Annotated in this window: 54 protein-coding genes and 3 tRNA genes (1 of these 57 cut by a window edge); 35 read left to right on the top strand and 22 right to left on the bottom strand. The window is 53.5% G+C overall.

Annotation, left to right across the window (positions count from 1 at the left end; translation table 11 throughout):
- Position 1: 1 nt before the first annotated feature.
- The 5 genes from Q8W24_RS10065 to Q8W24_RS10045 all read right to left on the bottom strand — a co-directional run bounded on the left by Q8W24_RS10065 (position 2) and on the right by Q8W24_RS10045 (position 4,622).
- Positions 2–77: transfer RNA gene (locus tag Q8W24_RS10065), tRNA-Val, on the bottom strand.
- Between the two features lie 30 nt (positions 78–107).
- Positions 108–184: transfer RNA gene (locus Q8W24_RS10060), tRNA-Asp, on the bottom strand.
- A 21-nt stretch (positions 185–205) separates the two neighbouring features.
- Positions 206–281: transfer RNA gene (locus Q8W24_RS10055), tRNA-Val, on the bottom strand.
- Positions 282–378: 97 nt separating this feature from the next.
- A complete protein-coding gene (locus tag Q8W24_RS10050) occupies positions 379–3,513 on the bottom strand; it encodes an efflux RND transporter permease subunit (protein ID WP_303434114.1) in 3,135 nt (1,044 codons plus the stop codon).
- Between the two features lie 2 nt (positions 3,514–3,515).
- Complete coding sequence (locus tag Q8W24_RS10045; RefSeq protein WP_303434113.1) at positions 3,516–4,622, bottom strand: efflux RND transporter periplasmic adaptor subunit; 1,107 nt, start codon at positions 4,620–4,622, stop codon at positions 3,516–3,518.
- A gap of 235 nt (positions 4,623–4,857) precedes the next feature.
- Here Q8W24_RS10045 and Q8W24_RS10040 point away from each other — a divergent pair, with 235 nt between their 5' ends.
- From Q8W24_RS10040 to lysS, 4 genes are all read left to right on the top strand, one after another.
- Entirely contained in the window at positions 4,858–6,801 is a 1,944-nt protein-coding gene (locus Q8W24_RS10040) for an ATP-binding cassette domain-containing protein (RefSeq protein WP_305475208.1), read from the top strand.
- Entirely contained in the window at positions 6,798–7,334 is a 537-nt protein-coding gene (locus Q8W24_RS10035) for a hypothetical protein (protein WP_305475206.1), read from the top strand. The genes Q8W24_RS10040 and Q8W24_RS10035 overlap by 4 nt, the downstream gene beginning before the upstream one ends.
- A gap of 199 nt (positions 7,335–7,533) precedes the next feature.
- Positions 7,534–8,619, top strand: coding sequence for a peptide chain release factor 2 (prfB, locus tag Q8W24_RS10030; RefSeq protein ID WP_368501393.1), 1,086 nt, complete (start codon positions 7,534–7,536; stop codon positions 8,617–8,619).
- A gap of 146 nt (positions 8,620–8,765) precedes the next feature.
- The gene (gene lysS, locus Q8W24_RS10025) at positions 8,766–10,292 is read left to right on the top strand and encodes a lysine--tRNA ligase (protein WP_305475203.1); all 1,527 of its coding nucleotides are present in this window, start codon (positions 8,766–8,768) and stop codon (positions 10,290–10,292) included.
- A gap of 124 nt (positions 10,293–10,416) precedes the next feature.
- Here lysS and Q8W24_RS10020 read toward each other — a convergent pair whose 3' ends face one another.
- The 6 genes from Q8W24_RS10020 to Q8W24_RS09995 all read right to left on the bottom strand — a co-directional run bounded on the left by Q8W24_RS10020 (position 10,417) and on the right by Q8W24_RS09995 (position 18,145).
- The gene (locus tag Q8W24_RS10020; protein ID WP_303434109.1) at positions 10,417–10,776 is read right to left on the bottom strand and encodes a hypothetical protein; all 360 of its coding nucleotides are present in this window, start codon (positions 10,774–10,776) and stop codon (positions 10,417–10,419) included.
- A gap of 16 nt (positions 10,777–10,792) precedes the next feature.
- Positions 10,793–11,218 carry a roadblock/LC7 domain-containing protein gene (locus Q8W24_RS10015; RefSeq protein WP_305415531.1) on the bottom strand — a complete coding sequence of 142 codons (426 nt, stop codon included), beginning with the start codon at positions 11,216–11,218 and terminating at the stop codon, positions 10,793–10,795.
- Positions 11,211–11,747 (bottom strand): ATP/GTP-binding protein, encoded by a 537-nt coding sequence (locus Q8W24_RS10010; protein WP_303434107.1) that lies wholly within the window; start codon positions 11,745–11,747, stop codon positions 11,211–11,213. Before Q8W24_RS10010 ends, Q8W24_RS10015 begins: the two co-directional genes overlap by 8 nt.
- A complete protein-coding gene (locus Q8W24_RS10005; protein WP_305475202.1) occupies positions 11,744–12,799 on the bottom strand; it encodes a hypothetical protein in 1,056 nt (351 codons plus the stop codon). Before Q8W24_RS10005 ends, Q8W24_RS10010 begins: the two co-directional genes overlap by 4 nt.
- A 481-nt stretch (positions 12,800–13,280) precedes the next feature.
- Complete coding sequence (locus Q8W24_RS10000) at positions 13,281–15,245, bottom strand: phytase (RefSeq protein ID WP_305475201.1); 1,965 nt, start codon at positions 15,243–15,245, stop codon at positions 13,281–13,283.
- A 119-nt stretch (positions 15,246–15,364) separates the two neighbouring features.
- Positions 15,365–18,145: a TonB-dependent receptor gene (locus tag Q8W24_RS09995; RefSeq protein WP_305475199.1), complete on the bottom strand. Its 2,781-nt coding sequence runs from the start codon at positions 18,143–18,145 to the stop codon at positions 15,365–15,367.
- A gap of 473 nt (positions 18,146–18,618) precedes the next feature.
- Between Q8W24_RS09995 and Q8W24_RS09990 the strand changes: the two genes are divergently transcribed.
- The 4 genes from Q8W24_RS09990 to Q8W24_RS09975 all read left to right on the top strand — a co-directional run bounded on the left by Q8W24_RS09990 (position 18,619) and on the right by Q8W24_RS09975 (position 21,854).
- Positions 18,619–19,533: a GGDEF domain-containing protein gene (locus Q8W24_RS09990; RefSeq protein ID WP_305475197.1), complete on the top strand. Its 915-nt coding sequence runs from the start codon at positions 18,619–18,621 to the stop codon at positions 19,531–19,533.
- 1 nt (position 19,534) lies between these two features.
- On the top strand, positions 19,535–20,605 hold the full coding sequence (locus Q8W24_RS09985) for an AraC family transcriptional regulator (RefSeq protein ID WP_303434102.1): 1,071 nt from the start codon (positions 19,535–19,537) through the stop codon (positions 20,603–20,605).
- A 269-nt stretch (positions 20,606–20,874) separates the two neighbouring features.
- Positions 20,875–21,117, top strand: coding sequence for a hypothetical protein (locus Q8W24_RS09980; protein ID WP_303434101.1), 243 nt, complete (start codon positions 20,875–20,877; stop codon positions 21,115–21,117).
- Positions 21,118–21,500: 383 nt separating this feature from the next.
- On the top strand, positions 21,501–21,854 hold the full coding sequence (locus Q8W24_RS09975; protein ID WP_303434100.1) for a DUF1428 domain-containing protein: 354 nt from the start codon (positions 21,501–21,503) through the stop codon (positions 21,852–21,854).
- On the opposite strand, the gene Q8W24_RS09970 is transcribed toward Q8W24_RS09975, so the two are convergent.
- Positions 21,816–22,706 (bottom strand): LysR family transcriptional regulator, encoded by an 891-nt coding sequence (locus Q8W24_RS09970; RefSeq protein ID WP_305475196.1) that lies wholly within the window; start codon positions 22,704–22,706, stop codon positions 21,816–21,818. The genes Q8W24_RS09975 and Q8W24_RS09970 overlap by 39 nt on opposite strands.
- 103 nt (positions 22,707–22,809) lie before the next feature.
- On the opposite strand from Q8W24_RS09970, the gene Q8W24_RS09965 reads away from it, so the two are divergent.
- Positions 22,810–24,015 (top strand): YbfB/YjiJ family MFS transporter, encoded by a 1,206-nt coding sequence (locus tag Q8W24_RS09965; RefSeq protein ID WP_303434098.1) that lies wholly within the window; start codon positions 22,810–22,812, stop codon positions 24,013–24,015.
- Positions 24,016–24,187: 172 nt separating this feature from the next.
- Here Q8W24_RS09965 and Q8W24_RS09960 read toward each other — a convergent pair whose 3' ends face one another.
- From Q8W24_RS09960 to arsC, 3 genes are read right to left on the bottom strand one after another with little or no spacing between them, the layout of a single operon-like run.
- Positions 24,188–24,598, bottom strand: coding sequence for a DUF2069 domain-containing protein (locus tag Q8W24_RS09960; RefSeq protein WP_303434097.1), 411 nt, complete (start codon positions 24,596–24,598; stop codon positions 24,188–24,190).
- A gap of 1 nt (position 24,599) precedes the next feature.
- The gene (gene wrbA / locus Q8W24_RS09955; RefSeq protein WP_305475194.1) at positions 24,600–25,217 is read right to left on the bottom strand and encodes an NAD(P)H:quinone oxidoreductase; all 618 of its coding nucleotides are present in this window, start codon (positions 25,215–25,217) and stop codon (positions 24,600–24,602) included.
- Complete coding sequence (gene arsC / locus Q8W24_RS09950) at positions 25,217–25,564, bottom strand: arsenate reductase (glutaredoxin) (protein WP_305415525.1); 348 nt, start codon at positions 25,562–25,564, stop codon at positions 25,217–25,219. Before arsC ends, wrbA begins: the two co-directional genes overlap by 1 nt.
- Before the next feature lie 59 nt (positions 25,565–25,623).
- Between arsC and Q8W24_RS09945 the strand changes: the two genes are divergently transcribed.
- The 5 genes from Q8W24_RS09945 to Q8W24_RS09925 all read left to right on the top strand — a co-directional run bounded on the left by Q8W24_RS09945 (position 25,624) and on the right by Q8W24_RS09925 (position 31,111).
- Positions 25,624–26,865 (top strand): YihY family inner membrane protein, encoded by a 1,242-nt coding sequence (locus Q8W24_RS09945; protein WP_305415524.1) that lies wholly within the window; start codon positions 25,624–25,626, stop codon positions 26,863–26,865.
- Between the two features lie 377 nt (positions 26,866–27,242).
- A complete protein-coding gene (locus tag Q8W24_RS09940) occupies positions 27,243–28,304 on the top strand; it encodes a YHYH protein (RefSeq protein ID WP_303434093.1) in 1,062 nt (353 codons plus the stop codon).
- 81 nt (positions 28,305–28,385) lie between these two features.
- On the top strand, positions 28,386–28,913 hold the full coding sequence (locus Q8W24_RS09935) for a hypothetical protein (protein WP_305415523.1): 528 nt from the start codon (positions 28,386–28,388) through the stop codon (positions 28,911–28,913).
- 167 nt (positions 28,914–29,080) lie between these two features.
- Entirely contained in the window at positions 29,081–30,415 is a 1,335-nt protein-coding gene (locus Q8W24_RS09930; RefSeq protein ID WP_303434091.1) for a DUF3422 family protein, read from the top strand.
- A 159-nt stretch (positions 30,416–30,574) separates the two neighbouring features.
- The gene (locus tag Q8W24_RS09925; RefSeq protein WP_305475192.1) at positions 30,575–31,111 is read left to right on the top strand and encodes an RNA methyltransferase; all 537 of its coding nucleotides are present in this window, start codon (positions 30,575–30,577) and stop codon (positions 31,109–31,111) included.
- Positions 31,112–31,117: 6 nt separating this feature from the next.
- Here the strand turns inward: Q8W24_RS09925 and Q8W24_RS09920 are convergent, their stop codons facing one another.
- Entirely contained in the window at positions 31,118–32,917 is a 1,800-nt protein-coding gene (locus Q8W24_RS09920) for a DUF885 family protein (protein WP_305415520.1), read from the bottom strand.
- A 161-nt stretch (positions 32,918–33,078) separates the two neighbouring features.
- Here Q8W24_RS09920 and Q8W24_RS09915 point away from each other — a divergent pair, with 161 nt between their 5' ends.
- The 14 genes from Q8W24_RS09915 (at position 33,079) to Q8W24_RS09850 (ending at position 43,815) form a co-directional block, all read left to right on the top strand.
- Positions 33,079–34,023: a DUF4892 domain-containing protein gene (locus Q8W24_RS09915; RefSeq protein WP_305415519.1), complete on the top strand. Its 945-nt coding sequence runs from the start codon at positions 33,079–33,081 to the stop codon at positions 34,021–34,023.
- Positions 34,024–34,029: 6 nt separating this feature from the next.
- The gene (locus Q8W24_RS09910) at positions 34,030–34,956 is read left to right on the top strand and encodes a patatin-like phospholipase family protein (RefSeq protein ID WP_303434087.1); all 927 of its coding nucleotides are present in this window, start codon (positions 34,030–34,032) and stop codon (positions 34,954–34,956) included.
- Positions 34,957–35,088: 132 nt separating this feature from the next.
- On the top strand, positions 35,089–36,027 hold the full coding sequence (gene prmB / locus Q8W24_RS09905; RefSeq protein ID WP_303434086.1) for a 50S ribosomal protein L3 N(5)-glutamine methyltransferase: 939 nt from the start codon (positions 35,089–35,091) through the stop codon (positions 36,025–36,027).
- 85 nt (positions 36,028–36,112) lie between these two features.
- Positions 36,113–37,228 carry a chorismate synthase gene (gene aroC / locus Q8W24_RS09900; RefSeq protein WP_305452390.1) on the top strand — a complete coding sequence of 372 codons (1,116 nt, stop codon included), beginning with the start codon at positions 36,113–36,115 and terminating at the stop codon, positions 37,226–37,228.
- Positions 37,229–37,239: 11 nt separating this feature from the next.
- Positions 37,240–38,397, top strand: a complete 1,158-nt coding sequence (locus Q8W24_RS09895) for an MFS transporter (RefSeq protein WP_305415517.1) — start codon at positions 37,240–37,242, stop codon at positions 38,395–38,397.
- A gap of 43 nt (positions 38,398–38,440) precedes the next feature.
- Positions 38,441–38,692 carry a DUF6489 family protein gene (locus Q8W24_RS09890; RefSeq protein WP_303434083.1) on the top strand — a complete coding sequence of 84 codons (252 nt, stop codon included), beginning with the start codon at positions 38,441–38,443 and terminating at the stop codon, positions 38,690–38,692.
- A gap of 236 nt (positions 38,693–38,928) precedes the next feature.
- A complete protein-coding gene (locus Q8W24_RS09885; protein WP_303434082.1) occupies positions 38,929–39,321 on the top strand; it encodes a phasin family protein in 393 nt (130 codons plus the stop codon).
- Positions 39,322–39,397: 76 nt separating this feature from the next.
- The gene (locus Q8W24_RS09880) at positions 39,398–41,200 is read left to right on the top strand and encodes an alpha/beta hydrolase (RefSeq protein WP_303434081.1); all 1,803 of its coding nucleotides are present in this window, start codon (positions 39,398–39,400) and stop codon (positions 41,198–41,200) included.
- 164 nt (positions 41,201–41,364) lie between these two features.
- Positions 41,365–41,694: a multidrug efflux SMR transporter gene (locus Q8W24_RS09875; protein ID WP_303434080.1), complete on the top strand. Its 330-nt coding sequence runs from the start codon at positions 41,365–41,367 to the stop codon at positions 41,692–41,694.
- A 189-nt stretch (positions 41,695–41,883) separates the two neighbouring features.
- Positions 41,884–42,327 (top strand): hypothetical protein, encoded by a 444-nt coding sequence (locus Q8W24_RS09870; RefSeq protein ID WP_303434079.1) that lies wholly within the window; start codon positions 41,884–41,886, stop codon positions 42,325–42,327.
- Entirely contained in the window at positions 42,311–42,571 is a 261-nt protein-coding gene (locus Q8W24_RS09865) for a YheU family protein (protein ID WP_303434078.1), read from the top strand. Before Q8W24_RS09870 ends, Q8W24_RS09865 begins: the two co-directional genes overlap by 17 nt.
- A 45-nt stretch (positions 42,572–42,616) precedes the next feature.
- A complete protein-coding gene (locus tag Q8W24_RS09860; protein ID WP_303434077.1) occupies positions 42,617–42,814 on the top strand; it encodes a hypothetical protein in 198 nt (65 codons plus the stop codon).
- A gap of 331 nt (positions 42,815–43,145) precedes the next feature.
- Entirely contained in the window at positions 43,146–43,520 is a 375-nt protein-coding gene (locus Q8W24_RS09855) for a type II toxin-antitoxin system RelE/ParE family toxin (RefSeq protein ID WP_303434076.1), read from the top strand.
- Positions 43,513–43,815, top strand: coding sequence for a DNA-binding transcriptional regulator (locus Q8W24_RS09850; protein ID WP_303434075.1), 303 nt, complete (start codon positions 43,513–43,515; stop codon positions 43,813–43,815). Before Q8W24_RS09855 ends, Q8W24_RS09850 begins: the two co-directional genes overlap by 8 nt.
- Positions 43,816–44,179: 364 nt before the next feature.
- Here the strand turns inward: Q8W24_RS09850 and mnmC are convergent, their stop codons facing one another.
- From mnmC to Q8W24_RS09825, 5 genes are all read right to left on the bottom strand, one after another.
- Complete coding sequence (gene mnmC / locus Q8W24_RS09845) at positions 44,180–46,261, bottom strand: bifunctional tRNA (5-methylaminomethyl-2-thiouridine)(34)-methyltransferase MnmD/FAD-dependent 5-carboxymethylaminomethyl-2-thiouridine(34) oxidoreductase MnmC (protein WP_305475191.1); 2,082 nt, start codon at positions 46,259–46,261, stop codon at positions 44,180–44,182.
- An 88-nt stretch (positions 46,262–46,349) separates the two neighbouring features.
- Entirely contained in the window at positions 46,350–46,907 is a 558-nt protein-coding gene (locus Q8W24_RS09840) for a peptidylprolyl isomerase (protein WP_370693321.1), read from the bottom strand.
- A gap of 90 nt (positions 46,908–46,997) precedes the next feature.
- Complete coding sequence (locus tag Q8W24_RS09835) at positions 46,998–47,726, bottom strand: TIGR04211 family SH3 domain-containing protein (RefSeq protein ID WP_305415512.1); 729 nt, start codon at positions 47,724–47,726, stop codon at positions 46,998–47,000.
- A 22-nt stretch (positions 47,727–47,748) separates the two neighbouring features.
- Entirely contained in the window at positions 47,749–48,048 is a 300-nt protein-coding gene (locus tag Q8W24_RS09830; protein WP_303434071.1) for a YciI family protein, read from the bottom strand.
- Positions 48,049–48,051: 3 nt separating this feature from the next.
- Positions 48,052–48,657 carry a septation protein A gene (locus Q8W24_RS09825; RefSeq protein WP_303434070.1) on the bottom strand — a complete coding sequence of 202 codons (606 nt, stop codon included), beginning with the start codon at positions 48,655–48,657 and terminating at the stop codon, positions 48,052–48,054.
- 65 nt (positions 48,658–48,722) lie between these two features.
- On the opposite strand from Q8W24_RS09825, the gene Q8W24_RS09820 reads away from it, so the two are divergent.
- From Q8W24_RS09820 to rluB, 7 genes are all read left to right on the top strand, one after another.
- A complete protein-coding gene (locus tag Q8W24_RS09820) occupies positions 48,723–49,586 on the top strand; it encodes a PHP domain-containing protein (protein WP_303434069.1) in 864 nt (287 codons plus the stop codon).
- Between the two features lie 101 nt (positions 49,587–49,687).
- Positions 49,688–50,311 (top strand): L-threonylcarbamoyladenylate synthase, encoded by a 624-nt coding sequence (locus tag Q8W24_RS09815; protein WP_303434068.1) that lies wholly within the window; start codon positions 49,688–49,690, stop codon positions 50,309–50,311.
- Positions 50,312–50,388: 77 nt separating this feature from the next.
- Positions 50,389–51,438 carry a tryptophan--tRNA ligase gene (gene trpS / locus Q8W24_RS09810; RefSeq protein WP_305415509.1) on the top strand — a complete coding sequence of 350 codons (1,050 nt, stop codon included), beginning with the start codon at positions 50,389–50,391 and terminating at the stop codon, positions 51,436–51,438.
- A gap of 106 nt (positions 51,439–51,544) precedes the next feature.
- Complete coding sequence (locus Q8W24_RS09805) at positions 51,545–52,750, top strand: tryptophan--tRNA ligase (protein ID WP_305415537.1); 1,206 nt, start codon at positions 51,545–51,547, stop codon at positions 52,748–52,750.
- Positions 52,751–52,758: 8 nt separating this feature from the next.
- Positions 52,759–53,658 carry a ScpA family protein gene (locus Q8W24_RS09800; RefSeq protein ID WP_370693320.1) on the top strand — a complete coding sequence of 300 codons (900 nt, stop codon included), beginning with the start codon at positions 52,759–52,761 and terminating at the stop codon, positions 53,656–53,658.
- Positions 53,651–54,613, top strand: coding sequence for an SMC-Scp complex subunit ScpB (gene scpB, locus Q8W24_RS09795; RefSeq protein ID WP_305475188.1), 963 nt, complete (start codon positions 53,651–53,653; stop codon positions 54,611–54,613). Before Q8W24_RS09800 ends, scpB begins: the two co-directional genes overlap by 8 nt.
- Entirely contained in the window at positions 54,610–55,464 is an 855-nt protein-coding gene (gene rluB, locus Q8W24_RS09790) for a 23S rRNA pseudouridine(2605) synthase RluB (RefSeq protein ID WP_303434065.1), read from the top strand. Before scpB ends, rluB begins: the two co-directional genes overlap by 4 nt.
- Positions 55,465–55,476: 12 nt before the next feature.
- Here the strand turns inward: rluB and Q8W24_RS09785 are convergent, their stop codons facing one another.
- Positions 55,477–55,732: the 3' end of a GGDEF domain-containing protein gene (locus Q8W24_RS09785; RefSeq protein ID WP_305452381.1), read on the bottom strand. It continues 668 nt past the right edge of the window; the window shows 256 of its 924 coding nt (coding positions 669–924); the start codon falls outside the window, past its right edge; the stop codon is at positions 55,477–55,479.

The raw sequence follows: 55,732 nt of genomic DNA, 5'->3' as shown, positions 1-55,732 counted from the left end.
TTGGTGGGTGATGACGGGATCGAACCGCCGACCCTCTGCTTGTAAGGCAGATGCTCTCCCAGCTGAGCTAATCACCCTTCGGTCTATCGTACTGCTGTTGTAAGAATTGGCGGACTGGACGGGACTCGAACCCGCGACCCCCGGCGTGACAGGCCGGTATTCTAACCAACTGAACTACCAGTCCAATTCTTCCAACTTTCGCTTTTGGTGGGTGATGACGGGATCGAACCGCCGACCCTCTGCTTGTAAGGCAGATGCTCTCCCAGCTGAGCTAATCACCCTTGGTCTCAAAAGCGAGTGGGCATTCTACTCGTAGAGCCTTCGTTGTCAAACATAAATCTTTGATTTTTTAAATTTATTCAGGCACTTGCATAAAAATCAGCCAGTTTCTGCCTGTTTCGTTGAGCGCCTGGTTGAGTTGGAACGTCGGTCGACCAGAATCAGCAAGCAAGGTGTCAGGATCAGAGTCAGTACGGTGGCAAAAGTCAGCCCTCCGGCAATGGCGGTAGACAGCTGGGTCCACCATTGTGAAGAAGGAGCGCCAACACTGGTGTGTTGATGAATCAGGTCAATATTCCACTGCATCACCATCGGGATCAGGCCGAGGACGGTCGTAATCGCGGTCAATAATACCGGCCGCAGACGCTGGGCACCGGTACGCAGGGCGGCGTCAATGGCATCCAGCCCTTCGTCCCGCAGGCGATTATAGGTATCGATCAGGACAATATTGTTGTTGACCACAATACCTGCCAGGGCGATCACGCCTACGCCACTCATCACGATGCCGAAAGCTTCGCCCCGAATCAGCAAGCCAATCAGCACGCCGACAATCGACAGGATAATGGCACTCATGATCAATGTGGCTTGATAAAAGCTGTTGAACTGGGTGACTAGAATGGTTGCCATCATAAAGATGGCAATGGAAAACGCGGTTGCGAGAAAGCTGCCGGTTTCGGCCATTTGTTCAAAGTCGCCACGGAATCTGGGCTCGACACCGGCACCGAGCCAGTCGAGATCTTTCATCTGTTCGCTGAGTTGCTGGATTTTGGCATTGGCGTTGACGCCATCACGCACGTTGGCGGTGAGGCGGTAACGGCGTTTGCCATCGATCCGCACCAGATCGCCCGAGCGAGGCTCAGCGGTCTGGGTCAGGAATTGCGAAGCGGGAATCAGCCCATAGGCCGTTGAGATATTAAAGCCATCCAGATCTGCCAGGGTGCGGCGGGATTCCGGGTAACGCAAGACGATGTCCACTTCGTCGTCGGTAAAATCAGGCTGAAAGGCACCGACTTTCTGGCCGCCAGTCAGCATGCGTACCATGCCGCCGGTGGCAGAAATACTGGCTCCGTAGCGGCTGGCCTGTTCACGGTCGACCGTGAGTTGCCATTCGATGCCCTCTAACGGGCGATCATCACGGATGTCTTTGAGATCGGCATCCTGCTCAAATATCTCCCGGACCTGCTCCAGCAGCGGAATAATGGCGTCACCACTGTTGGCGGTCAGCTGCAGCTGGATATCGGCCCCACTGGGAGGGCCGCCCTGTTTTTTCTGGGTTTCGACAATAATGCCGGGGATGGCCGCGCTGCGTTGTTCAATATCGGCCAGGACGGTATTGGCGGGGCGGCGTTGCTCCCAGTCCGCCAGCCCTATCTGGATACGGCCGACCAGATCCGGGGCGGCATCGTTAGGGGCCTTGGCAAAGGTGGTGGTGTAGATTGAATCGACATCGTCGAGAGCAAAGATATGTCGTTCGACCTGCAAGACCAGTGCTTCGCGCTCCTGAATGGAAAGATTACCTCGGGCGCGGATATCCACCAGGCCGATATCAGAGTCAACATCGGGGAAAAACTCCACGCCATGGCCGTGCTGGCCATAAAAGACAAACGAAGCCACCAGTGTCAGCAAACACAGCACCAGCACCGTCAGTGGCCGCTGCAAGGCAGTCCGTAACAGGCGCACGTAGCCTCCGGTGAAGCCGCCGATAAGGTGGAAATCGCCCCGTTCGGCGGCTTTTAGTCGGGCAATGGCCCCGTCTTCATAACCGCCTTGACGGCTGATCAATGACCCCAGGGTTGGCACAACAATCAGCGCCATTACCAGCGAAGCCGTCAGGGTATAGAGCAGAGTCAATGGCAAATACTTCATAAAGTCGCCGGTGGTGCCGGGCCAGAACAGCAGAGGCAAAAAGACCGCCAGCGTGGTGGCGGTTGATGCCGTGATTGGCCAGGCCATCCGTTTGGCGGCATCGGCATAGGCCTGCTTGGGAGTGGCGCCGTCAGCCAGGCGGCGGTCGGCGTATTCCGTGACGACGATAGCGCCATCGACCAGCATGCCGACGGACAGAATCAGAGCAAACAACACCACCATATTCATGGTATTGCCGGTGAGACTGAGCCAGATTAGCCCCATCAGAAAGGCCCCCGGAATCGCCAGCCCAACCAGGAATGAGTTCCGCAATCCGAGGCTACCCAATACCAGTACAATCACCATCAGGGTGGCGACCAATACATTGTTGAACAGGTCGTTGAGCATGCTTTCGATTTCGCTGGAGCCATCCTGAATAATGCTGGCGTCGATGCCCGCGGGCCAGTAGGGCGACACGGTATCGATAACACCGCGAACCTGATTAATGGTTTCGATGATGTTGGAGCCGATCCGTTTCTTGATTTCCAGTGTCACGGCGGGCTGGCCATTGATGCGGGCACTGCTGTTACGATCCTTGTAGGCCAGACGGCCAACGGCAATGTCTCGGAACAGCACCACCTGATCACCACTGACCTTGACCGGCATATTGAGAATATCGTTGATATTCTCGACCAGCCCGGGAATCTTGATACTGAAGCGTCCGGCTTCGTTCTGTAAATCTTCGCTGGCAACCAGTGAGCTATTGTTGGAGACCAGATTGGACAGCTCAACCATGGAGAGCTGGTAATTATCCATGCGCACCGGATCGACGACAATTTCGGCAATTTCTTCGCGTTTGCCCTGAATCGTGGCTTCCAGCACGCCCGGCAAGGCTTCGAGACGATCCTGCAGGTCGTTGGCGACGGCGTAGAGCTCCGTCTCGCTGACGTCGCCGGCAAGGGTGACAACGGCGACCGGAAACAGGGCGACGTTGATTTCGAGTACACGGGGTTCGTGGCTGTCTTCCGGCAGATCGCTGCGGGCGTCATCCACTTTCTGGCGGACATCAAGCAGCGCCTGGTCGATGTCTACATCGGTGTAGAACTCCAGCATGATGGACAAGTGTCCGGTGGTGGCCGTCGAAACCATTTCCTTCAAACCATCGAGGCCGCGTAATTCACGTTCCAGCGGCTTGTAGAGCAGGGAGTCGGCATCTTCCGGGGAAATCCCATCGTGGGCGACGGAGACATAAACAAACGGCACGGTGACGTCTGGTGAGCTTTCCTTGGGAATGGAAAACAACACCGACAGGCCCACCAGTATCACCAGTACAAACACCATCATGACCGTGCGGGCGCGGCTGAGAGCCGCGTCAATCAGAGCGTACATGATCAGTCTCCCTCAGGCTGGCTGGGCGATGTGCCGGGAGCACTTTTGAGCACTGCGTCAACCTGTTGGCCAACCTTGACAAAACCGCCACCCTGGGTAATCAGGCGCACGGATTCCGGGCCGTAAACCCAGACGCCATGCTGATCGGCGCCTTCCAGCTCCACGCTGACAAACGCTACCCGGTTATCCTGATTGACGGTTTTCAGCCCCATCTTGCCGGATTCATCCAGCACCAGCAGGGCCGGTGAAACATGGTAAGCCTGACGCTCGCCCAGAGGCACAATCAGCTGGGCACTTTGTCCGGCCGGGATGGGATGATGCTGTGGGTTGGCCAGCTCAAGCTCGACGGTAAAGGTGCGGGTGGCAGTATTCGCCAGCGATGAGACAAACCGCAGCGTTCCTGTTACCAGCTCTCCGGACAGTAATCTGGCGCTTGCTGTCATACCGGGGCTGAGTAAACCCACATCCTGTTCGGCTGCTTCCGCGACCACCAGATAGGGAGAGAAATCAACCAGTTCCAGAAGCGACTCACCATCCTTGACGAAAGCCCCCAGTTCCACCATGCGGTTATTGATCACGCCATCAAAGGGTGCCCGGACAGCAGCGGCTTCGACCTGTAAACGTGCTGATGTGAGTTCCGCCTGGGCATTTGCCAGGGCGGTATCGGCCTGGACGAGCATGGATTCATTTGCCAGCCCTTGTTGGTTGAGCTGGATTACCCCTCGTTGCTCCAGTTGCCGCTGGCGCACCGTTGCCTGTGCCTGCTGCAGCCGGGCTGGCCAGTCGCGGGTATCCAGTTCGAGCAGCAATTGCCCGCGCTTGACTCGCTGGCCCTTGTTGACATGAATCGCAGTTACTTTGGCGCGCAATTCGGATTTGATGGTGACGTTGCGATTGGCCGCCAGCTTGCCCGACAGTTTGAGTGAGCGGATATGCTGCTCGGGTATCAGGTCGTCGACCTGCACCCGTATCAGGCGTGTTGCATCCGGGTATCGGTCAGTTTCCCTGGCAGCCAAGGGTTCGGTATCGGCCCCTGCCAGCATCCAGACGACAGTCACAATAAGGACAGCGGCGGCGGCAAGGTAGCCACGGTTAAACGTAATCGACATGGTCTTGAGTCCTTTGATATGGCAAATCCGGACGCTTGCTCTGGGCGGTGGATGCGGCGGTCATAGTAGTTGTGCATCGAAGGATAGTTTACTTCTGGACAGATGTTTACCATGAATACTTTGCAATCCAGTGGCGGTTTGCCTGTTAAGGGGGGAGCGGCGGCAGTAAACTGGGCGCCTGGCCCGGTATATTCGATATTCGGGATGCGATTTTGTCGGTTTGCAGGCGATTTGTATGGTGTTGGTGAGTTTGAAACAGGCCGAGTTGGCCTTTGGTGATCATGTACTGCTCGACAAGGTGGATCTGGATATCCACTCTGGCGAGCGGGTTTGTATTGTTGGTCGTAACGGTGAGGGCAAGTCTACTTTATTAAAAGTCCTGACCGGAGAAGTGACCACGGACGATGGTGTGATTCAGCGCCTTGATATGTTGAGCATGGCAACGCTGCAACAGGCGCTGCCAGAGAAAGTGGATATTCCGGTTTACGATGTGGTGGCTCAGGGGTTAGGGCAAGTGGGGGAAGACATCGCCCGCTACCATGAAGAAACCCACAAGGGTGAACATGCCGATCTCAACCTGATGGAAAAACTGCAAACCCGTATCGAAGCCAATGATGGCTGGAGCTGGCAGCAAAAAGTCGAGTCAATTATTCAACGTCTGGATTTACCCGCCGAGCGCAGTTTTGCCGAACTGAGCGGTGGCTGGCAACGCCGGGTGATGCTGGCTCGGGCGCTGGTGACGGAACCGGATCTGTTGATTCTGGATGAACCAACCAACCATATGGACATCGCCACTATCCAATGGCTGGAAGAACAGCTCAAACAATTCAGCGGGACACTGGTATTTATCAGTCACGACCGGGCCTTTGTGCAAAATCTGGCCACCCGGATTGTCGAGCTCGATCGCGGCCATGTGTATATCTGGCAGGGGGATTACCTCAGCTTTATTGAGTACCGGGAAAAGCGTCTTGAAGACGAAGCAACCCAGAATGCGCTGTTCGACAAGCGTCTGGCAGAAGAAGAAAAATGGATCCGTCAGGGAATCAAGGCACGCCGCACCAGGAACGAAGGTCGGGTCGAACGACTGAAAGAAATGCGTAACGAGCGTGGTGCACGCCGTGAACGTCAGGGCACAGCCAATATCAGCATGACCGGTACGGATTCGTCCGGGAAAATCGTTTTTGAAGCAACCGATATCAGTTACGCCTGGGGTGATCAGCCACAGGTGTCGCATTTCTCAACCATTATCCAGCGTGGAGACCGGATTGGTCTGGTCGGCCCGAACGGTGCCGGTAAAAGTACCCTGCTGAAATTGTTACTGGGTCAGCTGCAACCACAATCCGGTGAGTTACGGGTGGGTACCAAGCTGGAAGTGGCGTATTTCGACCAGTCCCGGCATATGCTGGATGGCAATAAATCCATCGCAGATAACGTCGCCGATGGCAAAGACCATGTCGAGGTGAATGGCCAGAGCCGCCACGTGATCGGCTATCTGGGTGACTTCCTCTTTCCCCCTGAGCGTGCCCGGACACCGGTGCGGGCCTTGTCAGGTGGTGAGCGCAACCGGGTGTTGCTGGCCAAGCTGTTCCTGAAACCATGTAATCTGCTGGTGATGGATGAGCCGACCAACGACCTTGACGTGGAAACCCTGGAGCTGCTGGAAGAACGATTGATGGAATATCAGGGCACCTTGTTACTGGTCAGCCACGACCGGGCATTCCTTGATAACGTCGTGACCCAGCTGCTGGTGTTTGAAGGTGAAGGTCATATCGACGAGCAAACCGGCGGTTATTCTGACTGGGAGGCGCGTCATCAGGCCAAACAGGCGGCAGCCAAGGCGCAACAAAAAGCCGGTAAAAAGCAGTCACAGAAAGCTGCGCAGCAATCCGCAAAACAATCAGCAAAACAGCCAGCACCTGCTGCACCGGTCAAGACGGAAGCAAAACCGGCGGCGAAAAAACTTTCCTACAAGTTGCAACGGGAGCTGGATCAGTTACCTGACCAGATTGCGGCGGCAGAAGCCAAGCGCGATGCCCTGGCGGCGGCGACACACGCGGCAGATTTTTATGCCGGTGATGCAGACACCGTACAAGCGGTATTGGCGGAGTTGACTGCGGCAGAAGCCAGAATTGAACAACTCGAAGAGCGCTGGCTTGAACTGGAGGAAATGGCCTCGTGACCTGGTTGATTCCTGTGCTGGTCGTACTGGCGGTGATCGGGTCGATTTACGGCCTGAAACCCAGCCCACGGGATGCCCGTCTGGGTCAGTTGCGACTGGATGCCACCAAGGCCGGGCTGCAGGTACGTCACTGCAGCTTTCAGGTTGATGCCGCCAAAACCGGTGTTCGGGAAGACATCACCGGCATCGGTTATACGCTGGTTTTCCGGCCGCCGTTCCATGACGACACCAAACCGCAGGAGAAACTGTTGTTTCGTATCGTCGGACAGCCAGGGTGGGAAAGCCAGGGCTTGCCTGAGGGGTTGTCATGGCATGACCTGCCGGGAGATCCAGCGTTGGGTCAGGAGCAACGGCTTGTTCTGGCGCAGGCTTTGAGTGCGGATATCCAGTCCGCACTGGCCGGTTTCCCGGATGACGTGCTGCTGCTGGAACTGTACGAAAACCGGGTCAGCCTGATACCGGCGGAACGCAAAGCTGCCACTGCCGAGGCGTATAAGCAGGCATTAACGGCGTTGTCTGCCCTGGCCGGATAGTGTGGAGCAGATGACGACAATGCCGGGTATTCTTCAAAACGGTGCAGGAGAGGAACAAGGGCCAAGGCCGTGCCGCCGCCGTGGCTGTCTGGTGTAAATTTCTGTAGAATACCGGCCTCTTTTTGGTTCCTTCACCCTCCGAGTGAAGGACAATCGACTTACAGTTCAGTGACACAGACAGGTATCCCCTTGGAAATTAATCCAATCATCGAAACCATCAAAGACCTCAAGGCGCGCACCGACGTGCTTAGGGGGTATCTTTGACTATGCCAACAAGACCGAGCGTCTGGAAGAAGTAGAGCAAGAGCTGGCCCAGCCAGACGTCTGGAATGACGCCGCCCGCGCCCAGGATCTGGGTAAGGAGCGCTCGGCTCTGGAAGCCGTGGTCAAGACCATCGACAATCTGGATGGTGGCCTGGCAGATCTGAAAGACTTGCTGGATATGGCCGTCGAAGAAGACGACGAAGAAGCCGTGGCCGAAGTCGAGTCGGAACTGGCTGATCTGCAACAACAGCTGGAGGCGCTGGAATTCCGTCGGATGTTCTCCGGTGAGCTGGATGCCAACAACGCCTACGTCGAAATCCAGTCCGGTTCTGGCGGTACAGAAGCCCAGGATTGGGCCAACATGATGTTGCGGATGTATCTGCGCTGGATTGAAGCCCATGGTTTCAAGGGCGAATTGATGGAAGTCTCCGATGGTGAAGTGGCCGGTATCAAGGGCGCAACCATCCGGGTAGAAGGCGAATACGCCTACGGCTGGTTACGTACCGAAACCGGTGTACACCGTCTGGTACGCAAAAGCCCGTTTGACTCCGGCAACCGTCGGCATACGTCGTTCTCTTCTGTGTTTGTGTCGCCAGAAGTGGACGACAATATCGATATTGAAATCAATCCGGCCGATCTGCGTATCGACGTGTACCGTGCCTCGGGTGCCGGTGGTCAGCACGTCAACCGGACGGAATCGGCGGTGCGTATTACTCACTTGCCGACCAATATTGTGACCCAGTGTCAGAACGACCGGTCGCAGCACAAGAACAAAGACCAGGCGATGAAGCAGTTAAAGGCCAAGTTGTACGAGTTTGAGCTGCAGAAACGGAACGCCGAAGCCCAGATTCTGGAAGACTCCAAGTCCGATATCGGCTGGGGCAGCCAGATTCGTTCCTATGTGCTGGATGACTCACGTATCAAGGATCTGCGTACTGGCGTCGAGACCCGCAACACGCAAGCAGTGTTGGATGGTGGCCTGGATCAGTTTATTGAAGCGAGCCTGAAAAAAGGGCTTTAATGGTGAACGGCTGGATGCCTGACGTCGGCGATCGACCACCGGCCGGTAGTCGATCACAAGCGCCACGCGCCCGATGTCCAGCGACAAACATAACGCGTCCGATGCCCGACGTCTGGCGCCCAACTTATTTATATTCAGGTTAGACAATGACGACCGAACAGACTCAAACCGCCCAGGAAGAAAACAAACTGATTGCCGAACGTCGCGCCAAACTGGAGCAGTTGCGGGAAGGCAGTGCTGCTAATGGCCATCCAAACGACTTCAGACGTAAACACCTGGCCGGTGACCTGAAGGCGGAACACGGCGACAAGGACAAGGCAACGCTGGCGGAAGAGAAGCACCCGGTCGTGGTGGCTGGTCGTGTGATGCGTCGTGGCGGCCCTTTTGTTGGCATTCAGGACAGCAGCGGCGCCATCCAGTTTTATCTGGCCAAGCCCAAACAGAAAGAAAGCGAGATCTGGCCGTTACTGGATATCGGCGATATTGTCGGAGTTTCCGGCACCTTGCAGAAGTCCGGCAAGGGCGACCTGTATGTTGAGATCGACGACATCAACGAATTGCGTATTCTGACCAAATCCCTGCGCCCATTGCCCGACAAGTTCCACGGACTGGGTGATCAGGAGATGAAATACCGTCAGCGTTACGTCGACCTGATTATCAACGAAGAGACTCGTAACACCTTTCTGGTGCGTTCCAGAATCATTGAAGGTATCCGTTACTTCCTGTCGCAACGCGGCTTTATGGAAGTCGAGACCCCGATGCTGCAAAGCATTCCGGGTGGAGCCACAGCCAAGCCATTCGAGACCCATCACAATGCCATGGGCATTGATATGTTCCTGCGGATTGCGCCAGAGCTGTATCTGAAACGACTGGTTGTGGGCGGCTTCGACAAGGTATTCGAAATCAACCGTAACTTCCGTAACGAGGGCACCAGCACCCGGCACAACCCTGAATTCACCATGATCGAGTTCTATCAGGCTTACGCCGATTATCGCGATCTGATGGATATTACCGAAGCCATGTTGAAGTTTATTGCTGAAACCGTGCTGGGGAATACCACCATTGAATACGGTGAATCGACCTACGATTTTGCCGCGCCATTCCAGCGTATGACCATGGTTGAAGCGATTCTGAAGTACAACCCGGAGATGGACGCCGAGGTGCTGAATAATGCAGAAGCCAATATCGACACGCTGAAGCAATACGCCCAGCAGGTTGGTATCAAGGACTCACCCAAGCAGGCTGCCTGGGGTGCCGGTAAATACATCTGTGAGATCTTTGAAGAAACGGCAGAAGAGAAGCTGGATCAGCCGACCTTTATTACCGAATACCCGTGGGAAGTGTCACCGCTGGCACGCCGTAACGATACCAACCCGTTTGTGACCGACCGCTTTGAATTTTTTGTTGGCGGGCGTGAACTGGCCAACGGCTTCTCGGAGCTGAATGACGCTGAAGATCAGGCGGCACGTTTCCGTAAACAGGTTGAAGAAAAAGACGCTGGTGATGATGAAGCGATGCACTACGATGCCGATTATATCAATGCGCTGGAATACGGTATGCCGCCAACCGCCGGTGAAGGTATTGGAATTGACCGTCTGGTGATGCTGTTTACCAACTCACACACCATTAAAGATGTGATTCTGTTTCCGCATATGAAACCGCAAGGTAACTGACACGCCTGATCGGTTCATAAGCCACAAAAAAGCCGCGTATCTTGTGCGGCTTTTTTGTGGCTGGCAAACAGCCGGTGGACAACTCTCGACTGTGGCTCTGCCACCTTGGCAGACTGGTGAGCGATTAAAGAGAGATAGTGCCTTCCAGCGACTGCAGGGCACGACGGCCCAGTGCCAGGTTGGCTTTGGTGGAATCCAGTACGTAATAAATAAACAGACCGCGGTCGGCGTCCATTGGGCGAATCAGGTGATATTGGCTGGTCAGAGTGATCAGGATGTCATCGATATCCTGATTCAGTTGCAGCATTTCAATGGTTTTGAGCTTGGCACGGACAACTTCGGTATTTCCTGCTGCAGCAATCTCCAGGTCCAGACCTGTACCGATTGAGCCGAGCATCATTCCGCTGTTGTAGTCGACCAGAGCCGCTGCAAGAGCGCCGTTAACAGACATTAGTGGGGACAGTTTGGTTTCAATGCTATTCATGTTGTATTTCTCTGATTTATGAGCTGAAAATGGTCATGATTTCCCGGATATCTCCCGATGCTTTTTTAAGCATCCACAGAGCGAGACCATGAGTTGTATGTTGGTTAAAAACACCGAGTAAAACGGCATCCATGGTGTCGGTTCGGATCAGGTGGCAGCCCACAAATCCGTTTTTGCTTTCGATAATATTACCTTCCACTTCTTCCAGCTGGGTTTCTGCGGCCAGACTGGAACCAATACCGGCAAACGAAGCCGCCATTGCCGCCAAGCGTTTTGGGTCTGCTGTCGTATCAAAAGGTACGGTATGAGATATGACGTATCCATCGGATGTCGACAAAATCATATAACTCAAGTTGTCTGATTGCTGCGTGGTCGCAAGCAAAGATTCGTGACAACGAGCCATCAAGGTGTTGGACTTCAATGGATCTATCGGGTTATTCATCAAGGAAATCCTCTGATTCTGCGTTGGCAATCAAGGCCTGGAGAAGCAATAAAACATCATCGCGATTACGGGGGTCGGCATTAAATACAGGGGCAAAAATATTCTCTTCCGACAATATGTCAAAGCATTCTTCGGTATCAGTGAACAGACTTCTGTTTAGCGCGATAGCAATGCGTCCGGAGTGAGCCATTGATTCGAAGGCTTGTAAAAAAACCAATAGTTGCTGTTTCCAGTTTGATTGGCTGCAATCGAGTAATAAAATAGCGCCAAGTGCCCCTTTGGCAACAATCGGCCATATAAAACTGAAATGCTGCTGACCTGGAATACCATATAAATGGACGCTGTCGTTGTTATCGAGAAGAATGCGCCCATAATCCATCGCCACGGTTGTGGTTGCTTTATTGACCTGTGCGGTATTGGAGTTTCTTGCTTCTGTTGCAACGGGCGCTTCGTCACTGATCGTACTGATGGCTGTGCTTTTACCGGCCCCCATTGGGCCAATAAAAATAATCTTGTTTTCTTTGGTCATAAATTAAAAGCCAATCCAAGTCTTTTACGCAGACTTCCCAGTAGGTTGGAAGACCGTTTCGGGGAAACCGGTGCTGGAATCTGTTGTGGGGGTTCTGCTGCTGGCGAGGTTTCTTTGCTGACAACTCCCAACCGGGCGACGGTACAGGCTCGCAAAAAAGCAGCTACCTGATTGCTGGGCAAGCCACTGAGCTGTTCGCCACTTTTTAACGAGGCGAATTTCTTGCCGTAGAGAGCCGACAACTGAAACATGGCTGGCTCGGTGTACCACTGGCCGAGACGAGGCCATTGCTTGATACGAAAGACCGTGTTGTTATCCCAGCTGCCGATGTCTTCTATCGGTTCTTTCCAGGCCAGCTCCCACAGGAACTGTTCAACGGGATAAGAGTGTTTGCCAGAAAGTGGGCTGGCATTATCCGGAGCAGCCTGGGTTTGGGTGATGGTAAAAGGCATTTGTGGTTCAAGCAGCGCTTCTAATAATCCGCTTGAATGACTATCAGAGTAAATCGTCGTACGGTTGTTATCGTCTCGGGCAACGATGGCTTGGTGTTGCTGGATTTGTAATTCGAAATACTGGTGCTTGGCGAGTTGCTGGATACGATTGTCCAGTTGCTCGGATATCAGCGTGGGAGAGGGCAAGGTATCGGCTAACACATTCTCTTGGCCGCTATGGCTTGCATGGGTATTTAACCAATCTTGCCGGGTGCTAGTACCTAATGGCCTGTTATGCAATTTATCTTCTGCGTTATGTAGTAAATCCAGTAATCCAATAATTCGCAGTGGCCAGTCACAATGTAAATAATTGTAACTGTCAGAAATGACATGTTCATTGGCCATTACGGCTAATATTCCCCATGGACAAATATCTATTGGTTTCCTGGCCAGTACCAGATGAGCATCCAGGCCTTCTCCTTGATACAGCCAAGGTTTCTTGGTTCTGCAACGCAGTAATTGTAACTGTTTGTGTATTATTCCCTGTTCATATGAACTCAAGCCAAACGTCTTTACTGTGTATTCGTTCTCCATTGCAGTATTGGAAATATTTTTTTCCATGAAGGGTACCGTGCGGACAGGCGTGAGAGAAAGTAGATAAATTATGTAAAAAGTATAGGAATTAAATCAGCATAAATCAAAAATAATCGTGACTTTCTTGAATGTAATTGAATTTATTGGTTTTTTTCTTTTATTGATGGTTTTAATAGTAATGTGAATGACAAGGTCCCTGTATTTTCAGGATTTTAATGGTTCTTTTTTGGTCTTTTGATTTGTTGCTGTTACAAATACTTACGGATATACGTGTCGTGTGAGCAATGCGTTATATCATTATTAATAATGTGGGTATTAGGGGTTTATTGTAGGGGTTTGTTTGTCTGTTGATTTTCTTTAAGCCCATCATCATGACGGAATCGGCCAAGGGACACGGACGGAGCCGGTCCCTACGGTCAAACCTAACGTCCAGATTGTGGGGGCGCCCTCCGTGGCTGTCCTGGGGTCGCTACAATCCCTCGGCCTCCAGGGGCCCTCTCTACGGTCCTTACGGGAGTTCAAGCAGGTTTTTGATCTCGCGCCAGTCAACGTATTTGAAGTTCTGGTTTTGCTCAGGCATCAGGTTGCGGCCATCCTGTACCACCAGCATTCCTTGTGGGTATTGTGCTCCCAAAAAGGCGGAGCTAACGGCAAGGCCGTCGGTTTCAGAAGCGCCATCAATGCCTTTGTCTGGGTTAAGGCCAACCCGGAAGCGGCCGATATAGGCATACGGCGGGTTGGCGCTGAACAGTACATAGCTGTCGTTGCCCTGGCTGGATACCAGCAGATAGTTGTCGCTGGCAGTCTGGTAAATATCCATGCCTTCAATATCGGCATGGAGCAGGTCGCTGATGCCAGCCACCTGGTGCATCTCGGTACTGGCATCCGGTTCGGCAGACAAGGTCCAGACGGCCTGGTTTTCTTCTCCAACAAACAGGCGCTGGGCCCGGTCATCGGCGGCGCAGCCTTCTGGCTGGCTGGCGACGGCAAATTCCCGCACCAACTGGCTTTGCCAGCCGCTATCGCTGTCCAGAATACGGTACTGCTGATAACGGCCATCCTGGTCGTTGATAAATACAAATACCTGCTGTTGCTGATTGCGGTACATGCACAGGCCATACACTTCATCCAGAGTGGTGACGACTTCTCCGGCGCTGTGGACGACACCGGTTTGCGGTTCAATACGGAACAGGGCGATGGCGTGGCGATCTCGCTGGCTGGCGGCGGCAATATCCATTGGCTGGTTGCGGTACTGGAAACCCTGGCGCAGGTCGACGTTATTGACCCGGTCGACCAGCAGTTCTTGCAGTTCGTTGCCATCGAGGTCGTATACGTACAGGCCCCGTTTTTTATTGGTGCCGAGTACCCGGCTGGCATCTGGCTGGTTGGGATTGACCCAGATGGCTGGGTCGTCGGCGGCATCTCCGGCGGTCAGGACGGGCTGGGTTTCGCCATTGGCCGGTACGGTGGCAATCATGTTGTCGTGGCGGGTGGCGGCGATTGACGGCAGGGTCAGGCTGATCAGGGCGTCGCTGTGCTTGTCCAGAGCGCCGGCCTGGGTGGCGTTGGGGACGCTCAGCAAGGTGTCGATGGCAAGCTGTTCCTGCAGCAGGGTGCTGCCGAGGTATTGACCGTTATCCAGCTGGTACTGATGCAGACGGTAACTTTCGGCTTCGGCCAGCCAGAGGCTGCCCTGGCTCAGTGTCAGGGCACCGGATTCACCGCGAATATGGCCAAACGGTGAGGTCAGGTCAATCATCTCGCGGATAGGGTCACTTTCGGCCCGGGCGTTCATACGCCAGAGGCCGACACTTTCTTCGCTGATATAAAGCGTATCGCGCTGGTCATCGGTGACACAGTATTGGGCACCGGGAGCCGTGGCGAACTGGCGCAGCAACGTCATGTTTAGTGATGTGTTGCGGTCGTCAGACGCTGGGTTCAGCAGCTGTTGCCGGGCGCTGGCATCTTCCCCCAGCAGGAATACTTGCAGGTCGGTTGGGTGAGCGCTGTCCGGGGCATACAGGCACAGGCCTTCCAGTGGTTGTTGAATCGGAGTGCTGACGGCGTCTTGCTGCAGCGTCCAGCGGTGATCGGTGTCGGTCAGTGTCAGCAGGTGTAACTGGTTTTGCTGGTCGAGGCTGATGATCTGGATCTGTGCCTGGCCGTTGTTGCTGCTTTCGCGGGCATCGAGTAATTCACCGGCCCAGTCAGCCTGCCATTCGGTGTTGCCGGTCTGGATGTTGATCAGTTGTGCCGGGCTGCTTGGACCGATACTGAACTGGTGCTGTCCCGGTAATATCAGCAGATGTTCGCCACTGAGAGGAGATTGGGCAACCGCAAGCTGGGATGTCGCGCTGGCCGCGGTTGGAGTTTCCGGTTGGCTGTCGAGACTGGAGCAGGCCGACAGGGCCGTCAGGGTCAGGGCAGCGGTGGCTTTTGATAACAAGTGGATCGGTTTGGAGGGTGCGTTCATAACAATTCTCTGTCGCGTGGATCATGCCCCGCTGGTGGCCAGTACGGGAGTCAGAGGCAATAACCCCGGTCAAACAGCACCGGGGTTATTGCTGGCACAGACGGTGCCAGCCCGTGATATCAGAAGCTGGTGTAGCTCAAACCCAGGCTGTAGGTTGGGCCGTAGTCTTCGTATTGGGCGTTGTAGCGCTCGCTGCCCTGATAGGCATAGTAAGGCTCGTCGGTCAGGTTGGCCGCTTTGAAGCGTACCTTGATTTGCTCGGATACCTTGTAGGAGGCGTTGAAGTCCACCTGAGTCTGGGCTGACTGTTTGATGTCTTCGCTGCTGTCTTCCAGGTTGCCGACTTCATCCAGGTAGTCGGACTTGTAGTTGGCGGCCAGGCGCAAGCTGATGGTGTCGTTTTCGTAACCGACCATCAGGTTACCTGTGGTATCCGACTGTTGTGGCAGGCTGATGGTGCGGCTCAGGTGCTCGTCGCCGTCGTCAGATTCAATGGTGGCTTTGGAGTCCACAAAGGTGACGTTGGCAGATAACAGCAAGCCGTTGAACGGTGCAGGCAGGGTGGCGAATTTTTGCGAATAAGCCAGTTCCAGCCCTTTGACTGTGGCAGTGCGGCCATTTTCAAAGGTAGTGGTTGTGGTGTCGTCTTCTCCCGCCAGACTGTTGTAATAGTCGTTGTCGGAGATCTCGGTTTCGTAGGAGAAGTTATCGATGCTTTTATAGAACGCAAATGCAGAAATAACGCCGGCGTTCCCCATAAAGTGCTCGATGCCCAGATCCAGGTTGCTGGATTCCAGCGGTTTCAGGTCCGGGTTACCTGCTTCCAGCTCGTCGCCATCAATGGCAACGTTCGGGCGGATCATTTCAAAGGTTGGACGCACAACCGAGTTGGTCCAGGCAGCGCGCACCTGGGTATCCGGGGCGATGTCGAGTTTGGCCAGCAAGGATGGCAGTGTGTGAGAGTAGTCGTTGCTGAAATGTGTACGGCTGACGTTGGCTTCGTTGTCGTCGCCATTCACTTCGTAACCCTTGCTCTTCTGTTTGGTTTGCTCATGGCGCAAGCCACCAATCAGTTGCAGCTGGTCCATATCAATACGGCCCATTACATAGGCGGCGTTGACGTCTTCTTCGATGGTGTAGTCTTCGATCAGTGAATCAACAAAGCCTTCTGCCACGGCGTCTGCTTCGGTGTCGGCATCGGCGGCCAGTGTGTTCATCAGTGAGCGTAGCTGGCTGCTGCTCAGGGATGGGCCAAAGTTACCAAGGCTGTAATCGGTACTGCCAGAGGTGTAATCCGACAGGCTAATGTCATCCGCTGAGTACTTGCGAATATCGACATCCATGTGTTTTTTACGGTTTTTCAGTTTGCCACCAAACTTCACCATGGCAGGGTAGTCTGCAACGATCAGGTCACGGGTGATGTCGATTTTGGCGACGTTCAGATCATCTGAGGAGTAGCTGCGCACCCGTTCGATTTCGTCGAGTTCAAAGTTGCTGGTGTCGTACAGCTCGCTGCCAAACAGGATGGGTTGGCGGCTGCCGTTAAAGCCGATGTTGTCGACTTCCGCAGTAAACACCGCGCTGTCCATGGAGTCTGGCTCGTCTTCCTTGGCGCTGGACGTACCGAGGTCATATTCGACCGTCCAGTCGTTGATAAAGTGTTCACCACCAAAGGTGACGGACTTGATGGTTTGGGTTTCCTTACGATCTTTCAGTTCGCGGGAGACTTCTCCCAGACCGCTGTCACCGGAGGCGCGTGAGGTGCCGTCGCGTTCTTCTTCGCCATCTTCGATGACCAGTTCCTGGAATTCGGCAATCAGTGCCTGACGCTGTTCATCATCGGTGAATTTGGAATACAGGGTGCGCAAGTGGAAGGCGTTGTTGATGTCGTGTTCGTAATCCAGGTTCAGCGCCGCACCAATCCGTTCACGGTTGATGGTGTAGTCGCGCATTTCCATTTCTTCCAGCTCACCGTCGTCCCAGGCACCACCGGTTTCGGTGTTTTCCGAGCCGAAGTCACGGCTTTCGTAGCTGGCCGCGGCGGCGATGCCCAGGCGGCGATCACCGTCCATGGCAATGGTGGTACCGCCACCGAGCGAGAGTTTGGGGTTGGTGTTTTCGGTCAGTTCGTCGTAGCTGTATTCGAGATCGGCATTGTAGAACGGCCCTTCACGATCCAGCGCCGAGATGCTTTCAATCTCAATCGCACCGCCGATGGAGTTGGCATCCATGTCGGGAGTCAGTGACTTGGTCACAACCAGTGAGCTGATCAGGTTGGAAGGAATCACATCCAGAGCCACGGAACGGGTACCGGCTTCGGGGGCCGGGATCTGGGTACCATTAACCGACACTGAGTTGTAGTCGGAGCCCATACCACGGACGCGGACAAAACGGCCTTCGCCCTGGTCGCGTTCAATCGACAGGCCGGGAATCCGTTGCAGGGCTTCGGCGGCGTTGGCATCGGGCAGCTCACCAATGGCGTCGGCATTCACTGCGCTGATAATACGATCGGAGTAACGTTGGCGATCGAGGGCGCGCTGCATTTGGGCTGATTGGCCGTATACCAGCACTTCATCGATCATGTCGTCGCCATCGTTGACCACCACATCGGTGCTGGTCACGGTGTTTTCAGTCACGGTAATCTTGCGCGAATCCAGCGTCTGGTCACCCAGGGTGATGGTCAGGGTGTATTCCCCGGCGGGTACCTGCGGCAAGCGGAAGCGCCCGGACTGGCCGGACAGGGTTTGGCGCTTGGCTTCTTCCAGCCGAACCACCGCACCTTTGTAAATGGTTTGCGAAGCGGCATCGATAATGCGGCCTTCGACGATACCATCGGCGTGGGCGAGAGTGGCGGATGCCAGGGCAAGGCTGGCTACCAGCGGTTTGATTAACAATTTCACGTCTGCTCTCCGTTAGAATAATGGCTCCCGCGTGGCCAGTCTTGGTAATGCTGTGCTTGAAGCGGGAGTGGGTCTCTCTTGTCAGGACGTCGCGACGGTAGGAATGAGCTGTGACACTTTCGTTACGGAGAGCAGGGCGACGCCTTGCCAGCGTGGCAATTCTTCCGCCAGCGGTCGGGTTGGATATGTAAATGATCCAAATTAACCCATGCATCAAGACGGCATGACGTTGTGGCTGGCAAGTCTGTCGAGCGCCATCCCCTGTCAGTGATGGGCTTGTATCGTGCCAGCGCAATGGGGCGCTGCTGTCATAAAAAATTCATCAAATTTACGGCAACTTTTACTGAGCCTTTATGACCCCTGAGGTCCTGCGTGCGGGTGAACATGCTTTAATGCCGACCTCTTAACGACCCGGCTGGCAGTGGCTGGAAGACCGGGTCGGTCAATCCAAATAATGAGACAGGTGGTTGGGGATGTTCTCGACTCTGGGAATACACCAGCGCAAATTGTTGCTGGTGTTTGGCCTCGCGCTGGCGGGGCTGGTGGGCAGCCTGATGATGGGGGACGCCAAGCCGTGGGCCGAGATCGACTGGCTGGATGTCCTCGGTGAAGGTGGTGCGGCACTGGCACTGGCGGTCTGGATGCTGCTGATTCTGGGCAGTCGTCCGGCAGGGCGGGTAACCGACCTGCTGACGTTGGGGATGGGGTTTATGTTTCTGGCGATGTGGCAGGACAACCTCGACGAATTTATTCACTTGCCCGCCGAGCAATTCTGGGATCAATGGCTCGAGTCCGGTGCCATGCCCGTCGGAATCGTATTGTTAACCTACGGACTGGTGCACTGGCATCAGGAGCAGCTCTCGATCAACCAGCAGCTGCGCAAGCGCGAGCAGCGTTTTCGGGAGCATCGGTTTATCGACAAGCTGACCCAGCTGGGGCGGGTGGATTACCTCAAAGCCCAGCTGCAAGCGGTGATGGCCCAGTTGCCAACCCGCAACATGGTGCTGTTGATGGTGGATGTGGATAATTTTGCCGATGTCAATCGCCGCTACGGCCATCAGGAAGGGGACACCCTGCTGTACGAGCTGTCGGAATTGATGCTGCTGAACTTGCGCCAGGACGATCTGATTTGCCGCTATGCCGCCGACCGTTTTGCCGTGGTGCTGCCAGATACTGGCCTTGCACAGGGCCGGACCTTGGCCATCGAGCTGACCCAGGCGGTGCAGCACTTCGCCTACAAACACAAAACCCGTGGCGACACGCTCTATCAGACCATCAGCATTGGCCTGGCAGACTGGAAGGGGGAAACGACCGAAGCCCTGGTTCAGCGTGCAAATCAGGCGTTGTTTCTGGCCAAGTCGAGTGGCGGATTGGGAGAGGTGGCCTGATGTGACAACCCCTTCCTGGTATGAGTGCGATGAGCGTATTTTTGCCGCCCATTATCAGCCCGCCTTGCTGATCGATTTATTACGCTCTGGTGGTCTGTGCAGCCATAAGATATTGCGCGGCACCGGGCTGTTTTATGACGATATTCTGCAAGGGCAAGTGATGATGTCGGCGACCCAGGCGGGCTTGCTGGTGAGTAATGCCAGCAAGCTGGGCAAAGATCCGGGATTATCGTTTCGTTGGGGTGCTTCCTGCTGGCCCGGGCACTACGACAGCGCCAGCAGTTTGCTGGGTAATGCCGGTTCCTTGCGTGAGGCGCTGAGCGCTCTGGTGCATTACCGGCGCATCTTGTCGCCCTGGGCAACACCGTTTGTGGTAACGGATGAACGTTATTGTTATGTGCACTGGCTGACGCTGGGGCATATGGGCGAGCGCCGGTTCCTGATTGAAGCGGCGATGTCGGCATTGACATCGTTCAGCCGCTGGATGAGTGGCGAACGTCTGCCATGGCGTTATGGCTTTAGCGACTCACGGCCGGATTACGAAGAACAGTACCAGGTCAACTTCGGCAGCCAGCTCTGGTTTGATCTGGGCGTCGATGTCATGGTGATTGAACGGCACTGGCTCGACCGGCCGTGGCCTCGTGGGTCGGCAACGGCGTATCAGGTCGCTCAGCGTCAATGTGAGTCAGGACTCGCAAACCTGCCTGCATCCTCACTGCCAGAACAGGTGTACCGGTTGTTGCTCGAGCGGGTACAGGAACCACTTACCTTGCCCGATATGGCCGGACGGCTGGCCATGAGCCCGGCGACCCTGAAACGCAAACTGGGTAAACATGGCTGCCATTTCCAGCAATTGCAGGATCAGGCACGGCTGCATATGAGCCTTTATCTGTTGCATGTGTGTGGCTGGAACAATGAGCAGGTTGCTGCTCACCTGAACTTTAACGACAGCACCAACTTCCGCCGTGCTTTCAAGCGTTGGGTGGGGATTACTCCCAGCGACAGCCGTTCCCGTTTTTCGTTGTTTGATATTCACCCTGACACGGTTTTGCCCGAATTGGTGGGGCTGTAATACGGCATTCGATCTCCAGCGGGTCGGGCCTGACTGGGCGAGTGCTGCCAATAGAGAAGCGGATCAACGAGGGTTCACTGACGTGTGGATAGCTGTTGCCGGTTTTGCGGTTGTCTCTGTTCCGGTCGCCGCAAGCCTTGTACCCCAATGCCGCTCTTTGGCAATCAATCACGCTTCATTTCCCGCAGAATTCCCCTACAATGCCCGCTGAATGCCGATACAACACCGTATTGGCGGGCATTGGCCCGATTGATCTGAGAGAGAAACAAATGGAACGCATCGAACGCGATTTTTTTGCCCGTGAAAAAGACGATCAGGATGCTTTCCTGAGCCAGACCTGGTGCAATGAGTGTATGGCCGCCGACCTCGGTATGGTTGAGCCGCAAGAATATGAAATAGATGGCGTGATCGTGGTCGAAGGCAAGTGTGCCAAGTGTGGTGCGGCGATTATGACGGAAATTGCTGACGACGATACCGATGGCGTATGGGATGATGATTCGTCTGACGACTGAGACTTGGGATCGATAAACCGGTAACGCATACCGGTTTTGATGACGAATAAGATAACCCTGACTGATACTATCGGGGTTATCTCTTCTATATGCTTCACAGCAGTCCTCTCTTTAAGAGCCTTTATCTCTAATAGTCTCTATATCTAATGGCCTTTGTTTTTAATAGGTAGCGGCTATATAAATCCTGTTTATTCTGCCTTGTATCTCGGGTATGAAAACTGGCACGATACAATCAGTTGAATGGATAGAAACAGGAATAAACAGCAGGTGTAACAAATCCGCGCAAGGCCGACAGTGAAGGAAAAATCAGATGCTGGAACAGGGTTTTTCCATCCGTTCGTTATATAAACTCTTATGAATAACGTGCAATACAGGAAAAGTATATGTCTTATATCGATGGATTTGTCGCTGCCGTTCCGACGGAGAATAAAGAAAAATACATAGCGCATGCTGAATTTTCAGCGGTGATATTCAAGGATCACGGTGCCTTATCGATCAGGGAAGCGTGGGGTGATGAGCTGCCTGATGGCGAAGTGACTTCGTTCCCGATGGCTGTGAAGTGCAAGGAAAACGAAACGGTCGTTTTTTCTACGGTTGTGTGGCCATCGAAGGAAGTCAGGGATGCAGGATGGGCAGCCATTATGGCAGACCCCAGAATGAATCCAGAAAATAACCCGATGCCCTTTGATGGCAAACGTTTAATCCATGGTGGATTTGACGTGCTTATTGAGGGTTGATCTCCTGCTGGTCATTGACTGGCGTGTGAAAATATTCGCCAGGGTTAATGTTCCGGTTTCTAACGGGCTGCCTTTGCGATAAACAATGGATAGCTGCACATGCTTGGGGCCATGGGTGACCGGCGTCATGGTGAGGGATTTTTCATACCGGCTGCCAGCTACCATGTTTTTGCCAATAATGGTGTAACCCAGGCCTGCGGAAATACAGCCCAGCACGCCATCGGCACTGCTCATGATCATCAGTTCATCACTGCCTCGCCCTGTCAGTTGCTGCCATAGCAGGGCATGGTTTCTGTAGCCACAGCCTTCGTCTCGGACCATGAGTACCGGATCATGATCACTCTCTTTGGGTGTTACCTTGACCAATTCTTCTTTCACGATCGGAATCACTACCAGCTTGTCATGCTGGGGGGCATTGCCGATGGCGGCGCAGTCTACCTTGTTGTTCAAGACGGCCTGTACAAGCCGGTCGCTGGTGTCTGTAAAAATCTTTGCCTGAATATTGGAGTGATCTTGTTTGAGTTGCTTGAGTGCCAGCGGCATATGAACCGCCGGAAAGGTTTCTGGCATACCGATTCTTAGTTCATAACTGCCTTGGTCACGCAAAATAGCGGACTTGGCCTGGTACTCCAGCTGCAAGATCTCATCGGCATACTGGCAGAGCTGTTGTCCGCTTGGTGTCAGCTGCAGTTTTCTGCCTGCCAAGGTGAATAGCCTGGTATCCAGCTCGTTTTCCAATTTTTTAATACGGTTGGTGATGTTCGATTGCACGGTATGGAGTTTATCTGCTGCGCCTTTAATGCCGCCTTCATCCACCACCGTTTTAAAGGTCTTGAGTGCCAGGATTTCCATACAGTTCTCTAATATTGAAGTATCTATTCTGAATAATTCAATTTTTAAGATTATCAGCTCGAAGTAGCCTTTGTTAACAATTTCTAATAACAAGGTGGCTGGTATGCTGATGGAGCTGACTCGAGTACGTGTCTATTTGGCCGGGATCTGCAGCTTGATTGTGACGGTTGGTGTGGCGCGTTTTTCCTACAGCCTGCTTTTGCCCATCATGCAGGATGGCGCAGGTCTTACAGAGTTGGCTGGCGGCTGGCTGGCGACCACTAATTTTATGGGGTACATGGCTGGTGTGCTGCTTGCTTCCAGGTTGCATAACCTCAACGACAAATACAATTTGCACCGGGCTTACCTGGTATCAAGCGTTGTCACTTCCGCAGCGATGGTGATGACAACCGATATGATGGTTTGGGCAGTCTTGCGGTTTATCGCCGGGGTTTGCGCTTCCGGAGGCCTTATTATTGCCTCTGGTTTGATTTTAAAGTGGCTGGTTAAAAATCAGTATCGTGCTGAGTTAGGCATTCATTTTGCCGGGGTTGGTATCAGTATTATTGCCACCTCTGTGTTGGTTGAAGTGATGCTGAATCTGTCGGCTAACTGGCAACAACAGTGGTTGGCTCTGGCCGTAATGGCTGCGCTGGTTGCTGTGCCTGCCTGGTTGTGGATTCCTCATCCTTTTGTGGGTGGAACAGAGGTCACACCACCCAAAGATAATCCGCCAGGCCGGATGGTTACTACCCTGATGATGCTTGCCTATTTTTGTGCCGGTTATGGTTATGCGGTCAGTTCAACTTTTATTGTGGATATTGTCGAGAGAACGCAAGGACTGGAGGGGCAGGGAACCCATACGTTTTTACTGATTGGATTGGCTGCCATGCCAGCAACGCTGCTCTGGGACAGAGTCGCGAGAAAAATTGGTTACCTGTATGCCTTGTTGGCGGCTTATCTGCTGCAAGTGGTTGGCATTATTCTCCCTGCCATTAACGATACCTTGCCGGTGGTCTTGTTCAGTGCGTTGCTGTTTGGCGGGACATTTATTGCCTGTGTCAGTCTGGTGCTGACAATGGCAGGCAAGTTTTTCCCCAGTAATCCTGCCCGATTTATGGGGGTGATGACACTGGCCTATGGGGCAGCTCAAATTATCGCCCCTGTGTTTACTGGTTATCTTGCCGAGGCATTGGGAAGTTATAACCCCGGATTATACTTGTCGGCAGGCGTCATGATTATAGGTGTTGTGTTTTTGTTTGGGTTAGTGCGTCTGGACAGGCGTTCTGAGGGTAAAAAGGTCTATGCACGTCCGTATCAGGGGTTGTAACACCGTATTGATCTTCAATATTTCTGCTTACGCATCAAACGCATCAAGGTTTAAAAAGCCCGGTTGCGTTTGAGTGAAGCAGTGTCAAGCGGGCTGAGTACTCGCTGGATCGGGCTGGCGGGCACGGCGGCCCGCACTTCTGTAGGACGGTTTCTTCTGACAGGCCAGCTCTTTACAAGCCTGCTTCGACCCGCTTCTGCCAGCGGGTAAACAGAATGGCACTGATAAAAATCGCCAAACAGGCAAATACCATCAGCCAGCCCCAGGTACCGCTGCCGGGGGTGAACAGAAACAGAATGGACACCACAAAATATAACAGAATCATATAGGCCAGCCAGGCGGCTGATTTGTGTGAGCGAGCGATCAGGCCGGGTATAAACAGCATCAGTGGCAATGATTTGAACACTGCAATACCGAACCCGGTTAACCACATGGAGAGGCCTGGCTCAGCCGCCGCGGGCGGATTGCTGAGAGTCGAAACCAGTAATACCAGCAACAGAGCAATATAACTGCCAATCAGGCAGCGATAGGCCAGCCTGGCTTTGGCCACAAAAGGACTGGCTGTGTCGGCTAATGCATTCATATCAGGCTCCTGTGCCATGGCTGTTGAGCAGGGCGGTTGCCAGCGTTGCTATCCGTTTGCCCTGGGCCAGACAAAGGGCTTTTTCCTGGGGACTGATGGCTTGCTCGTTATTGGCTCCGGCCCAGTGGCTCATGCCATAAGGTGTACCACCGGAACGGGTGTCACTGAGCTCAGCATGACGGTAGGGAATACCGGCGAACACCATGCCATGGTGTAACAGCGGCAATGCCATGGTCAGCAGGGTGCTTTCCTGGCCACCGTGTAATGAAGATGTTGAGGTAAACACACCGGCGGGTTTATCGGCCAGGGCGCCACTCAGCCACAGGCCGCTGGTGCTGTCGAGGAAGTACTTCAGTGGCGCGGCCATATTGCCAAACCGGGTCGGACTGCCCATGACCAGGCCAGCACAATGGCGCAGGTCTTCCTGGCTGCAATATACGGCACCGCTGTCGGGTATGGCAGGCAGTGAGCTTTCGGTATCCGGCGATACGGAAGGTACCGTGCGAATACGGGCACTCATGCCGCCTTGTTCTACACCGCGTGCAATCAGACGTGCCAGCTCGGCAGTTTTGCCATGGCGGCTGTAGTACAGCACCAGTACATAAGGGGCAGCGGCCATCAGAGAATCTCCAGCACCTGTTCCGGTGGGCGGCCAATACGCGCCTGGGAGCCGTTGATCACAATCGGGCGTTCAATCAGTTTGGGGGTCTGGGTCATGGCGGTGATCAGAGTGTCTTCATCGGCGCTGGCCAGATTCTGTTCCTTGTATTCGACTTCCTTGGTGCGCATCAATTCTCGTGCACTGGTGAAGCCGAGTAATTGCAACAGTTGGCGAATATCATCCGCTGATGGTGCATGCTGCAAATACTCAACAATAATCGGGCTTATGCCTTTGTCTTGCAGCAGTTTCAGGGTCTCCCGCGACTTGGAACAACGGGGATTGTGGTAAATCTGTATATCACTCATGCTGTGTACACTCTTAAATAGTCAACCAATTGGTAGTGATTGTAACAAGGAAGCTTTAGATGCTCACCGCTTTCCGCCGTGGTCGCCGGGTACTGCGACTGATCTGGCAAACCCTTAAACGGTTCGAGTCGATGGAGCGTCGGCGTGATGCCGCTGCCCTGACCTATACCACGCTGTTTGCGCTGGTGCCGGTGATTACTGTGACCTACGCCATCCTCAGCGCGATTCCTTCACTGCAGGCGTTGGGTACGCAAGCACACACTAACCTGCTGGCCTATGTTATGCCCGAAGGTAGCGACCTGGTGTCGGATTATCTGGTGCGTTTTAGTGAGCAAGCCAGAGAGTTGACCTGGATCGGGGTGGTGTTTCTGTTTTTTACCGCCTTGATGCTGATGCAAACCATTGAGCAGCAGTTTAATAAAATCTGGCAGGTCGATGTGTCGCGCTCGACCTTACAGCGCTTTTTTCGTTACTGGACAGTCTTAAGCCTCGGGCCATTGCTGTTTGGTGCCGCTCAGGCAGTCAGTTCCTTGCTGGCCTCGCTCAGTGTGTTGCCAGAGGGCGTAACAGAGGTGACGGCGTCGGTGCCTTCGTTTGCCCGGCTGGTGCCCTGGTCGATGACGGTGGCGGCGATTACCTTTGTGTATATGATGGTGCCCAACTGCAAGGTACCTCCCAGAGATGCGGTGATTGCTGCCCTGGTGGTGGCGACGGTGTTTGAAACCGGCAAGTTCCTGTTTGCCAAAATCGTTGGCATGTTCCCGTCTTATCAACTGATTTATGGGGCGTTTGCAGCGGTGCCGCTGTTTCTTCTGTGGACGTATCTCAGTTGGATGTTGCTGCTGTTTGGGGCGGAGCTGACGTATGCGCTCAGTCATCCGGAGTCGCTTTCATCGCAAGACCCATTACGGCAACGGCTGGCGCTGGCGGCGACCCTGTATCAGGGACAACAAGGGGGAAAAGGCATGACTGAAAACGAATTGCGCCGCCGTTTGCGCAGGATTCCGGCCGCGGAATTGTCGGCGCTGCTGAAGCGTTTTCAGTTGGCGGGCTGGGTAACCCAGAGTCAGGATGACAGCTGGATCTGGCTGCCTGATATGCGCCAGCTGACGCTTGAGCATTTTTTTGCCGATCTGTCTCTGGATCAGTTGCACGCGGCAGAGCAGGCGGTAAGGGACGACTCCCAGCCTGGTGATGCGCCATTGCATGACTGGCTGGCGCACTGGCAACAGGATGTGGCCAGTAGCCTCTCGGTATCGCTGGATCAGTTGCTGGATAACGACGGGGGTTTTCGGTTGTAGTTACGTGTAGCTACCGGGTCGTTATAACCATCAGGCGGCTGTTGCTGCGTGTCTGCAGTAGCAGCCGTTACTGTTTTTGTTGTACGTTTCTTCATAACTTTTATGAGTGTCATACGATTGCATCCATCGTGTGGCAGGGGTTGGATGCGCGTTATGCTATTTGTCAGATATTTGTAAGTAATCGTTGTTTATTATTAAGTTGGCCGGTTTTGTTTCTGGGGGAGTGTTTTAATCTCCTTAATGTATTCCGTATTGATACGGTGAATATAAAACCTTTAGTGTCAACTATTGAATGTAAAAGCACTCATACAAAAGCTGACATTTTATGATAAAAGGCTTGAGTGGTTATGCGATCTATTATGTTAGGAAGTGCGTTAATGTGCTTATATTCAATAAGTGGATGTGGCGGCTCCGACAGTGTCTCAACCACCGATTCCGACACCACGTCAGATACAGAAACAAGCACTGAGACCAACACGGACAGCAGTGGTTATTTTGACGCTTCGCTGTTTGATACATCGGCATTGTCGCAAACGCAAGTGAGCTGCACGCTGGAGAACAATAGCACCACAACCTGTTACCAGCTGACCTTTGCTGCCAACACCGTGGGTGATACCGAAGACAGCGGCACGATTGGACCTTATTGCCCGCCTTCCATCAATACCTCTCGGGATGAAGCCGGTGTTGGTATCTATGATGGCACCACCACCCCTGGGTTTCAGTCTTTGGTGGATGCTGCTGTGGCGATGGACGCCGACGGCTACGATATTGTTGATGAAGACGGCAATATCCGCTTTAGTGATCTGACCCAGGGCAGTGAGGAAGCGGGTTTCAGTTATTGCCTGTCGGCCAATTTTGATTCTTCCCTGGAAGTGACATTCTTGATTCCGGTGACACCAGAGCTCAGAAGTGAGCCTTATTATTTTGGCACCATCGACAGTATTGGCATGGGGGTTAACGGCATACCGCTGACCGCCAATCCACCCAGCGTTACCGTTGCTGAAGCCGGAGTGGGCGGCACTGGAAGTGGCAATATCCCGGCTCTGGATTTATGTGGTGGTCACCCTGATCCTTCCGGTTATTATCATTGGCATTTTATCCCGCAATCCATTAATACCGTATATGCGGCGGATGATTATAACTACACCGAGTTATATGATATCAGCTGCAATAATATTTATATTGATTATGACAACCCGTCGGCATTTGCCGGCCTCGCCAAAGATGGTTTTCCTCTTTATGGCGCATTGGATTCCGTCGATGGTCTGGATACCGAGCCTGCCACCGTGGCCGAGCTGGATGAGTGTAACGGACATAGCCATGCAACCAATGAATACCCTGACGGAGTTTACCATTATCACGCGCTACAGGATCAGGCACCTAATAATCCTCCTTGCCTGATGGGCAGTTTTGTTGATCGCAGTGTGAGCGTGCAGTAGGACGTGCACTGGGGAGTAAAGGTGCGCAGGATGGAAGCATGTTTTGCGGCATCTGTTTTTACAATAAAGCAGGAGGTTTGAGTGTTACGTCTTTTTCAACTGTGTCTGCTGTTGGGCGTTTATGTGGTATCCCCTGCGGTGTTGTCGCACGATGTGAATATGGCGACGTTCCAGGTTCGCTATGTCGAGTCACAGGGTTGGGTCTATGAAGTGATGACGCCGTTATACAACCTCGACCGCTCGTTACATATGACGCACCCGGACGCCCCGGATGCGGACTTCGACAGTGTGGCGTATAAAGAAAGTGTGGTTGCCTATATCAAGCAAGGGTTTGATATGTCGGTGTCTGATGCTCAGGCTGCCCCGGATTCTGGTGATCTGGCCGTCAGCCTGGGACGAGGGCGCATCAAGCTGGACAATCACCTCAGTGTGTTGCTCTTCGAGATAAAGGGCATGCCGGCAGATGTATCAAAACTGGCATTTCATATCTCCAGCATGACGGAATACCGGCCTGCCAAAAATATCTTCAGGGTTATCCATGGTGAGCATATCCAGCGTTATTGGCTGACGCCTGGGAATCACTATGCCGGGGCTATAACGTTATTGTAGCGGCTGGTTCTGGATCAAGTTCAGAACGACGCTGCTGCGAGATCATGGATCACTTGCCGCCCGAATATAAATAACTCTCTGGTATTGGGCCTAATAGACACCTTGGCGACAGGGTGTTGTTCCCTGTAGTCTGGTTTCATTTTTGACCACTCAGGATGTGTCGACTCATGATCTGTAATACCCATGCGCCGGATATCGCCAGTCCCAGTCTGTCGTTGAATGTGCATCCGATGCGCTCTGTGTTGTATGAAGAGCTGCATAACCGTCCTTCCCCGGTGATTGAGGGCAGCTGCCAGGTCGCGCATTTTACCGTCAAGCTGAATGACAACCGCCAGGAACTGCATGCCCATGTGGTGGAGTTGTGCCGCCGTTACAGTGTGCCAGCGCCGGACCCGGATTCTTCCTGTTTGTATCAGGATTTTGGTGGCTTCGAGTTGCGCTGGGAGCGCCATCTGGAGTTTGCCAACTTCACCTTTATTGTTGCAACCGAAACGCCATTTGCAACCGATGCACTGGCGTTTATTCCCAAGGACTGGCTGGCGGCGATGCCCGGAGAGCTGGTTGTGGCCGTGAATCTGTCGCTGGTCAAGGAGACCCCTGACGATCAGCAGCTGTTTGACTGGTTCGAAGGACAGCGGGTGTCCGGGGCATCGGTGGCCAGTGGTCAGGCCCTGGTGTGGACGGCCTTCCGGCTGCACAGTGATGGTTTTGGCCGTATCGTGGCCGTCAACAGGGGCTTGAATCCGTATCAGACCGGGCGTTTGGTGCAGCGGCTGTTTGAGCTGGAAACCTACCGGCTGATGTCGCTGCTGGCATTGCCGGTGGCGCGTAAAATGAGTAATCAACTGACCTTGGTGGAAACCAGCCTGGCGCAACTGATCCAGAATATTTCCGAGTTGGAGAACCAGCTGGAAGACCGGGATTTACTGACGTCGTTGTCGCAGTTGGCTGCCGATGTTGAGCGCTATCGCTCGGATACCAATTTTCGGTTTGCGGCCGCCAAGGCGTACCACGATCTGGTGCGAGACCGTCTCGACCAGCTAAAAGAAGAGCCGCTGGAGGGCGTGCAGAGTTTGCGGGAATTCCTCGAACGGCGCTTAACTCCAGGGATCAAAACCTGTAATTCGGTACGGGATCAGCTTGAAGACTTGTCTCGCCGTATTCACCGTACCACCAGTCTGTTACGTACCCGAGTGGACTTGTCGATCCAGGAGCAAAACCAGCGTTTGCTGACGTCGATGGATAAACGCAGTGAGCTGCAGTTACGTTTGCAGCAAACGGTCGAAGGGTTATCCGTGGTGGTTATCTGTTACTACTTGCTGGCACTGATCGGGATTGGTGCGGATGGCCTCAAGGCGCTGGGCGTGCCTATTGAACCGTATCTGTTGAAGGCGTCGGCCTTGCCGGTGGTGCTGGTGGTGGTGTTTGTTGCGATTCACCGCTTGCGTCATCATCTGAATGAGAAGATGGCGAGCCTGGATGGAAAATCCGGAACGGATTAGTGGATTGGCTACCGGTTTGAGTCGCTGCTTGTGAGCCAGCCGTGAAAGCAGGGGCTGCCACGCCATGGAAGGCGGGTATCGGATTCGTGGCCGGGGCGATTTTTACATAAGAATTTTTAGTATGATGGGCCTGAATACCTTCAAATTCAGGAATTTGTTTTGGACAACTCCAGATCGTCAGCCATTGCCCTGTGCAATCCCAAAAGTCCTTCTAATGTTGGTGTGGTGATGCGCGCCGCGGGGTGTTATGGCGCCAGTGCGATTTATTATACCGGTAACCGTTTTGCCCGAGCGGCCAAGTATCATCAGGATACCCAGAACGTCAGCCAACATATTGAGTTAAGCGCGATTGAGTCGTTTGCCGATCTGGCCGGGCAGGAGCGGAAGCTGGTGTGTGTGGAGCTGGTGGTTGGCGCGACGCCATTACCGGAGTTTATTCACCCGGATCAGGCGCTGTATGTTTTTGGCCCGGAGGACGGGTCGATTGATCAGTCCCTGATCGATATGGCTGATGAGGTGGTGTATATCCCTACCGTTGGCTGTATGAACCTGGCGGCGACAGTAAATGTTGTGCTGTATGACCGCATGGCCAAACAGCAGCAGTCGATCGATCATAACGAACGGGTTAAAAGCAGCCGGGATGTTAATAACCGGCTGGTCTTTCGTCACCATCATCCGTGTCCGTCTGATCATTAATCCCTGTTATTGCTCGATCCATAATCTTAGCCACTGGCCATACAGCGCCGGTGGTAACAATCCGGCGGCCAGCCAGTCACTGTAAAACTGTTGAGGACTGAAGGCGCTGCCTTGTTCGGATTCTGCCGAGCGGATCAGGCCCAATAAATTGGCCCGGGAGATAGCCGGTCGAGCCAGTTGTCCGGGCGCTTCCATAATCTGTTGCAGGCGTTGCTGGCAGTCTTGTGCCGATAAAAAGCTGTTGCTCTGGCAATAGTCGATGGCCTGGTCCTGGGGCCACTGATACAGATGAATCCCGATATCCAGAATCAGGTTCAGTTCCTGCTCCATGTCATCCAGTAACACCCAGGCGTGTTCGGCGCTGCTTTGATAGCCACCCAGGTCGGTTGCCAGCTCGGCGGCAAGGGATAACCAGCCTGGCTCAAAGTCGTTATTGAGCGGTGTTTGCATAAAGTCGGGCAGCTGATCATTTTCCTGGGCCATGGCTACTTGCAAGTGTTTGCCGGGCAGGGTGTTGCGATACAGGTCCAGCGGCCAGCGCCAGTGGTGATCCGGGTTGGTGGCAAGAGTCCAGTAAATACCTGGTTGTGCCAGTGCCGGTTGCGGCGCCTGGTACCAGGGAGCCTGGATGCCACGACGTTGATTGGGCTGGATGACCAGTGCTGTGCTGGGCAGGTAGGCAAACTGTTGTGGCAGTTGCTGGTTCAGCTGTTGCAGGCGCTGGCGGGCGGAGTCTTGTTGCTGGAGTGGTCGGGAACGTTGTGATGCCAGCCAGGCGCGCAGCTGAGGTGCCAGCAACTGTGCGGGGTCGAGTGACAAGGCCTGAATCAGTTGTTGCTGTATGTCTGAGAGACGGGCTTTGGCTATTTCTTGCAGCAGTTCCGGGGATTCGGTACTGCCCATTTCTGTCAGTTGTAAGCGATAACAGGCATCGCCATTGGGGTATTGCTGCCAGCTCAGGCTGGTCTGGGTGGTGAGGTCTTTGAGTTGACGACGCAGTGCTCGCAAGGCCGGCAGCAGGTGATTGGTCAGCGTGCTGGCGGCTTTGGCTTCGAGTATTTCATGGCTGGCGGGGTATAGCTCCAGCTGTGTCAGCCGGGTTTGAATATCTTGCCACAGTGGCGATGGCTCCGGGCTGTCGGTAAAGGGGTAGCCGGTCAACATGATGTCGAGTTGGCTGAGGGTGTGCTGTCGGCTGCTGTCCAGGATCGGGATATGGTGCTGGCTGCGTTCGCTGATTTGCCGTTGCCATTGCTGCAGCAGGATGGCAGCGGACTCCAGCCGGGTCAGGTAACGATGAAAACCGGGGATGTTGTCGACCGGGGTATCGTTCGCCAGGCTGCTTTCTATGATATGCAGCCAGTCGTGTTCACTGCCCAGTGGCATGGTGCTCTTGCTGCACTCGCGCCAGTCCAGTTGTTGGTTGATGCGGTAAATCAGCGTACTGGCGATCAGTTGTTCTTGTGCCGTCAGGGCATCCAGTGGCAATTGTTGCAGCTGTTGTTTTTGTGCCTGCAATTGCTGGTAGTGGTTATTCCGGGTGATCTCTGACAGGGATGACCAGGCAGCTTCCGGCTCGATCCCCAGAGTACGGGCGCGTTCAGGGAAACGGTCAGCCAACTGTTGAAAATAGTCGGCGCTGATATTATTTAACTGGCTTCGGGCATCGGCTTGCTGCGTATCAGAATAGCTGACCGACTCATCATCCAGTGTATCCGGAATGGTTGGCAAAGTGGCTTGGCATCCTCCCAGTAATAATAGGGTCAGAGGCAAGGTGCGCAGCAATGGAGCAAAAAGGAGTGACATGGGGACTCGGTGTCGCTGGATTCGGAGGCCGCAGTGTAGCAATCTGTAACGCTGCGTTGTAGTCACGCTGTGATCGGCAGGTGTTAATGCCGCGGTGAAGGGCAGGGCTCGTGGTAGGCTGTGGTCTATAATGGGCATGAATGTTGGTGTGAGGTAGTTTTGTGACTGAAAATCTGCAGCAAAATAATTGGGTCGGTGATGGTATGTGCCGGTTTGTTCTGGCCATGCTGATGGTCTTGTGTGTCGTCCCGCTACACGCTGCTGAGGAGAACCGCTTTGGCCAGTTGCTGGCACCGGTGGGGGCGCGGGTTCTGACAGACCGGACGTCATCGATCGATCACTTCCGGCTGGTGTTGTCGGCGCAAAAACGGACGGTGACCAAGACCGTCGCTGATCGTGAGTTAAGAGTGTCTGGTTCGTTACGGCGGATGGCCTGGGAATCCAGTGAAAAACGGGATCTGGATGAGTTGCTGCAACCGCTGCGTAATGAACTGGCCCGGGGCATGTCGGCTCGGGTGTTGTATCAGTGTCAGGATCTCGATTGTGGCAGCAGCCATTTCTGGGCCAATGAAATATTCAGTAATGGCCGGCTGGTGGGCAGAGACAATCAGCAACGTTATATGGCGGTCTATTTGCCGCCAGCCAGTGCCGATGCGCCCTCAACCCTGTTGCTGGTATACGCCACCCAGCGTGGCCCACGCCAGACAGTGGTAGGCCTGGATGTTATAGAAACGACAGACGAAGTGCTGCCTGGAGTCGCCAGTCGTGAGGATATCAATAATATGTTGAGCCTCAGTAGTGGTTGGTTGCCTGGTTTTGAGTTAGCCGATAACCAGCTGGACCCTGTCGCCAGCGAGCCATTATTAGAGGTTCTGTCATCCTTGTCTGAGGGAGTACAGCAGCGTTTGTTTCTGGTGGTGCATTGTTACCAGTCCAATGAGATGTCGGTGAACCAGACCTGTTCTGACCGCCTGGCAGAACAACTGCGGGTGGCGGCTTTTGATCATGGTGCTGAACTGAATGTCAGTGGGCAGGCGGCGCTGGTGTTGCCTGCGGGTGACAGTCTGGTACCGGCTTTACGTTTTGTATTCTGGCCTGGGAGATAACTGGCAATGTCGAAAACCGTGGCGTTGGCGTTAGGCAGTGGTGGTGCACGGGGGTACGCTCATATTGGTGTGCTGGATGTACTGGAAGAACGTGGTTATCAGGTGGTGGGCATCTCCGGCTGTTCCATGGGAGCGCTGGTAGGAGGGTTTTATTGCGCGGGCAAATTGCATCTCTATCGTGATTGGGTCTGCAAATTGGGCTATCTGGAAGTGCTCAAACTGGTGGATGTGTCCTTGTTGTCGAGCGGAGTGATTCGTGGCGACAAGGTATTCAATATGATCAGCGAGCTGCTGGGGGATTGCCTGATCGAAGATCTGGACATTCCTTTTACTGCGGTTGCGACGGATATGGCAGCCAAAAAAGAAGTCTGGATGCAGAACGGCTCGCTGGATCTGGCGATTCGGGCATCGGCGGCGATCCCCAGTATTCTGCACCCGGTGAAAGTGAATGGCAGAACCCTGGTCGACGGTGGCGTGCTGAACCCGTTACCGATTGCTCCCTGTATCTCGATTCATGCCGATTATCTGTTTGCTGTCGATCTGAATTCAGACGCGGCGATACCGGATGACTTTGTCTTTGGCCAGATCGATACTCGCCAGCAAAAACGTGACTGGTTCAACTCGGTGGTCGACAAGGCCACCAACTGGCTCGATTCAAAGCGGCGTGATGATATGTCCAGTCATGTGGATGAGAACATTGGCAAGCTGGAAATGATGAACCAGATGTTTGAAACCATGCAGCTGTCCCTGACCCGTTTCAAGACGGCAGCTTATCCTCCGGACCTGATGATCAATATGCCGATCGATTCTTGCGATATTTACGAATTTTATCGCGCCCGGGAAATGATTGAACTGGGCCGCCATATTGCCGAGAAAGCTCTGGATGCTTTTGAGCAGGGTAGCTGCAGCCCTTATGGTCAGCGGATGGCCTGAGGCCAGGGTGGTTGGGTGTGCGAGTGATGCAGCCGGATGGCTGCCAGGACGATTTTGCGCTTGTCTGATTGTCACTCGCGACATTTTTGTACACAGCCAGTAAACTAGTCGGATTTTATCGTCAGGCCAATTATGTATTTGCATCAGAGTGCCGCTGCGGCAATTGCAGAGCTGAGTACTATCCAGGATATCTTGAGATGGTCGGTCAGCCGCATGAACGAATCCGATCTCTATTTTGGTCATGGCACCGACAACGCCTGGGATGAAGCCCGGTTGCTGGTGACGCATGGGTTGGCGTTATCCTGGGATCTGGCACCGGAGTGGTATAGCGCTCGTCTGACCCGACAGGAACGTGAAGCTGCCGTCGGACTGGTCGTCGAGCGGATTGAAAGCCGCTTGCCGGCACCGTATCTGACTGGCGAAGCCTGGTTCTGCGGTTTGCCTTTTGTGGTGGATGAGCGGGTACTGATTCCGCGTTCGCCGATTGCTGAATTGATCCAACAGGATTTTCTACCCTGGTGGCAAGGGGCAGCGAAACCCCAGCGTATCCTCGATTTGTGTACCGGTTCTGGCTGTATTGGTATTGCCTGTGCGGTGCAGTTTCCAGAGGCTGAGGTTGAGCTGCTGGATATTTCCTTCGATGCGTTGTCGCTGGCGGAAGCAAACATCCATCGTCATGGCTTGTCGCATCAGGTACAGGCGTTACAGTCTGACTTGTTTGATGCTGCCCATGGTCAATACGATCTGATTGTCTCCAATCCTCCTTATGTCGATGCAGAAGACATGGCCAGCCTGCCGGAAGAATTCCATCACGAGCCGGAATTGGCCTTGGCAGCAGGGGAGGATGGTCTCGACCTGGTGCGTATCATGCTGCGTCAGGCGCGGCAATATCTCAGTGATGACGGGTTACTGGTGGTGGAAGTGGGTAATAGCTGGCCAGCACTGGAGGACGCTTTCCCTGAATTGCCGTTTGTCTGGCCTGATTTTGAACGTGGTGGTCATGGGGTGTTTGTATTGCAAGCCCGTGATCTGGATCCGTTTGTGGAGCCACCCGTTAGACCCGTCAATTGACGGATGATTACTGAATACCGATTGAATTTACTGCCCTTGTTGCCGCCCGTGTCGCGGGCCGCCGGGCCGCTACCTCGGAATGATTATGTCTGGAAATAGCATAGGAACACTGTTCACCGTCACTACCTTTGGTGAAAGCCATGGTCTGGCTCTGGGGGCCATTATTGACGGATGTCCGCCGGGGATTGAACTGACAGAAGCCGATTTACAACGGGATCTGGATCGTCGTAAACCCGGTACCTCGCGTTATACCACCCAGCGTCGTGAAGACGATGCCGTACGGATTTTGTCCGGGGTTTTTGAAGGCAAAACCACTGGTACATCGATTGGCCTGCTGATTGAAAACACCGACCAGCGCTCCCGTGATTACGCCAATATTGCTGCGACCTTCCGTCCGGCTCACGCAGATTACAGCTACAACCAGAAATACGGCTTCCGCGATTATCGTGGTGGTGGTCGTTCTTCCGCCCGTGAAACCGCCATGCGTGTGGCGGCCGGAGCAATTGCCAAAAAAGTGCTGGCCGCCAAAGGGATCGAGATTCGTGGGTATCTCTCGCAGCTGGGGCCAATCTGCATTGATCACAGCCAGTTTGACTGGCAACAGGTGGAGCAAAACCCGTTTTTCTGTCCGGATGCCAGCAAGGTCAGCGCGATGGAAGACTATATGACCGCGTTGCGGAAAGAAGGCAACTCGGTCGGGGCCAAGATCTCGGTGGTCGCCACTGGCATGATGCCAGGTTTGGGGGAACCGGTATTTGATCGTCTTGATGCCGAGTTGGCGCATGCCCTGATGAGCATCAATGCGGTGAAAGGTGTTGAAATTGGTGACGGCTTTGATGTTGTGACACAAAAAGGCACCGAACACCGTGACGAAATGACTCCCCAGGGATTCCTCAGTAATCACGCCGGTGGCATTTTGGGCGGCATCTCGACCGGCCAGGATCTGATAGCCCATATTGCTCTCAAGCCGACGTCCAGTCTGGTGATTCCAGGGCAGTCCATCGATGTCGAAGGAAACCCGATCGAAGTAGTCACCAAGGGCCGGCATGACCCGTGTGTCGGTATTCGTGCCACTCCCATCGCCGAGGCGATGATGGCTATTGTGATCTGTGACCACTGGTTACGCCAGCGTGGCCAGAATGGCGACGTGCACTGTACGACGCCGGTGATTGCCGGGGCCGCTCCTCAAGCCGGTCAGTAACGGAGCACAATATGTCTGCGAACGATCGCCAGGTGCGCCAGCCTCTGGCGGTTTTTTATGCGCTGTTTTTTGCGCTGGTTGGCTGTAATGCCCCTTACTGGGGGCCATATCTGCAATCCCTTGGCTTTGATTATGGCGATATTGGCAGCGCCATTGCTTCCTTCTCCCTTGTTCGTATTGTTGCCCCCATGCTCTGGGCTCACTGGAGCCGCTACTTCCACACTCCTTTACATATGGCCCGCATCGCCGGACTAATGACTGCTGTCTGTTTCAGCGCGATTTGGCTGGTGGACGGCTTCTGGCCGGTGCTGGGGGTAATGTTGCTGTATGGCTTCTTCTGGTCGGCGATGTTGCCGCAGTACGAAGTAATCACCATGCATGCCATTGCCAACCGTGTTGAGGATTACAGTCGTATTCGTCTTTGGGGATCGGTTGGCTTTGTGATTACCGTGGCCCTGCTGGGCTGGCTGTTTGAGTACATCCCGGTGGATTGGTTGCCTGCGGTGATGCTGGTATTGATGCTGGGCGTGGTGGTGAATAGCTGGCGACTGAAGCCTGCCGCAGACCAGCAGCCAGGCCGTGATAATGGGGAAGACAGCTCACTCTGGGCGTTATTGACACGTTGGCCGGTGATGGCCTTTTTATTGGTTAATCTGTTGCTGCAAGTCAGTCACGGGCCGTTATACACTTTTTTAAGTATTTATCTGGATGACAATGGTTACTCCTCCAGCAGTATCGGCTTGCTCTGGGCTCTGGGGGTGGTTGCTGAAGTGATACTGTTCTGGCGTATTCGCTGGTTGTTGCAGTGGCTGAACTTGCGTCACTGGTTACTGGTCAGCCTGCTCATCACCGCCTTGCGCTGGTTGTTGATTGCGGCTTTTCCACAGCAGTTGTGGGTGTTGTTATTGGCTCAGGCTTCCCATGCGTTCACTTTTGCCATGTTACATGCTGTTTGTATCCGTTATGTGTCGGTACTGTTTGCTGCAAGCCATGGCCGGGGTCAGGCGCTGTATTCCAGTGCCGGGTTTGGCCTGGGTGGGGCGTTGGGCGCCTGGTTGAGTGGCTATTTCTGGCATCTGGGTGGGGAATGGGTGTTTGTTGGTGCAGCGGTTGTTGCCGTTTTGGCATTGATTGTTGCCTGGAAAGGAATGAATATAAAAATCGAATAGCTAATAAGTTATAAGAATTTATAAGAATCAAAAGGAATAAAATATGAAAATTAATGTAAGTTTTGATTTAACACCTGAAGAATTCCGTCGTGTTATGGGCTTACCGGACGTTCAGGAATTCCAGCAGGAAGTGTTTCATCAAATGATGGAAAAAATGAAGTCAGGCGAGGAAGGTTATGATGCCATGTCGTTATATAAACCTCTGTTCAGTGAAAGTATGACAGCGATGAACAAGTTTCAAAATATGATGTTTGGCATGATGGCCGGAAAAACAGATGAAAATTCTAACGGGTGATAGCCTGTATTTATAGGGCTTTACGGGTGTTCTTCTAACACTGGTTAGAATTTTGGTCAAAAACGGGCCTTGTTTGTGCCAATTTTCTGACGAATTGAACGCAAGATTAAATAATATGTGATTTGGCGCAATAAAATTTGTCAAATAATGTTATTTGTCATTTAAGTGTAAAACGGCATCAGCTAGTATGACTGTGGCAATACTTGCTAACCACGACCTTTTGAAGGAGCAAAACCATGCAAGATAACGTCCTGAATGCGTTCGCAGAACAAGCGAAAACCATGTACGCGCCAATGTCCAAATTCAACAGCCTGTTTGTTGAAAATATGGAAAAAATGACCGATTTCCAACTGAACTCTATCAAAAGCTATGCTGAGATGGGTTTGGATCAGATGAAAAAAGCATCTGAAGTAAAAGATACCGAAGGTATGCGTGCCTACACTGCTGCACAGGCTGAAGCTGCCAGCTCGCTGAACAAAAAAATCATGGAAGATGCGAAAACTTTCTCTGATATGGCCATGGAGTTCAAATCCCAGGTCGAAACTATCATGGAAGAAGCTCGCACCACAGCGGCTACTACTGCTACGACTGCAAAACCAGCGACCAAAGCGACTACTAAAGCCGCTTAATCCTGGTCGAAGTTTCTGAGGCCACCTTTGGGTGGCCTTTTTTCTTTCTTCTGTTCGGATTATGGGTTTGATAAATATGACCAAGGAAAATTTTGAAGTCGCAGTCGGCGATTTTTACGAGATGTCAGGTCGGCTGGCAGAACAATACGGGCATTTGCTGGAAAAAGTGGTTACCCAGCCAACATCAGGGGAAGATCCTTCTGCGTCTGTATTGTCCGACTTTTCTGCGGCACTCCAGGAGGTTGGGTCAGCCATGCTGAACAACCCCAACAAGTTGATTGCTGATCAGATGGATTTGATGAAGCAGCAGCAGATGTTGTATCAAAATACAGTATTACGTTTTCTGGGGCAGACTCCAGACCCTGTGGTTACTCCCGATCCATCCGATCGTCGCTTCAAGAATGAAGAATGGGAAGAAAACCCGGTTTTTGACTATATCAAGCAGTTGTATCTGATCCAGGGTAACTCGCTGATGAAAATGATCAGTGACACCGATGGCCTGAGTGATCATACCCGCCAAAAAGTAGAGTATTTTATACGTCAGTACGTCAATGCATTGGCACCAACCAATTTCCCTACTCTGAACCCTGCTGTTATTCGCAAAACGATTGAAACCGGCGGCTCCAACCTGACAAAGGGTATGGAGCAGCTTATGGAAGATATCGAAGGTAGTGTCAAAGGCTCTCTGAACGTCGCCATGACAGATACCAGTGCCTTTCAGGTCGGTCGTAATATTGCGGTGACGCCAGGCAAGGTGGTGTATCAGAACGACGTCATGCAATTGATCCAGTATAGCCCGTCGACCGACAAGGTCTTCAAACGGCCGTTGCTGGTTATTCCGCCCTTTATCAACAAGTACTATATTCTGGATCTGCGCGAAGATAACTCCTTCCTGAAATGGCTGGTGGATCAGGGCCACACAGTATTCTGTATCTCCTGGGTGAATGCTGGCTCGGAACTACGCGACAAGGGCTTTGACGATTATATGCTGGAAGGCCCGATCGCTGCTGTTGATGCGATTCAGAAAGCGACCGGAGAAAAAGAAGTCAACGCCATTGGTTACTGTGTTGGTGGTACCTTGCTGGCATCAACGATGGCTTATCTCAAGAAAAAACGTAAGTCGCCGATCAAGTCAACGACCTACCTGGCTACCTTGATGGACTTTTCTGAGCCCGGTGAAATTGGTGTGTTTATTAACGAAACCGCTATTTCTGCCCTGGAACGCCAGATGGATCTCGTGGGTTATTACGATGGTCGACAAATGGCATTCAGTTTCAGCACCTTGCGTGAAAATGATTTGTTCTGGTCGTTCTTTATTAACAACTATCTGATGGGTGAACGTCCGGCGGCCTTTGATTTGCTGTACTGGAACACCGACAGCACCAACCTGCCAGCGGCAATGCACAGTTTTTACCTGCGCAATATGTACCTGTACAACAAGTTGATCGAACCTGATGGCATCATGCTGGACGGTGTTCCGATTGATATCAGCAAGATCACAACACCAAGCTACTTTATCTCCTGTGCCCAGGACCATATTGCTTTATGGAAAAGTACCTACAAAGGGGCCACCATCCTGGGCGGAAAAAACCGCTTTGTACTGGGTGGGTCTGGTCATATTGCCGGTATTGTGAATCCGCCACACAAGAAAAAGTACGGCTACTGGACCAACGACGAGCTGCCGGAAGATGCCGATGAGTGGTACAAGGGCACAACTCACAATGCAGGTTCCTGGTGGATAGATTGGCAAGAATGGATTCTCAAACAAGGAGGCATGGAAGAAGTGGATGCTCGTCAGCCAGGCAGCGATGAGTTGCCCGTCATTGAAGACGCACCGGGCTCTTACGTACAACGCCGGATCGGGGTTGTGGCAAAATAGGGCCGGAGTGACTGTCTTGTTCAGGCAAGCGCATATTGGCTTGAACTGAATACGACCACTGACCGATCAGAGCGCCGGATTGTCTCGCTGACAATCCGGCGTTTTTATGCGCTTATTGGAAGGCAGACAGATACACTGGCCGCTTACCTGTCTGGAGTGAAAGAATGAACCACTGGGTCTTGTTAGCAATTGCCATCCTTGGCGAAGTGATTGCAACATCAGCGTTAAAATCAAGCGACAGTTTCACCCGCCTGGGGCCGTCGATTATTGTTGTATTGGGATATGTGGTTGCGTTCTACTTTTTATCTGTCGCGTTAAAAACCATTCCGGTGGGTATTGCCTACGCCGTCTGGGCTGGGTTGGGGGTCGTACTGGTGGCCGTTATTGCCTTTTTCCTGCATGGGCAAAAACCTGATCTTTGGGCATTGGCTGGTATGGGGTTGATTATTACCGGTGTTGCCATGATCAATCTGTTTTCAAAAGCAGGGCATTGACAGGGTCAACCAACCGGCCTGAAGAAAAAGCCTGCACAATGTGTGACAGAGAGCACGGAGTGGCAGCCTGAGTAAACATCACAAAATAGCAATTGTGGCGATCAGTATGCGCAATGGGCTTCAGGCGCTTGCCGCCATGGTGGTTTTGTTTATGATTATGTTATCGAGCCTCTAGTTCAGGACAGACCCGTGAACCACTTTGATCAGGAATCCATCGTGTATGGCGTGATACGCCATAGCCCCAGTACTCGGGAAGTGATTGCCGAGAATGAGCGGCGTACAAATTGGGCGGCCTTGCAGAGCCTGCCTCTGGGGGTGGATGATGATTGGTCGTTGTTGTGCCGGGAGATGTTCTCAATGCCCGGTCAACATCTGCTGAATGGTACCTATCAAACTCATATTATTCATTTTGCCGCTTCTTATCGGGCGGTCGAGTATGAATGGGAATCCTGGTTACGGCAGTTTGAATCCTTGCTCAAGTCGATGTTCTGGGTATCCGCGACCGTACACCTGGAAACGGAATTATCAGGAAAACATACGTTTAACTGGCAAGCTGATCGTGGTCATATCCCCTCGGATGCTGAATTACGCATGAGCTGCGAGTGGGAAAGAGAGGTTGGCTTTGCATTCTGAGACACCACAAGACGATACCCCGGATCATGGCGTGCTTGAAATTCCCTGGAATCGCCTGAGTACGGATGCCCTGGATGCTGTGCTGGCGGAGTTTGTATTACGAGAAGGCACCGACTACGGTGAACAAGAATTCAGCCTGACTGATAAAAAGCAACACGTGAAGCAACAACTGGAATCCGGCAAGGCCCGGTTGTTATTTGACCCGATAGAAAATAGCTGCCACATTGACCTGGTTCGTAACTGAGCTGATTGTCGTTATCTCAAAACCACACCTCCGGAGGCTGCCACCATGACGGATATTCGAGTTCAACGGTTACGCCGTCGGGTGGCGGATGCGGTGGATGATATGGATACCATGAAAGACCAACTGGCCGAGATTCGTGATTGTTGCGCTGAGTTATCGGCTTCCATGCGCAAGATCCGTGAAGACTCGATACGTGCCAGGCAAGCCGCCAAGCGGCGAAATATGCTGAAACGAGTCGTTTAGGGGCGGTGTGATGGTTTTCCGTTGCACTTCAACCAGCCCCAATGCGGGCGTTAAATCAGTAATGGTAGCGAAGCTGAGCGATCAGGGCTGTCATCCGTTGCTTTGTCTCCCATTCGCTTCTGTACCGGAAGCTGCAGGTAAATGATTCAACAAACACAAGCACACGTAACAATTTTTCGTTCCGCTACAAACTGTCCGGAATCATTGAGCGACTACACAGAGAACGAACAGTTGGTGGGAAAGCTGGCTGTGAAAGGGACTACCGGTTAGTTTTCTGGCGAGCATCCAGAAAACTTTCAGTATATGAAAACATACCCTTGTGGAGTATACTTTGATCTATAAAACAAAGGGTTTTGTGTCTTCAACCAAAAAAGAAAGTTTATCTGATGACGATCTTGTCCTTGCTTGCAGGGAGATGACAAATGGGCTTTACGATGCTGATTTAGGTGGCAATGTATACAAGAAACGCATATCAGTAGGTAATAAAGGTAAGAGTGGTGGTTATAGGACCATCGTGGGAGCGGTTATGGGAGACAGATATTTTTTCTTATATGCTTTTGCGAAAAATGCAAGGTCGAATATAAATACAAAGGAAAAACTAGCCCTCAAAGAGTTGGCTAAAGAGTTTCTCAACTTCACTCCAGGTGAGCTGGACCAGCTTGTTCAAGATGGTGAACTAATAATAGTAGGTAATCAAAATGAGTGATATTTTAGAGTCGGTTCATAAAACAGCTAAAGGCTTAAAAAAATCAGGAGTAATTGACAAAACGACAATGCGTAAATTTGATGCATTATGTTTAACTAACGTCCACGAATTCACTCCTGATCAAGTTCGTAATCTTAGGTTGAAATACCGTCTTTCTCAGCCCGTTTTTGCTCAATATTTAAATGTTAGTGATAAATTAGTTAAAAAGTGGGAGCAAGGTGATAGTTCGCCAAGAGGAGCTGCGTTGAAAATGTTATCTATAGCTGAAAAAAAAGGGCTTGAAGTTATTGCGTAAGTAAAAGAAGAGAGTTCGAATCTCTGTGTTCGCCACTGTTTTTCGACCTTGTCGATCTGGCCTTCAAAATGGATACAGCGGTGAGGCTATCTGAACCAGCTCTGCACAAAGGCTGATAAGTGAGAGCGAAAGACTTGTTTATAAAAAGTATCTGCCTGCGTGATCATTATAATGTTCATGTTCGATTAATAAATAACCCTTACATCAAGAAGATCAATAAGCTGGTTACGATTAGGCTGGATGAAGATACCATTGTGCATGTCAATAATCTGGCCGAGGATAAAGTCCTTCCGCACCAGACCCTTTTAATTTCTGTCTACACCTCCACACATAGGCATATATAGCCGCCTTGGTCTGGCCACAATCAGGTTCGAGCTGGCAGTTTACGCCGAATCATATCCCGCAATAAAAAACGTCCTGGCCACAAGGCGGCTGCGACCTGGGTACTGACGGGCAAGGCCGCTCCTGTGATCTGGGCGGCGAGCAGTTCTGCGCACAATGGCGTTGATGCCAGGCCCCGGGAACCATGCCCGATATTGAGCCATAAGCCCGTGTGCAGCGGGGCCTTGCGCGCCGGTATTTGCTTGGCGTTTTTGATCATGGGAGCGTAGCAGCGGATAAAAGCATCGGTATCCACCACTGGTCCGGCCATGGGCAGATAGTCGGGGGTGGTGCAACGGAATCCGGTACGACCACCAATAACCAGGCCGCTCTTGTCGGCGGTGTCCGCCAGCGCATGCCATGATGAGCCAAAATCTTTCAGGTGATCAAGGTTGGTCTGGTGGTCTTGCGGGCGGAGCGTCAGATCCAGGTCGTTCTGATGATAGGTTGCCCCCAATACCAGCTGACCTTGCCGTGCCGGTGCCATATAGCTGCGGCCACACAGCACGGTTTGTAATGGAGGGCTTTGCTGGGCATCGAGGTAGCTGAGCTGACCACGAATGGATTTGATCGGCAGGTAGGTATCCGGCAGTAATGACGGGCTGGCACCGGCTGTCGCAATCACCAGTTGTCGGCTGGTCAGGGTGGGGGCGTTGTCGAGCTGCAACTGCCAGCGAGTGTCGGAATCTTGCTGTATTGATCGGACGGTAGAGATTTGGACATCAATCAAGGGGTGATCAAGCAGTTGCTGACACAAGTCCGCCGGGCTGACCCAACCGGCATCCGGGAAAAACAACCCGCCTTGCTGTAGCGGATTCCCTGACAAGGTACTGGCTTCTGCCGCGGATACCGGTCGAATCAAGCTCTCAGGGTAGTGGAGGCGGTCGAGAAATTTTTGCTGGCGTTGTTGTTCGGCTGCAGACCAGGCCAGTTGTAATACGCCACAAGGGTTCCAGGCGCCATCGGGACCGGCTGCCAGCTGTCGCTTCATCCAGCGCAGGCTGGTGAGATAAGCCTGCAAATAAAATTCAGTATGGGTGGCTTGGTCATTGGCGGCCAGTTTGACGTATAGACCACCTTGAGGGTTGCCAGAAGCGCCGCTGGCAATACCGGTCTGGTCGATTACCCGTACCGGCATCCCCCGTTCTGCCAGGGCTCTGGCGGTGGTGGCACCGGCCAGCCCAGCGCCGACAACGACCATGGCGAGATCGGGCGTGCCGGTCTCGGTAGTGTTCTCTGTTAACCATGGCCGCACCGGTGTCAGCCATGGTTGGGTGTTGGCTTCGGGAGGACGCTCTGGGCCAATGGTGGCGGCGTATGTTGCCGCCAGCATTTCCCGTTTGCCGTTGAAGCCCCTGGGTCTGTTGACCTGAAACCCGGCTCCTTGTAACCCGCGGCGTACAGCACTGGCAGCGGTAAAGGTGGCCAGGGTGGTAGTGCCTGCCAGGTGAGGATGACGACAACTCAGGCGGCGAATCTGGTTAAACAGCTCGGGTTGCCACATCTGTGGATTGGTCGCCGGAGCAAAGCCGTCCAGATACCATGCATGAACCGGCCCGGACAGTTTGCTCAGGGCATTGTCTACATCGTCCAGTACCAGCGTTAGTTGTACCCGTTGTGCGGGCCAACAGAGGCTGTGGAAGCCACGAATGGCGTCCGGGTACTGAGTGAGTAATTGCTCGCTCAGCTCTACCAGTTCCGGCCAGTGTGCCAGTGCTCTGGCGAGCTGCTGGCGGCTGAGTGGGTATTTCTCAATGCTGGTGATGTGTAACCAGCAGTCAGGGCCGGCGTGTTGCTGGAAGGCCTGCCAGGTAGCGAGAAAATTCAGCCCGGTGCCAAAGCCGGTTTCGACGATACAGAAAGGCCCATGCCAGTCGGCCCAGCGCTGTGGCAGCTGATTGTGTTGCAGGAAAACATAGCGGCTTTCGGCCAGACCATCGTGCAGGGAAAAGTAAGGGTCGTGAAACTGTCGGGATACCGGCAGATCATCGTTTTGCCAGATAATATCGGCATTGCCCAGAGCGAGAGGAGAAGACGAAGCGGAGTGGGAGGTCATGTTGGCCATGGCGTTACAGGAAATGGGTATCGGATTCAGTCATACCGGCAAAAGTGAACAAGGCGCCGGTATGGCTGTGACTGGCTGCTGCCGGTCGTTACTGGATTTTTTCCACACTGATAAGGATCATCGGTTCTGCGGGTTTGTCTCCTCGCAGGGTTTTGACCTTGCCGATGGCATCCACTACATCCATCCCCTTGGTGACCTTGCCGAATACAGCGTAACCGAAACCCCGGCTGCCGTTATCGAGAAAGTGGTTATCGCTCAGGTTGATAAAAAACTGGCTGGTGGCGCTGGCTGGATCGTTCCGGCGAGCCATGGCGATGCTGCCCCGTACGTTTTTCAAGCCGTTTTCAGCTTCGTTGGCAATGGGAGGCAAGGTAGCACGCTGGCGCATGTCGGTGGTGAAGCCGCCGCCCTGAATCATGAAATCGTCGATAACGCGGTGGAACAGCGTTTGATTGTAATGGCCGCTGTCCATATAGGTCAGAAAGTTCTCTACCGAAATGGGGGCCTTGTTACGATCCAGAGCCAGCTCAATAACACCCATATTGGTGGTCAGGCGGACGGCAACCGGTGCTTGTGGGGTGGCATCGGCCCAGGCGGGGGATAACATCAAAACGGCGCTCAGGGCCAGTAGCTGTTTAACTAACAAACGACGGAACATCGATTAACTCCAGAAATAAATAGGTATCAGGCCGGTGTCATTCCGGCACCGGCCGGAATGACGGGCGGTGCCGCGCGATCAGGACCAGCTGCTGGTGTGCTTGCGACCACCACGAAGGGAAGGCAGGATCAAGCCGGCCAGAATGCCGAGAAACACCAGACCTCCACCATAAATCAGGCGGTTGAGGTCGCGGTCTTCGCGTAATTGTGCGTTTTCGACACTTATCGCTTCGAGCTGGATTTCCAGCTCCTGATTACGGGTCGATAATTTGCGGGCTTTTTCATCCAGTGCCAGCGCACCAGAAGATACTTCACGGATATTGTTCAGTTCCTGGGTGACCTGAACGGTTTTTTGCTCCAGGTCGCTGCGTTCGGAACGTAATCCTTTGACCTCTGTCTCCAGGGCTTGCAGGCGTTCGGTTGCAGTGGTGAGTTCTGCTTTGGTCCGTTCCAGCTCCTGGTTGACAACAACCAGATGTTCCCGTGCGGTGGGCTGGTTGTCGAGGTAGCGGGTCAGAACCCAGCCTTCGTTGTTCTTGCTGGTTCGTACCAGTGAATAGCCAGCATCGGTATTTTCGCCAATCAGGGTCAGGTGCTCACCGCTTTTCAGCGCCTGGATAATCCGGTGTTGGGCAGAAGGGCCGGAACGCAGTTGCAGCCACAGCGTGTCGGTGACATAGCGTTTTGAACCGGCAGAGACGGCAACATAACTGTCACCGGCCGCGGTTTGTTCTGCCTGAGCGCCGCTTGTCGCTGTTGTGCCTGCGGCGATGATCAGGCATAACCCCAGTTGCGTTAACAGTTTCACGTCTTACTCCTTGCGGGTTGCCTTAAGGCAACACTTTCTTGAACGGTTTTACGATGACCTGCTGGTATACGCCCGCATCGATATAAGGGTCACTGTCAGCCCACTGCTGGGCATCGTGCAGTGAGTTGAATTCGGCAATCACCAGGCTGCCGGTAAATCCGGCCTTGCCTGGATCGTCGCTATCGATGGCAGGATGAGGCCCGGCAACCAGTAAACGGCCTTCGTCCGACAGGGTTTGCAAACGCTTCAAATGGGCCGGACGGGCAGACAGGCGCTGATCGAGACTGTTGTCAACGTCTTGACTGATAATGGCATACCACATGGTTCAGGACTCCTCGTGATTCATGTATTTGTATAAAAATATCGACTGCGCCACGATAAATACAATGGTCAGTCCCAATAGGCCAAACAGTTTGAAGTTAACCCATATATCTTCAGAAAAGTTATAGGCAACCAGCAGGTTGGTGATGCCACTCAGCAGGAAAAAAGCCACCCAGGCGTAGTTCAGCTGAACCCAGACTTGTGTAGGAAGCGTCAGGTTCTGACCCATCATACGCTGCAGCAGGGTTTTTCCTGTGATCCAGTAGGTACCCAGAAAAGCCGCTGCAAACAGCCAGTTTACAACGGTGGGTTTCCATTGAATAAAGGTTTTGTCTTGCAGAATAACCGTGGCGCCGCCCATCAGTACCACCAGAGCCAGAGTCACCAGATGCATGTTCTCGATTTTACCCGTGGTGAAGCGGGTATAAAGGATTTGCAAAATGGTGGCCGGAATCAGTACGGCGGTGGCCAGTACGATCGGTTCCATGGCATGTAATGAGGCCTGCTGGTCGACATTCAACCAAGGCGATACCCACTCAATCAGCTCGGGAGCGAACTTGTAGGTCAGAAAAAAAACAACGATCGGTAAAAAATCCAGGAGTAACTTCATTCGCTTCGCATTCTATGTCCCATTACAATAGGCCGATTATGGCTGAACCTACCAAGAGCGTCCATGTGAACTCAGAGATCGATTTACACTGCCACAGCAATGCCTCCGATGGCCACTTTCCGGCAGACGAGCTAGTGCGTCTTGCTGCCGAGCGCGGTATCAAAACTCTGGCGATCACAGACCACGATACGGTTGACGGGTTCCGTCGCGGCCAGCATACCGCAGCGGAGCTGGGGATACAGCTGATCCCCGGAATTGAGCTGTCGACTGTCTGGAGTGGTGTATCGGTACATATTGTCGGGCTCGGCTTTGATCCGGAGGCGGCGGTGATGCAACAGGCGGAACAGCATCAGAGTACTGTGCGGGCAGCGCGGGCAGAAATTATCGCTGCGCGGCTGGCGAAAAAACTGCGGTGTGAGATCCCGCTGGCAGAAGTGATAGCCTTCGGTAACACCACAGCGGATCAGTTGGGGCGTCCACATTTTGCCAAATACCTGGTCGAGAAAGGCCTGGTGCCCAGTGTGCAGCAGGCGTTTAGCAAATTATTGGGTGCGGGGAAGATCGGTGACGTCAAAAGCGGCTGGCCTGATATGGCTACTGCAGTGGAGTGGATTGTGGCAGCGGGTGGCATACCGGTGTTGGCCCATGCCCACCTTTACAATATGACCCGTACCAAATTACGCAGCTGTGTGCGGGATTTTATCGCTGCGGGTGGTCAGGCGCTGGAAGTCAGTTACGGTAAAATGGACAGCAATCAGGCGGGGCAGATGGCCTCGCTGGCGCGGGAGTTCAATATGCTCGGCTCCTGCGGTAGTGATTACCACGGCCCGAACCGTTTTGGCCTCGAGCTGGGTATGATGCCGGCTTATCCGTCGCTGATTACCCCGGTGTGGCAGCAATGGTCAGCTTCTTCCTCCGCGCCATGTTGAGCACGGGTTGCCGTTGATCTGCGTTATGGTTTTTTAAGCAGGCGAGTGACCGTCGGCGTATGATCAAGATGGCAGATTGATTGAAAGAGACAGGAGTTAACATGAGCCAATTTTTACAGATTCATCCAGACAATCCCCAGGCACGACTGATTAATCAGGCTGTTGAAGTGCTGCGCAAAGGCGGCGTTGGTATTATTCCCACCGAATGCTCGTATGCGCTGGCGTGCCGTATCGGAGACAAAAAAGCCACAGAAACAATCCAGCGTTTGCGCCAGCTGGGGCCGAAACACAATTTTACTTTGTTGTGTCGGGATTTCTCTGAATTGGCAACGTTTGCCAAGGTAGACAACAGCCAGTACCGGTTGCTCAAAGCCCATACACCGGGGGCATTCACGTTTATTTTGCCCGCCACCCGTGAAGTACCAAGACTGCTGATGCACCCGAAAAAACGCACCATCGGTATTCGGGTACCAGACAACGCCATCGCCATGGCCTTGCTGGAGGCCATGGATGAACCACTGATGACCAGTTCATTGATTATGCCCGGAGACGATATGCCGCTGTCCGATCCTTACGATATCCGTCAAACCCTGGAAAACCAGCTCGATCTGATTATTGATGGCGGTTATTGCGGTTTTGAAGCCACGACCGTGATTGATATGACCGGCGACGCACCAGAGCTGATTCGACAAGGGGTCGGGGATGCGGCGGATATCCTCGACTAGTCATCGGCCGGGCTGTCAGTCGGGGATAAAACCGGTATGATGCGCGTTTTGTTGTTTCGCTTGCCTGGATGATTAGAATGACTCAAGACGCTTCGAATGCCACTGCGCCAAATGGCCCCAAACGGGTTCTGACCGGCATTACCACCTCCGGAACACCTCATTTGGGGAATTACGTCGGAGCCATTCGGCCAGCCATTGAAGCCAGCCGGGAAGACACCAACGAGTCGTTCTATTTTCTGGCAGATTATCATGCCCTGATCAAATGTCAGGACCCGGCCGCGGTCCAACAGTCCACCAAGGAAATTGCCGCGACCTGGCTTGCCTTGGGGCTGGATACCAGCAAAGCCGTTTTTTACCGGCAGTCAAATATTCCCCAGATCACGGAACTGTGCTGGGTTCTCAGCTGTATTTGCGCCAAGGGATTGATGAACCGGGCACATGCCTACAAGGCATCCGTGGACGTCAACGTAGCCGACGGTGTGGATGCCGACAAAGGCATCAGCATGGGCCTGTTCAGCTACCCGGTACTAATGGCAGCGGATATCCTGATGTTTGGTGCCACACATATACCGGTTGGCAAGGATCAGATCCAGCATGTGGAAATGGCCCGCGATATCGCCCAGCGTTTTAACCATATCTATGCCAACAAGGCCCCGATTCTGACGCTGCCCGATTACGTTGTGAGTGATCAGGTGGCCGTGCTGCAAGGGCTGGACGGTCGTAAAATGAGCAAAAGCTACGGTAATACCATTCCGCTCTTTTTGCCTGAGAAACAACTGAAAAAACACATCAACAAGATCAAGACCAACCTGTTGGAACCCGGTGAAGCCAAAGACCCGGATACCTCTGCGGTCTTCCAGATCTGGCAAGCCTTTGCTTCCGACGAACAAACCGCCGCCATGCGCCAGGCCTTTGCTGATGGTATTGCCTGGGGTGAAGCGAAGAAACAACTGTTCGAGCTGATCAACGCTGAGCTGGCTGAATCACGGGAGCGTTACAACGACTTGATGAGCCGTCCCCAGGATATCGAAGAACAGCTGCAGGCCGGTGCTGCCCGCGCTCGCGCCATCAGTGAACCCATGATGGCTGAGGTGCGGCAGGCGGTAGGTATCGCCCGCTTGTTTTGAAAACCCGTTCGGTGAATCGGGTTATCCGTATTTGTTGTCACTGGCACCTGCGTTTGGCAGGTAGTCCGTATCAGGATCAATACAAGAGGGATGTTATTTGAGCTCCATGGATTCCCAGCGGCGCGTGGTTTCCGGTATGCGCCCGACAGGGCGGTTGCATCTCGGGCACTATCACGGCGTATTAAAAAGCTGGGTGCGTTTGCAGCACGAATATGAATGTTTTTTCTTTGTTGCCGACTGGCACGCCATGACCACTGAGTACGAGCAGCCACAGGCATTGTCGACCCATGTCTGGGACATGCTGATCGACTGGCTGGCAGCGGGGATCAATCCGGGGTCTGCGACATTATTTATCCAAAGCAAAATACCGGAGCAAGCCGAGCTGCATTTGTTGCTGTCGATGCTGACGCCACAAGGCTGGCTGGAGCGGGTACCGAGCTACAAAGACAAAAAATCGTCCCTGCATGAATCGGAATCATCGACGTATGGCCTGCTGGGTTACCCCTTGCTGCAAGCCGCCGATATTCTGACCTATCGTGCCGGTCTGGTGCCGGTCGGTGCCGATCAGGTGGCTCATATCGAAATGGCGCGAGATCTGGCCCGCCGTTTTAATCATTTATACGGCCGCGAAGCCGGGTTTGAAGACCATGCCCGGCTGGCGTTAAAAAAAATCGGTAAAAAGACCGGCAAGCTGTACAAGGAACTGCGGCGGGATTTTCTTTCGCATGGCAATAACGACGCCTTGCTGACTGCCCAGGCGCTGGTGCGGGAACAGGTCAGCCTGACGCTATCCGATCGGGAACGCCTGATCGGTTATCTTGAAGGCGTAGGGCGAACCATTCTGCCGGAACCCCATGAAATGCTGACGGCTACGGCGAAAATGCCCGGCCTGGACGGCGAAAAAATGTCCAGCTCCGGGAATAATTTTATTCCATTACGCGCTGAGCCTGATGAGGTCAGCCAGAAAATCCGCACCATGCGTACCGATCCGGCACGAGTCCGGCTGACAGACCCCGGCAACCCGGATGTGTGCCCGGTATGGCCCTTTCATCAGGTCTATTCCGATGAATCACTGCAGCAGCGTGTCCAGGGCGCCTGTCGTGGTGGTGAGTGGGGATGTCTGGAATGCAAGCAGCCGGTGATCGATGCGATCGTGGCTGAGCAGGAACCGATTCGTGCCCGCGCGGCACAATATGAAAACGAGCCGGATTTGCTCCGCAGTCTGATTGCGGATGGTACCGACAAAGCGCGGGATGCAGCGCGAGCGACACTGGATGAAGTGCGCGAGGCCATGGGATTAAGCTATCGCTAGGAGAGGCTGTGACACACGCGCAGAATAACGCCGCCCCAGCACCCGGCAATACCTCCGTTGCCGCTGTGGATGTCACTGAAGTGACCGAATCTCTTGAGTCGACGCCGCCAGCGATATCCTTTGCTTTGGTACAAGGGCAGCCCCTGACCCAGTTGCCGCTGGATTTGTACATACCTCCCGATGCGCTGGAGGTGATTCTGGAGCAATTTGAAGGGCCACTGGATCTGCTGCTGTACCTGATTCGCAAACAGAACCTGGATATTCTCGACGTCAACGTGGCTGATATTGTTGATCAGTACCTGCGCTACATTGATGTGATGCAAGAAATGCAGCTGGAGCTGGCGGGGGAGTATCTGGTCATGGCCGCCATGCTGGCAGAAATCAAAAGCCGCATGCTGTTGCCTCGTCACAGTGACGGCAGTGATGAAGAAGAAGACCCTCGCGCCGAGCTGATCCGCCGCTTGCAGGAATATGAGCGTTTCAAGACGGCCGCTGAAGACCTGGATGCCCTGCCGCGTATGGAGCGGGACTGGCAACAGGCCAGCCTTCGTATCGAGCAGCCGACAGTGACCCGTATGCACCCGGATGTTGACATGCGGGAGCTGATGCTGGCCTATGCCGATATTCTGCGGCGGGCTGACCGTACCGAACATCACGAAGTACAACGTGAGCAGCTATCAACCCGGGAGCGTATGAGCCAGGTACTGGAGCGACTGGATGGCGATGAATTCAGCCCGTTCCTGCAGCTGTTTGATCCGACGGAAGGTCGTCTGGGGGTTGTTGTGACCTTTCTGGCGGTGCTGGAACTGGTAAAAGAAAAACTGATCGAGCTGGTGCAACAGCAGCCATTTGGTCCGATCCATGTGCGGATGAAGCCCGCAAGCGGAGAGTACACTGACGATGAATAATCCTGACCGTCATCACCGCAATCAGTCACTGGTTCGCCATGGCCTGACAGCAGAGCAGCTGGCTGCTGTATTGGAAGCTGCGATGCTGGTTCATGCCGCACCGATGTCGCTGGAGCGTATGGCCAGCCTGTTTGACGAGTCGCAGAAACCGCTTAATTCAGAACTGCGCGCTGCCCTTGAGTTGCTGGATCAGCAGCTGCAGGGGCGAGGTATTGAACTGGTCAAGGTCGCCAGTGGCTATCGATTGCAGGTGCGTCAGCACACCATGCCCTGGGTCAGCCGGTTATGGCAGGAGCGGCCACCGCGTTATACCCGGGCTTTACTGGAAACCCTGGTGCTGATCGCCTATCGACAACCAGTGACCCGAGGTGATATTGAAGATGTACGTGGCGTGGTGGTCAGTTCCGGTATTATCAAGACCTTGCTGGAGCGTGAATGGATCAAGGTGGTCGGTCATCGTGATGTACCGGGGCGGCCAGCGCTGTTCGCCACCACGGCAGAATTTCTCGATTATTTTGGCCTCAGTAGCCTTGATCAACTACCCTCTCTGATGGCTATCCGGGAGCTGGATGAGGACAATCGCAAGCAGGCGTTGGGTGAGAATGCCGACGCCAGGCGCCGTCCCGATGAAGATTATACATTTACCCGCGACGAAGACGTCGCTCGGCGTGGTGCCGATGTTCTGGATGCCACCGCCGATGACTTGGCCGAGGCCGATGCACTGGTCGCCCGAGTTGAACAGAATTTGCTGGCCCGTAATGAGCATGACTCAGGCAGCAATAACAAGATCACCAAAGGTAGCAATACAGAGGGCGTCCCCGCCCGGAAGCAGCTTGACGATTTGATCGACCGGCTGCAACAACCAGCACAGCGGGACGCTTCCCAGACACCTGCAGACTCAGCGGCATCGGAAGATGATGCAGAGGATGCCCGTAAACAAGATAAACCGTCATGAAAGAACGTATACAAAAAATCCTGGCCGTCAGTGCCATTGCCAGCTCCCGTCGTGAAGCCGAACGCTGGATTGCTGAAGGCCGTGTGGGCCTGAATGGCAAAACCGCCGTGTTGGGTGATCGCGCCGATAAGTATGATGATGTGCGCCTCGATGGTCGCCCGCTCAAGCTGGATGATATTGGCCGGGATCGCCGCGTGCTGGCTTATAACAAGCCGGTGGGCGAAGTGTGCAGCCGTACCGACCCGGAGAAGCGCCCGACGGTTTTTGATCACTTGCCCAAAACCAAAGGCGAACGCTGGATCAATGTTGGCCGTCTGGATATCAATACCAGTGGTTTGCTGCTGTTCACCACCGATGGTGAACTGGCCAACCGGTTGATGCATCCATCGACCGGTGTCGATCGTGAGTACGCGGTGCGGGTTCGGGGTGATGTGGATGAGGCGATGATTACCCGGCTGAAAGAAGGCGTCTTGCTGGATGACGGCATGGCCAAGTTTGCCGATGTGAAATACTTCGATGGCGAAGGCCAGAACAAGTGGTATCACGTGGTGGTGATGGAAGGTCGTAACCGCGAAGTGCGGCGCTTGTGGGAAAGCCAGGGAATTGAAGTCAGTCGTCTTAAACGGGTGCGTTATGGCTGTATTTTTCTGCCATCCAATATTCCGGTCGGTACCTGGGTTGAGCTGGGCCAGCGTGAGCTGAATGACCTGTCAGACTCGGTCAGCCTGGAGCGTAAACGCGTGCGTCGGTTGGTCGGGAAAGAAAAAGAACAATTCCAGCGCCAGCAAAAGCGTCAAAAAATACGTCAGCAGGTTGGCCCACGTCCCAAGCGGCGTAACCCCGAAGCCTGATCCGTTCTGGTATTAATCCGGTGGCGTGGCGCAGGATTCTGGCAATGCTTGCTCACCCACCACCCGGTTGCGTCCCTGATGCTTGGCGCTGTACAGCGCCTGGTCGGCACGATGAATCAGACTGCGGCGACTGTCAGATGCCCTCAGGCTGGCACAGCCAATACTGGCGGTGGCAGCGATATTGACCCCATATGATGAAATACGCCGTTGGCTGATGGTCTCGCGAATCCGGTTGGCAACAATCATGGCATCGCTCTGATGGGCATTG

The organism is Oceanobacter sp. 4_MG-2023, assembly GCF_030689165.1.
Taxonomy (GTDB): Bacteria; Pseudomonadota; Gammaproteobacteria; order Pseudomonadales; family Oceanobacteraceae; genus Oceanobacter.
This window is presented reverse-complemented; position numbering and strand designations above follow the sequence as displayed.

Bases quoted from the DNA above. Each gene is read 5' to 3' on its own strand.
- Q8W24_RS09980 (WP_303434101.1), top strand. From the start codon at position 20,875: ATGGAACGCATCGAACGCGATTTTTTTGCCCGTGAAAAAGACGATCAG.
- Q8W24_RS09940 (WP_303434093.1), top strand. From the start codon at position 27,243: ATGTGCTTATATTCAATAAGTGGATGTGGCGGCTCCGACAGTGTCTCA.
- Q8W24_RS09895 (WP_305415517.1), top strand. From the start codon at position 37,240: ATGTCTGCGAACGATCGCCAGGTGCGCCAGCCTCTGGCGGTTTTTTAT.
- aroC (WP_305452390.1), top strand. From the start codon at position 36,113: ATGTCTGGAAATAGCATAGGAACACTGTTCACCGTCACTACCTTTGGT.
- Q8W24_RS09945 (WP_305415524.1), top strand. From the start codon at position 25,624: ATGCTCACCGCTTTCCGCCGTGGTCGCCGGGTACTGCGACTGATCTGG.
- Q8W24_RS09860 (WP_303434077.1), top strand. From the start codon at position 42,617: ATGACGGATATTCGAGTTCAACGGTTACGCCGTCGGGTGGCGGATGCG.
- Q8W24_RS09930 (WP_303434091.1), top strand. From the start codon at position 29,081: ATGATCTGTAATACCCATGCGCCGGATATCGCCAGTCCCAGTCTGTCG.
- Q8W24_RS10000 (WP_305475201.1), bottom strand. From the start codon at position 15,245: ATGAACGCACCCTCCAAACCGATCCACTTGTTATCAAAAGCCACCGCT.
- Q8W24_RS09850 (WP_303434075.1), top strand. From the start codon at position 43,513: ATGAGTGATATTTTAGAGTCGGTTCATAAAACAGCTAAAGGCTTAAAA.
- prmB (WP_303434086.1), top strand. From the start codon at position 35,089: ATGTATTTGCATCAGAGTGCCGCTGCGGCAATTGCAGAGCTGAGTACT.
- Q8W24_RS09815 (WP_303434068.1), top strand. From the start codon at position 49,688: ATGAGCCAATTTTTACAGATTCATCCAGACAATCCCCAGGCACGACTG.
- mnmC (WP_305475191.1), bottom strand. From the start codon at position 46,261: ATGGCCAACATGACCTCCCACTCCGCTTCGTCTTCTCCTCTCGCTCTG.
- trpS (WP_305415509.1), top strand. From the start codon at position 50,389: ATGACTCAAGACGCTTCGAATGCCACTGCGCCAAATGGCCCCAAACGG.
- Q8W24_RS09805 (WP_305415537.1), top strand. From the start codon at position 51,545: ATGGATTCCCAGCGGCGCGTGGTTTCCGGTATGCGCCCGACAGGGCGG.
- lysS (WP_305475203.1), top strand. From the start codon at position 8,766: ATGACGACCGAACAGACTCAAACCGCCCAGGAAGAAAACAAACTGATT.
- Q8W24_RS09990 (WP_305475197.1), top strand. From the start codon at position 18,619: ATGTTCTCGACTCTGGGAATACACCAGCGCAAATTGTTGCTGGTGTTT.
- Q8W24_RS09825 (WP_303434070.1), bottom strand. From the start codon at position 48,657: ATGAAGTTACTCCTGGATTTTTTACCGATCGTTGTTTTTTTTCTGACC.
- arsC (WP_305415525.1), bottom strand. From the start codon at position 25,564: ATGAGTGATATACAGATTTACCACAATCCCCGTTGTTCCAAGTCGCGG.
- Q8W24_RS09960 (WP_303434097.1), bottom strand. From the start codon at position 24,598: ATGAATGCATTAGCCGACACAGCCAGTCCTTTTGTGGCCAAAGCCAGG.
- Q8W24_RS10040 (WP_305475208.1), top strand. From the start codon at position 4,858: ATGGTGTTGGTGAGTTTGAAACAGGCCGAGTTGGCCTTTGGTGATCAT.
- Q8W24_RS09890 (WP_303434083.1), top strand. From the start codon at position 38,441: ATGAAAATTAATGTAAGTTTTGATTTAACACCTGAAGAATTCCGTCGT.
- Q8W24_RS09880 (WP_303434081.1), top strand. From the start codon at position 39,398: ATGACCAAGGAAAATTTTGAAGTCGCAGTCGGCGATTTTTACGAGATG.
- Q8W24_RS10010 (WP_303434107.1), bottom strand. From the start codon at position 11,747: ATGACCAAAGAAAACAAGATTATTTTTATTGGCCCAATGGGGGCCGGT.
- wrbA (WP_305475194.1), bottom strand. From the start codon at position 25,217: ATGGCCGCTGCCCCTTATGTACTGGTGCTGTACTACAGCCGCCATGGC.
- Q8W24_RS10005 (WP_305475202.1), bottom strand. From the start codon at position 12,799: ATGGAAAAAAATATTTCCAATACTGCAATGGAGAACGAATACACAGTA.
- Q8W24_RS10045 (WP_303434113.1), bottom strand. From the start codon at position 4,622: ATGTCGATTACGTTTAACCGTGGCTACCTTGCCGCCGCCGCTGTCCTT.
- Q8W24_RS09875 (WP_303434080.1), top strand. From the start codon at position 41,365: ATGAACCACTGGGTCTTGTTAGCAATTGCCATCCTTGGCGAAGTGATT.
- Q8W24_RS09910 (WP_303434087.1), top strand. From the start codon at position 34,030: ATGTCGAAAACCGTGGCGTTGGCGTTAGGCAGTGGTGGTGCACGGGGG.
- scpB (WP_305475188.1), top strand. From the start codon at position 53,651: ATGAATAATCCTGACCGTCATCACCGCAATCAGTCACTGGTTCGCCAT.
- Q8W24_RS10050 (WP_303434114.1), bottom strand. From the start codon at position 3,513: ATGTACGCTCTGATTGACGCGGCTCTCAGCCGCGCCCGCACGGTCATG.
- Q8W24_RS09920 (WP_305415520.1), bottom strand. From the start codon at position 32,917: ATGTCACTCCTTTTTGCTCCATTGCTGCGCACCTTGCCTCTGACCCTA.
- Q8W24_RS10015 (WP_305415531.1), bottom strand. From the start codon at position 11,218: ATGAATAACCCGATAGATCCATTGAAGTCCAACACCTTGATGGCTCGT.
- Q8W24_RS09885 (WP_303434082.1), top strand. From the start codon at position 38,929: ATGCAAGATAACGTCCTGAATGCGTTCGCAGAACAAGCGAAAACCATG.
- Q8W24_RS09970 (WP_305475196.1), bottom strand. From the start codon at position 22,706: ATGGAAATCCTGGCACTCAAGACCTTTAAAACGGTGGTGGATGAAGGC.
- Q8W24_RS09830 (WP_303434071.1), bottom strand. From the start codon at position 48,048: ATGTGGTATGCCATTATCAGTCAAGACGTTGACAACAGTCTCGATCAG.
- Q8W24_RS09975 (WP_303434100.1), top strand. From the start codon at position 21,501: ATGTCTTATATCGATGGATTTGTCGCTGCCGTTCCGACGGAGAATAAA.
- rluB (WP_303434065.1), top strand. From the start codon at position 54,610: ATGAAAGAACGTATACAAAAAATCCTGGCCGTCAGTGCCATTGCCAGC.
- Q8W24_RS10020 (WP_303434109.1), bottom strand. From the start codon at position 10,776: ATGAATAGCATTGAAACCAAACTGTCCCCACTAATGTCTGTTAACGGC.
- Q8W24_RS09965 (WP_303434098.1), top strand. From the start codon at position 22,810: ATGCTGATGGAGCTGACTCGAGTACGTGTCTATTTGGCCGGGATCTGC.